The sequence below is a fragment of the Streptomyces sp. NPDC097981 genome (genome assembly GCF_040302565.1).
In the GTDB taxonomy this organism is placed as follows: Bacteria; Actinomycetota; Actinomycetes; order Streptomycetales; family Streptomycetaceae; genus Streptomyces.
Map to the genome: position 1 here is coordinate 1 of NZ_JBEORW010000045.1, position 57671 is coordinate 57671.

Here is a 57671-nt window from a genome sequence, read left to right on the forward strand (position 1 = left end):
GAGTTCTCAAGGAACGGACGCTTCCTTTGTACTCACCCTCTCGGGCTTTCCTCCGGGCTTTCGTTCTTGCGTTTCCGACTCTATCAGAGTCAGTCTCGCTTGCTTTCCAGGTCCTTCGCTTTCGCGTTTTCCCTTTCCGGCGGTGCCGACTCTATCAGAAGTTTTCCACCGGATTTCCCGGCTTCAGATTCCTGAATGAGGAGTCGACTGTGCCCCATCGGAATTCAATTCCTTGGGGGCGAGAAAGATCTTAAACCATCACTGCCGAACTTGTCCAGTTCGAGGCAACCGTTCGAATCTACCTCCCCACCGCGGCTGTGTCAACAGTCGCTGCGGGACGACGAGGAGACTAGCAGCTGAGCGGGGTCGTACGCACATCAGGCCGCGGTGGGCAGCGTGGCCGCCTGGTCGGCGGCCTCCACGTCGCCCACCTCGCCGGCCCGCGAGGCGCGGCCGCCCAGGACGTAGACGTACGCCAGGAACAGGGCCTCGGCGACGACGCCGATCGTGATGCGGGCCCAGGTGGGAAGGCCGGACGGGGTCACGAAGCCCTCGATCAGGCCCGATACGAACAGGACCACCGCCAGTCCGATCGCCATGCCCAGCGCGGCGCGGCCCTGTTCCGCGAGGGCGGCGCGGCGGGTGCGGGGGCCGGGGTCGATGACCGTCCAGCCGAGGCGGAGGCCGGTGCCCGCCGCCACGAAGACCGCGGTCAGTTCGAGCAGCCCGTGCGGCAGGATCAGGCCGAGGAAGACGTCGAGGCGGCCCACGGAGGCCATCAGGCCGATGCCGACGCCGAGGTTGAGCATGTTGAGGAAGAGGATCCAGAGCACCGGAAGGCCCAGGAACGCGCCCAGGACCAGGCAGATCGCGGCGGCCTGGGCGTTGTTCGTCCAGACCTGGGCGGCGAACGAACCCGCCGGGTTGCTGGAGTAGTACGTCTCGTAGCCGCCGCCCGGCTTCGTGAGCGCCTTCAGGTCCTCCGGAGCCGCGATGGCGCCCTGTACCTCCGGGTGGGTGGCTATCCACCAGCCGATGAGGACGCCGACCGCCGTGGAGATCAGCGCCGTCGGTATCCACCAGCGGCGGCTGCGGTAGACGGCGGCCGGGAAACCGGCGGTGAAGAATCGGGCCGCGTCGCGCCAGCCGGCGCGGCGGGTGCCCGTCACGGTGGCGCGGGCGCGGGCGACGAGCTGGGTCAGCCGGCCGGTGAGCATGGGGTCGGGGGTGCTGGACTGGATCAGCGAGAGGTGCGTGGAGGCCCGCTGGTAGAGCGCGACCAGCTCGTCCGCCTCGGCTCCGGTCAGCCTGCGACCGCGGCCGAGGAGCTGTTCCAGGCGGTCCCATTCCGCGCGGTGGGCCGTCACGAAGACGTCGAGATCCATCCGGTTTACCGCTCCCCTGCCCCAGGACCCTGCTTCTACCGTGGTCAGCTTGGCAGACTGGATGACCCAAGGGGCGGGTCCGGTCACGGGAAAGGTGTGCAGGGTGAGCGATCTGGTGACGGGGGACGCAGTCGTCCTGGGGCTGCGGCCGGCGAGGCTGCCGAGCCGGGCGCTGGCGATCTTCCTCGACCTGCTGGTGTACCTCACCGGGTACCTGCTGGTTTCGATCGGGCTGACCCTCGCGACCGCCTCGCTGGATCCGGCCGCGCAGGCCGCGGTGTCGGTGGCGAGCTTCGTGCTGGTACTGGTCGGTGTGCCGATCGCGGTGGAGACGCTGTCCCACGGGCGCTCGCTCGGGAAGCTCGCCTGCGGGCTGCGGGTGGTGCGCGACGACGGCGGGCCGATCCGCTTCCGGCATGCGCTGGTGCGCGGGGCGATGGGCGTCGTGGAGTTGCTGGCGACCTTCGGAGCCGTGGCCTGCATCGCGTCTCTGGTGTCGGCGCGGGGGCGGCGGCTCGGGGATGTGTTCGCGGGCGCGCTGGTCGTCCGGGAGAGGGTGCAGGGGCCTGCGGTGATGCCGGTACCCCCGCCGCCGCCGTGGCTGGCCGGGCGGTTCTCCGGACTGGACCTGTCGGCCGTGCCGGACGGACTGTGGCTGGCGGTACGGCAGTACCTGACGCGGATGAACCAGCTCGACCCGCAGGTGGGCGCCGCGATGGCGGCGCGGCTCGCGGACGATCTGGTGGCGCGTACGGGGGCGCCGGCGCCGATCGGCGTGCCGGCCGCCGCGTTCCTGATGGCGGTGGTGCACGAGCGCCAGGCGCGGGACGCGGCCCGCGCCTTCGGTCCCGGTCCGGGTGTTCCCGTGGTGGGCCCCGTCGCTCTGCATCCCGCGATGCCCGTGCCGCCTGCTGCGCCCGTGACGTCGGTCGGCAGTCCGGCCGTGGGCCCGGGCCCGGCCGAGGCGGCGCCTGTCGTTCCCGCCCCCGAGCCGGTGCGCCGGACCGGTTTCGCCCCGCCGGCCTGATCCTGGCCGGCGGGGCCGGGCACCTGGGTGCCCTCCGGGATCAGACCGACCAGCGCTCGCGCATCGTCGCGATCTCGCCCTTGGCGTTGAGGGTGATCTCGTAGACGTTGCCGTAGCAGCCGAAGGGCTCCTTGATGTTGCGGTGGTCCTGGCTCAGGCAGCCGTCGATGTGCATCGACAGTTCCTCGCGGGTGACCGGCTTGTACTGGCCGGGGCCGGCGCTCAGGGCCAGCTCGGCCTTGATGTCCGTGGGGAGCTTGTAGCCCTTGGGGTCGCCCTCGCCGTGGTAGATCCAGTCGTTGGGCGTGCACTTCGGCTTGGCGTCGAAGGCTTCGACGACGCTGATGTCGCGGTGGAGGCCCACCTCGATCATCTTGACGCCCGCGGGCAGCGTCGGCGGCTTGCCGCAGTCGTTCTCGCCGCCCTGGGCGTCGCCGCCCTTGGCGCCCTTCGAGGGCTTCGCGGCAGCGCTCGGCGCGGCGGAGGCGGGCGCGGAAGCAGCCGCCGAGGGCGCCTTCGACGAGGAGGCCGCGGCCCCGTCCTCCGTCGGGCCGCACGCGGTGAGACCTGCTCCCAGCGCGGCGCAGAGCGCGATGGCGCCCATGACATTCCTGGTTGAGCTCATGTGGAATTTCCCCCGTGTCAATGTTTGTCGTGATCATGATCGATCGACGACGGGTGTTCTACACCAGGAACGGGCGGAAGATCCAATCGGCGAAGAGACCCTTGCAGGAGCGCCACCGCGTCAGTCCTCGAACGTGGAAGGCGGGGTCTCCAGGTGTTCGAGTTCGATGCCCGGCGCCGCGAGGACCACGTCGCCGGCCAGGTGGACCGCGTGGACCTCGCCGGTGTCCAGGGCGGTGACCCGGTACTCGTCCACCACGAGCGGGCCGCTGTCCGTCGCGTGCTCGGATCGCCCCAGCAGGGCCCATGCCTGGTCGACCGTACGGGGGGCCAGCACCGGGTCGGTGAGCGCCACGAGCCGGACCCGGGTGGCGGGGGCGCCGGGGGTCAGGCGCAGCAGGCGGGCCGTCGCGACGAGGAACGCCGGCGAGGTGCCGGTGAAGCCCGCGGCCTGGACGTTGCCCTCCGTGGCCCCGGTGCCGGCGGGGTCGGAACGCACCCAGGTGACACCGTCGATGGCGGCGCCGCGCACCTGCCAGCCGGCGGCGTTCACTTCGAGGCGGATGGGGCGGCCGAGTTCGTCGATCGCCAGGTCGACCGAGCCGCGGTGGTCGCCGTCCGGGCCGGTGCGCTGGGCGACGTAACGCCAGCCGGAGGGGCCGGGCGCGCAGTGGAAGTGCTCCTCGCCGAGGGGGGTGTGGTCGTGCGGGTCGTGGAGCGAGTAGCGGCCGCGGGGCATGGGCGGGGGTCCTTGCTGGCGTACGGGGCGTGCGTATGGGTCGTGCGTACGGGCCAGGCCCCCGGCACGGGTGCCGGGGGCCTGGCTCAGGCTTGCGGATCCGCGGGGATCAAGGGATCAGTAGCGGTAGTGGTCCGGCTTGTACGGGCCCTCGACCTTGACGCCGATGTAGTCGGCCTGCTCCGGACGGAGCGTCGTGAGCTTGACGCCGAGGGCGTCGAGGTGGAGGCGGGCGACCTTCTCGTCGAGGTGCTTGGGCAGCACGTAGACGTCGGTCGGGTACTCCTCCGGCTTGGTGAAGAGCTCGATCTGGGCCAGCGTCTGGTCCGCGAAGGAGTTCGACATCACGAAGGACGGGTGGCCGGTCGCGTTGCCGAGGTTCAGCAGGCGGCCCTCGGACAGGACGATCAGGACCTTGCCGTCGGGGAACTTCCAGGTGTGGACCTGCGGCTTGACCTCGTCCTTGACGATGCCCTCGACCTTGGCCAGGCCGGCCATGTCGATCTCGTTGTCGAAGTGGCCGATGTTGCCCACGATCGCCTGGTGCTTCATCTTGGCCATGTCCGAGGCCATGATGATGTCCTTGTTGCCCGTGGTCGTGATGAAGATGTCGGCCGTCTCGACGACATCGTCCAGGGTGGCGACCTGGTAGCCGTCCATCGCCGCCTGCAGCGCGCAGATCGGGTCGATCTCGGTGACGATGACGCGCGCGCCCTGGCCGCGGAGGGACTCGGCGCAGCCCTTGCCTACGTCGCCGTAGCCGCAGACGACGGCGACCTTGCCGCCGATGAGGACGTCGGTGGCGCGGTTGATGCCGTCGATGAGGGAGTGGCGGCAGCCGTACTTGTTGTCGAACTTCGACTTGGTGACGGCGTCGTTCACGTTGATCGCCGGGAAGAGCAGGTCGCCGGACTGCATCATCTCGTAGAGACGGTGCACGCCGGTGGTGGTCTCCTCGGTGACGCCGCGGATCTCGGACGCGAGCTGCGTCCACTTCTGCGGGGTCTCGCCGAGGGTGCGGTTCAGCAGGGTGAGGATGTGGCCGTACTCCTCGGAGTCCGCGGTGGACGGGTCCGGGGCGGAGCCGGCCTTCTCGAACTCGACGCCCTTGTGGACGAGAAGGGTGGCGTCACCACCGTCGTCGAGGATCATGTTCGGGCCGCCGGTGGGGGTGTTCGGCCAGGTCAGCGCCTGCTCCGTGCACCACCAGTACTCCTCCAGCGTCTCGCCCTTCCAGGCGAAGACGGGGATGCCCTGCGGGTTCTCCGGCGTGCCGTTCGGGCCGACGGCGATGGCGGCGGCCGCGTGGTCCTGGGTGGAGAAGATGTTGCAGGAGGCCCAGCGGACGTCGGCGCCGAGGGCGACCAGCGTCTCGATCAGGACGGCCGTCTGCACGGTCATGTGCAGGGAGCCGGTGATGCGGGCGCCGGCCAGCGGCTGCGTGGCGGCGTACTCCTTGCGGATCGACATCAGACCGGGCATCTCGTGCTCGGCCAGGGTGATCTCCTTGCGGCCGAAAGCGGCAAGGGAAAGGTCGGCGACCTTGAAGTCCATGGGTGCTGCTCCTCCTGGTTCGAGAGGGTGGGTACGGCTGAGCCGCGCATCGTCCGTGGGACGGTGCACCGAGCACTCAGTCCGTCGGGGGCCCTCTCTCCCCTCGGCCGGTCGCGAGGACCGCCCGACCGCCATCAGCAGCGACGCCTGACACTGATGACGAATCTACACCGGTCGGTCGAGCGCGCCCCAGCGGGCCGGGAAGCAAGTCGCCGCGCGAAACGGCGCGAATCCGCGCGAACAGCCGCGCGCACAGGGGCCGTCCGGCGGGCGGCGGTCCCGGAGGCGCTTCGCGGGATCCGGCGGACGGCACCCCTCCGCGTACGGGGCGGGGTGCCGTCCGTACGATCTCCCACCGCACGTACCGCGGTTCGGGAGGGACACGTACATGGAGAGCAGGCCGGGGCGAAGACTCGGGATCTGGGCACTGGCGTTGCTGGTGCTCGGCGGGGTGCTGGCCCTCGGGACGGCGGTGACGACCGCCTTGTTCATCGGGGACGGGTACGCGTCCCGCCACGTCCCGAGCGAGTCGATGGACCCGACGTACCGGCGCGGCGACACCGCCTACTTCAAGCTCGGCGGCGGGGGCGGCATCCGGCGCGGGGACGTCGCCCTGATCTCTGCTCCGGCCTGGGTCCGGGAGGGGGACGTCGTGAAGCGGGTGGTGGCGCTGGGCGGTGACCGGATCTCGTACAAGCCGGGCGACCCCGCGCTGAAGCTCAACGGCGTGCCGCTGGACGAGCCGTACCTGAAGGACCGGTCCACACCGGCGACGGCCGCCTTCGACGTGGCCGTGCCCGAAGGGCGGATGTTCGTGATGGGCGACAACCGCGGCAACTCGTACGACTCGCACCTGCGGCTCTCCGACCACGACGGGACCCTGCCGGTCTCCGCGATACGGGGCAGGGCCGTCGCGGCACCCGTGGGCTTCCTGGCGGCCGGGGCGGCGGGCCTCCTCGGGATCGCCGTGTTCCTCGTCGGCGGCGGGCTGGGCGTCGCGGCCCTCGTGGTGCGCAGGCGGGCGCGGCGGATGCTCATGGCCGGCTGGTAGCACCCGCCGCGCAACGTCCGTACGGACGAGGGCTCCCGCGGTGCGTCCGCGCTGCGGGGGCCCTCATACGGCGTCAGCCCTTCGCGGCCGCTTCCGCGTCGTAGATGTCGGGCTCCAGGTAGATCACGCGGGCGATCGGGACCGCCTCGCGGATCCGGGCCTCCGCTGCGTTGATGGCATTGGCGACCTCGGTCGCCGTGTCCTCGTGCCGGACGGCGATCTTGGCTGCGACCAGGAGTTCCTCGGGGCCGAGGTGGAGGGTGCGCATGTGGATGACGCGGGTGACGACGTCGCCGTCGACGAGCGCGGCCTTGATCTTCTCGACGTCCTCCGCGCCCGCGGCCTCGCCGAGCAGCAGGGACTTGGTCTCGGCGGCCAGCACGACCGCGATGAGGATCAGGAGGGTGCCGATGCAGAGGGTGCCGATGCCGTCCCAGACGCCGTCATGGGTGGCGAGCGCGATGCCGACGCCGCCGAGGGCCAGGACCAGGCCGATGAGTGCGCCGAAGTCCTCCAGCAGGACCACCGGGAGTTCGGGGGCCTTGGCGCGCCTGATGAACTGGGTCCACGACAGGGCGCCGCGGAGCTCGTTCGACTCCTTGATGGCCGTACGGAAGGAGAACCCCTCGGCGATGATCGCGAAGACGAGCACGCCGATCGGCCAGTACCAGTCCTCGATGGGGTGCGGGTGCTGGATCTTCTCGACGCCCTCGTAGATGGCGAACATGCCGCCGACGGTGAAGAGCACGATGGAGACGAGGAAGGCGTAGATGTACCGTTCGCGCCCGTATCCGAAGGGGTGTTGCGGCGTCGCCTCGCGCTGGGCCTTCTTTCCGCCGAGGAGCAGCAGCCCCTGGTTCCCGGAGTCGGCCAGCGAGTGGACGCTTTCCGCGAGCATCGACGACGAGCCGCTGAAGACGAAGGCCACGAACTTGGCTACAGCGATGGCGAGGTTCGCGGCGAGTGCCGCCACGATCGCCCTGGTTCCGCCCGACGCGCTCATGGGTTTCCGGAGTCCCTTCCTTGGTGCGGCGGCCCTGCCCGGGGCGCCGCGCTACGGCCGCACATTGTTGCAGCCGTAGCCGTATCCGTATCCGCGGGCGCTGTGTCAGACGGCGACGGTGGCACGGAAGATCGTGCCGATACCGGACAGTTCGACCGTTTCACCCGCCGGGATGAAGACCGATTCCCCGGGGACCAGGGTCATTTCGCCCGCTTTCGGGCGGCCCGCCGTGCAGAGCAGGATCTGCGGGGCGGCGTCCGGGAGGGCGTGGGGCGCGGCGCCGGGGGCCAGGGCGAAGCGGGAGAGCCGGAATTCGTCGATGGGACTCTCGTAGACCTCCTCGCCGTTGCCCTCGGGCCGCTGCACGGCCGGGTCGCCGGGTTCGAGCCGCACGATCTTCAAGAGCTCGGGCACGTCCACGTGTTTGGGGGTGAGCCCGGCGCGCAGCACGTTGTCGGAGTTGGCCAGCAGTTCCACACCGAGGCCGTCGAGGTAGGCGTGCGGGACTCCGGCGCCGAGGAACATGGCCTCGCCGGGCTGGAGTCGGACGTGGTTGAGGAGCATGGCCGCGATCACCCCCGGGTCGCCCGGGAAGTGGTGGACGAGCGAGGTGTACGGCGCGTACGGGCCTGCGCGGTGCTCGATGGCGGCGCCGGCCTCCGCGACCGTACGGGCCATCTCGGCGCGGTCCGCGGTCAGTACGGCGGTGAGCATCTCGCGCAGGGCCGCTTCCTCCGGGTGGGCCCGGAGCAGATCGACGTACGGCTTGAGGGAGTCCACCCCGAGGCCGTCGAGCAGGTCGGCGGCCTCCAGCGGCGCGCGGAAGCCGCACAGGCCGTCGAAGGGGGTGAGCGCGCAGATCATCTCGGGCTTGTGGTTGGGGTCCTTGTAGTTGCGGTGGGGCGCGTCGATCGGGATCCCGCGGCGCTCCTCCTCGGCGTAACCCGCCTTGGCCTGCTCCAGGTCGGGGTGGACCTGGAGGGAGAGCGGGGCACCGGCCGCGAGGATCTTGAAGAGGAAGGGCAGGTGGGGGCCGAACTTGGCGACGGCGGCAGCGCCGAGCTCGCGCTCGGGGTCGGCGGCGATGACGTCCGCGAGGGTGGTCTCGCCGGCGCCGCGGTCGAGGCGCGACGGGGCGCCGGGGTGCGCGCCCATCCACAGCTCGGCCTGGGGCTCCCCGGTGGGTTCGACACCGAGGAGCCCGGGGATCGCGGTGGTCGATCCCCAGGCGTAGGGGCGGATCGTGTTCGTCAGGCGGTCCATCTTCGTCCGTCTTCCTGGATGAAGGGCCGGCACGGTGGTGTGCTCAGCCGTGTCCCCTGCTCGCCAGCGCCAGGTAGGCGGTGGCGAAGTCCGTGACGGCGAGGAGCTCGGCGAGCTGTTCCAGTTCGCTGCCTTCCTCTGGTTCGAGCTCGCTGATGGCCGTGTCGTGGCTGAGCGCGAGCTCGCGCGCGGCCGGGGCGGCGGTGAGGCCGCCCGTGGGCCGGTCGCGCAGCAGGACGACGCGGGCACGGAGGGCCTGGGTCTCCTCCACGCGGTCACGGAAGAAGTCTTCGGGATCGGCGCCGGCGGCGAAGGAGCCGGCGAGCAGGACCCCGTGGGCGGGCAGCGCCTCGGGGAGGTCGGCGGCCAGTGCGGGGCGGCCCGCGAGTTCGGCGAGGGTGGCGGCGAAGCGGCGGCCGGCCGGGCCTGCGCCGGCGCCCTCGCTCCAGATGAGCGGGAGGGAGTCGGCGAGCTCGGCGGCGAGGGTCTTGGCCGGGTTGGAGTACGTGGCGATGGCCGGTCCGCAGCGCTCGGCAGTGCGGTCGAGCCGGTCGGCGACGCGCTGGAGGGTCTCCGGGGCTGCGGTGATCAGCCCGACCTTGTCGAGGAGCAGGAGCAGCGGGGTCAGCAGGGCCCACAGGGCGCCGGGGCCGGCCGCGGCGGACTCGTCGTACTCCTGGTACGGGGCCTTGGCCATCGGTACGAGGAGCCCGTGGGCGCCGTCGACGGCCTCGCTCAGCGGGGAGCGCTCGGGCGCGACGGCCACGACGGTGCAGCCGCGCCGGTAGGCCTGCTCGGCGAGGACGGCGAGCCCGGGTTCGGTGCCGTCGGTGGTGGCGAGGAGCAGCAGGTCGACGGAGCCGACCCAGCCGGGCAGCGCCCAGCGCAGGGCTCCGGCGGCGTGTGCGACACCGGTGGGGTGCAGGCGGGTGACGGGAGCGGAGGCTCCGGCGAGGGCGCCGAGCAGGTCGGCGACTCCGGTGGCGGCGGTGCCGGCCCCGGCGATGAGGACGGCGCGGGGCCGGCCGTCGGGACGCAGGTCGGCGAGACCCGCCTCGGTCGAGTGCCGGGCTGCGGTGCGGACTCTGGCCCCGGCCTCGGCGGCTCCGCGGAGCAGGCCGCGGCGGTCGGCGCGGGCGAGCTCCTCCGGTGCGTCGAGGAGCGACTCGTCGAGCATTGCGGCCTCCGGCTGGTCGGGAAGGGCGGGCGACTCGGTTGCTCGGGCGCCCGGCGCTGCGACGGGCGCCCTGTGCCTGTGGCCTGGCCGGCCCGGTGGACGGGGCCGGGCCGGTGATCGGGCCGGTGCGGCCGGACCGGGGCCACGGTGGCCTGGGCTCGGGCGGGGCGGCGGCTCAGGCGGGGCGGCGGGCCTCGTCGACGAGGAGGACCGGGATGCCGTCGCGGACCGGGTAGGCGAGGCCGCAGTCCCGGCCGGTGCAGATCAGCTCGGGGGCCGTCTCGTCGGCCGACTTGTCCTCAAGGGGCGAGTGGCAGGCGGGGCAGGCGAGGATCTCCAGAAGGCCGGCTTCGAGCGGCATGGGGCGGTTCCCTTCGAACATGCGGATTGGGCGAGGTCAGCGTACCGCCGGGCCGCACGTCGCGCGGCCCGGCGGTGACACGGCGCTTACGCGCGGACGAGTGCGAGGACCTCGTCGCGGACCTTGGCGAGGGTCGCGGGGTCGCGCGCTTCGACGTTGAGGCGCAGCAGCGGCTCGGTGTTGGAGGCGCGCAGGTTGAACCACCAGTCGGCGGAGCTGGCGGTCAGGCCGTCGAGCTCGTCGAGGGTGATTCCCTCGGCGGAGCCGTACGCGGCCTTGACGGCGGCGAGGCGGTCGGTCTGGTCGGCGACGGTGGAGTTGATCTCGCCGGAGCCCTCGTAGCGGTCGTAGGAGGCGACCAGCTCGGACAGGGGGCCGTCCTGGCCGCCGAGGGCCGCGAGGACGTGGAGCGCGGCGAGCATGCCGGTGTCCGCGTTCCAGAAGTCCTTGAAGTAGTAGTGCGCCGAGTGCTCGCCGCCGAAGATGGCGCCGGACTTGGCCATCTCCTCCTTGATGAAGGAGTGGCCGACGCGGGTGCGGACGGGGGTGCCGCCGTGCTCGCGGACGACCTCCGGGACGGACCAGGAGGTGATCAGGTTGTGGATCACGGTGCCGGTGCCGCCGTTGCGGGCCAGCTCGCGGGCGGCGACCAGGGCGGTGACGGCGGACGGGGAGACGCCCTCGCCGCGCTCGTCGACGACGAAGCAGCGGTCGGCGTCGCCGTCGAAGGCGAGGCCGAGGTCGGCGCCCTCGGCCTTCACGCGGGCCTGGAGGTCGACGATGTTCTTCGGGTCGAGGGGGTTGGCCTCGTGGTTGGGGAAGGTGCCGTCCAGCTCGAAGTACATCGGGACGACGTCGAGGGGCAGGCCCTCGAAGACGGTGGGGACGGTGTGGCCGCCCATGCCGTTGCCCGCGTCCACGACCACCTTCAGCGGGCGTACGGCGCTCACGTCGACGAGGGACTTGAGGTGCGCGGCGTAGCCGGCGAGGGTGTCCTGCTCGGTGACCGTGCCCGGGACGGTGCCGTCCGCGACGGCGGGGGCTCCCTCCTCGGACCACTTCTCGACGAGCTCGCGGATCGTGGAGAGGCCGGTGTCCTGGCCGACGGGGGCGGCGCCGGCCCGGCAGAGCTTGATGCCGTTGTACCGGGCCGGGTTGTGGGAGGCCGTGAACATCGCGCCGGGCAGGTCCAGGATGCCGGAGGCGTAGTACAGCTGGTCGGTGGAGCACAGCCCGATCAGGGTGACGTCCACGCCGCGGGCGGCGGCGCCGCGCGCGAAGGCGCCGGACAGGGCGGGCGAGGAGGGACGCATGTCGTGGCCGACGACGATGGCCGTGGCGCCGGTGACCTCCACGAAAGCAGCACCGAACAGCTCGGCCAGCGACTCGTCCCACTCGTCCGGTACGACACCACGTACGTCGTACGCCTTGACGATGTTCGAAAGATCTGCGGCCACTGCCTGCCCTCCTGAGGTCCTGTGCGGTGGAGCAAACCTACCCTGCACGGAGAGCGACTTTTCAGACCGTGTGTATGTCAGGAGTCGGGCGAACGCAGGACGCGCAGGTGTCCCCTGCGGGTCTCCCCGGTGCTGCTGCCACCGCTGCCCGGACCGGTTCCGCCGGCTTCGGCGGCACGGTCGTGCGGGCGGGCCGCTTCGCGGACGGCGTTCGCCAGGGCTTCGAGGTCGTCGCCGCTCGGGCGGGACGGCGCGGAACCGTCGGTGAGGCGCACGACGTCCCAGCCGCGCGGGGCGGTCAGGCGCTCGGAGTGCTCGGCGCACAGGTCGTAGCAGTGGGGTTCCGCGTAGGTGGCGAGCGGACCGAGAACTGCGGTCGAATCGGCGTAGACGTACGTCAGTGTCGCGACGGCAGGGCGGCCGCACGCGGTGCGCGAACAGCGACGTACAGGGCTCACGACGTTGGACGGTACCGCACTCTTGACCGGGCCGCGACGACTCTCCCGCAGGCCACTCCCCGTGTCGTGCCCCCGGCGGGGCGCGGCGGGTCCGGAAAGACCCGGGTGGGAGGGGCTCTGACGGCTACGCTGCGAGGGTGACGGACAGCCCCCTGCCCCCCATCCCGCCCCGTTCCGCCGAGCCCCCCGCCGAGCCGCGGCCGCGCCGTCGCGACCGGCACGGCCGCGGGATGCGGGGGCCGCTGGCTCCGCCGCAGGTGCCGCTGTCGGCGAGCCGGACGGAGTTGTTCGGGGACCTCGTACGGGATTCGGTCGAGCGGCTGGAGCGGCGCTGGCCGCAGCTCGCGGAGGTGGAGTTCGTGGTCGCGGACGTCCCGGGGCCGCCGGGCGGTCCGGACGCCGGCTGGAACGACGAGGCGGTGCCGCTCGGTGTGCTGTCGGAGCCGGCGGGGCCGGGGATGCCGGCGCGGGTCGTGGTGTTCCGGCGGCCGGTGGAGATCCGTACGAAGAGCCGGGACGAGCGGGCGCTGCTCGTGCACGAGATCGTGGTGGAGCAGGTGGCGGAGCTGCTGGGGCTGTCGCCGGAGACGGTGGACCCCCGGTACGGCCAGGACTGACCGCCGCCGGGGCCGGCGCCCGGGACCGGCTTGCCCGGGACCGGAGCGGTCCCGGGGACCGGAGCGGGGCTACCGGGTCAGGACCGTGAGGTCCTGGGCGGCCTTGGGGACCGAGACCATCGCGTGGTCGTCCGACACCGCCTGGATCGTGAACATCGGGACGCCCTCGTGGGGCAGGGTCAGGGTGCGGGCCGCGAAGACGGGGCCGCCGGAGACGGTCTCGACCGTCAGCGCGTAGGCGCCCTTGGCCCCGGCCGGGGCCAGTGACAGCGTCTGCGTGGTGCCCGCCTTGACCGTGACCTCCTTCGAGGCCGGCTCCCCGGCCTCCGTGCCGGGCGAGGCCGTCACCTTGACCTTCGCGTCGGTGCCGCCCGCCACCGTCAGCGAGAGCACCGTCGCGTTCTCGTCGGCCCGGTTGTCGGCGACCGTGGCCCGCGTCCCGACCGGTGCGGCCGCCGGGACGAAGCCCAGCTCCTGCTTGGCGCCGCTGCCGCGGACCACGCGGACGGCCGCCACCACCGGCACGGCCTTCTTGCCGCTCGCCGGGGTCAGCAGCAGCGAGCCCGCCTCGCCGCGGGTCACGTCCTTGAGGTCGACGCTCGCCGTCATGCCGCTCTTGAGGTGCAGCTGCTCGTTGCCCGCCGGGCTGATCGAGCCGTTCGGCCCGGCCAGCTTGACGGTCAGGTCCGCGTCCTCCTCGCCCGGAGCGAAGGCCACCAGCCGTACGGAGGCCGCGTCCGCCGGGATCCCGGGCAGCACCAGCGAGCCCGCCGGGTCGGCGGAGGCCGGCAGCCAGTCGGCGCCCACCCCCTCCTCGCCGACCTGCACGGAGGCGCCGACCCGGCCCGCCCGGGTCGTCACGTGGGCGGTGACGTCCGCGAGCTGGGCGCCGGGGGCGAGGGAGGCCAGCGAGACGGCCTTGGTGGACTTGGGGTCGATCCGGATGTTCTCTCCGGTGCCGCCCTCGGACTTGACCGCCCCGTCCGGGCCGAACATCTTGATGTCGATCACGGCCGCGGTGTCGTCCGGATTGGTCAGGTGAACGTAGTCCTCGCGCCCCTTGGCCGTGCTCGCGCCGGGGAACCAGAAGTCGGTGCCGGGGGTGGTGCAGCCCACGCCGAGGACGCCGCGCGCCCGGCCGACCGAGACCTTCGTGGTCTGCTGCGCGGTCCAGCCGGGGGCCAGGACCCCGTCGGCGACACCCGTCAGCGCGGGCGCCTCCGCGCCGGAGGCGGTGGCCCCGGCCGGCTTGCCGCGCCCCTTCAGCTCCAGCACCGGCTTGGCCTCCTTGGTCGCGCCGAGGAGCCGGGCCGTGCCCTTGCCCCCGGCGCCGGATCCGCCGGGGGTGAACGCCGTGTACGTGGTCTCCGCGATGTCCGATGAGCTGGGCGCCGGGCACACCAGCGCGGACCGCTCCACCGGCATCCGGGCCGCGGCCGCCGCCTTGGCGTCGGCGGCCGGGGCGGAGGGGGCGGCGAGGTAGCCGACGCCGGTGACGGCCGCCAGGGCCGCGGCCACCGCCGCCAGCGTCAGGGGTGCGCGCTGCTTCACTGCTGGGGGCTCCCGTCCGGACGCGGATCGTGCTGTCCGTAGGTGTCGTACGGCTGCTCGTGGGGCGGGTAGGGGTACGGCGGCTGCTGCGGGTACCCGTGCCCGGCGTCGTAGCCCTGCTGCGGGTACGGGTACTGCTCGTACTCCGGGGACTGCGCGGGCGCCGGCACGTACGGCTGCTGGGGCTGCTGGGGCTGCTGCTCGTACGCGTAGCCCTGGTCGCCGTACGCCGGGTACGCGTAGGCCTCCTCGCCGTACACCGGCTGCGCCGGGATCTCCGCGTACGGATCGGCGACCGCGCCCGAGGGCTCCTCGACGGCAGCCGCGGACTGCGCCTCCGCTCGCAGCCGGCGGGCCCGGCGGCCTTCGCCGGCCTCGCCCGCCGCGGGCCGGTCGGCGGCCTCCGCCTCCTCCTCCGGCAGGTCGTCGTCGAGGCTCGCCCGGCGGCCCGGCAGGGCCATCACGAGCAGCACGAGCGCGAGCAGGCCCTGGGCCCAGTGCCAGGCGGTCCGGGTCAGGGCGTCCTCGTGGACGAGGTCGAGGCGGCCGCCGGCGGCGGGCAGTTCGAAGCCCTGGGCCCAGCCGTCGAGGGTCTTGGGCTTGAGGGGCTTGCCGTCGAGGGTGGCCTGCCAGCCGGGGGCGGTGCTGTCCGCGATGCGCAGCACGCGGCCCGCCTCGCCGGCCGGGATCTTGGTGTGGACCTCGACGGGGCCGGAGGCGACCGGGATGGGGGCCTCGCCCGGCTTGCCGGAGACGATGGCGGCGCGGGCGACCTGGCGGTCCACCCGCCACAGGGCGCTGCCGTCGAGCTGGCTGAGGCGGCTCAGGCCCGGGGTGGTGTCGAGGACCTTGCGCATCTGCTGCGGGGCCCCGTCGCGGACCAGGATGTAGCGGATGGCGAAGCCGCTGAGCTGGTCGCTCTGGTCGGCGCCGGAGCCGGCGACGAGGCTGGAGACCACCTTGTCGAGCCGGGGGCTGCTGCCGGCCGCGGCGGCGACCTCGGCGTCGCCGAGGCGGCCGCCGGAGCCGCGGACCAGGGTGTAGGAGACGGTGGCGGGCGAGGTGCCGCCGAGGACGAGGGTGCGGGCCTGGTCGCGGGTGCCGCTCTCCTCGGCGACGAAGGCGGGGACCTGGACCGGGTCGCGCCGCTCCAGCGGGCCGTCGGCGCCGCTGATCATCCAGCCGGCCGCGCCGAGCAGCGGGCCGGCGGCCGCGGCGAGCGCGATCAGCGCGGCCAGCGGCTGGCGCCAGCCGAAGCTGCTGGCGGCGACCCGCTCCTTGGCGCCCTCGGCGCCGACCGCGGCGGCGGCGAGGAGGGCCAGGCCCTGGACGAGGGTGGCGGGCCCGGCCCAGCCGGTGCGGTTGACGACGACGGCCAGGAGCATCCCGGCGAGGGCGGCGGCCCAGGCGGTGCGGACGGCGAACCGCCGCTCGGCGCGCAGCAGGGCGGCCAGGGCGGCGAGGACGATGCCGACGAGCAGCAGGCCGCCGGCGGTCCGGGGGCCGCCGGGGCTGATGCCGAGCAGGTCCAGGGCGGTGGCCGAGCCGGACCCGAACGGCAGTCCGGCCTCCTGCAGGAGCCGGCCGGGGTGCGTGAGCAGGCTCAGCGACCAGGGGGCGAGCACGAGGAGCGGGACGGCCAGGGTGGCGAGCAGCCGCAGCCCGTACGTCTTCCACTCGGCGCGGCGCAGCACGAGGGCGGCCGTCCCGAGGCCGGCGGCCAGCGGCCACACGACGGGGGTGAATGCGGTGGCCAGCGTCAGGAGCAGGGTGTACGTCCACACCGGGCGCCAGCCGGCCCGCTCGCCCTCGGCCGCGCCGAACCCGAAGGCGGTGACGGCCGAGCGGGCGATGAGCGGGAGCAGGACGGCGAGGACCGCGGTGCCGAGGCGGCCGCCGGCGAGGGCGCCGGTGACGGCGGGCAGGAAGGCGTAGGCGACGGCGGCCCAGGCGCGCAGCAGCCGGGACTCGACGAGCGGCCGGGAGGCGAAGTAGGCCGTGAGCCCGGCGAGCGGGACCGAGCAGACCAGTAGCAGGGTGAGCGCGGCGGCGGTGGAGCCGAACAGCAGGGTGGCGAAGGCGCCGAGGACTGCGAGGTAGGGGGGCGCTCCGGCGGTGGAGCCGGCGGCGACGGGCTGCCAGTCGTCGGTGTAGCTGCGCCAGAGGGCGAGTCCGCTGTCGGGGGCGGGCAGCAGGGCGCCGCCCATCAGGGAGCCGCCGCCGAGGAGGGCGCGGCAGGCGATGACGGAGACGAGCAGGAGGAGGGCGAAGAGGACGGGCGCGGGGTTGCGGGCGATCCGCTTGAGGCGCGCGAACTGTTCGATCTCCAGGTAGTCGGCGTCGTCGCCGCCGGGGCCGGACTCGACGGCTCCGCCGTGGCGGCCGATGGCGGCCGTGTCGGTGTCGCGGTCGCCGCCGAAGTACCCGGCGAGCTGTTCGGCGTTGGCCCGCAGGCTGGCGCCGGGCGGCGGGAAGAGGGGGCGCAGTTCCTTGGCGGGGACGGCCGGGCGGCCCCGTCTGCGACGGGCGCCGAGGATCCGGCCGGGGCGCAGGAGGGTGGCGAGGAGGCCGGTGATCTCGTCGACGGCCTGGCCGGGGGCCTTGCCGACGAGGTAGGCGAGGGTGCGCAGGACGGTGCCGACGAGGATGCGCAGCAGCACGTACGGCAGGGTGCGGCCGGAGCTGTTGACGAGCACCGTGTAGACGGCGCCGGCCTTGTCCACGCGGTGCGGGCTGGCGCTGGTGCGTCCGGCGCAGTCGACGGTGCGGCGCTCGCGGGCGGAGGCCTCGGCGTGGCGCATGACGGCGTCGGGGGCGACGAGGACGGTGTGGCCGGCGCTCTGGGCGCGCCAGCAGAAGTCGACGTCGTCGCGCATGAGGGGCAGGCGGCGGTCGAAGCCGCCGAGGGCGTCGTACACGTCGCGGCGTACGAGCATGCCGGCGGTGGATACGGAGAGGACGGGGCGGATCTGGTCGTGCTGGCCCTGGTCCTGTTCGCGGCGGTCGAGGCCGGTCCAGCGGCGGCCGCTGCGGGCGATGGTGACGCCGGCTTCGAGGAGCTGCTTCTTGTCGTACCAGCCGCGCAGCTTGGGGCCGATGACGGCGGCGTCGGGGTTCTCCTCGGCGACGCGCAGCAGTTCGGTGAGGGCGTCGGGCTCGGGGGCGCAGTCGTCGTGGAGCAGCCAGAGCCACTGGACGGGTTCGCCGTGGGGGAGGTCGGGGAGGTCGTAGGCGTCGTCGCGCCAGGTGCGGCTGACGGGGTCCCAGCCGCTGGGGCGCTTGAGGTACGGGAGGTCCTCGGGGCTCAGGGTGCCGGCGTTGCGGACGGCTTCGTCGACGGCGGCGCCGAAACCGGTGCGGCGGGCGAGGTGGAGGACGCGGTCGTCGCCGAGGGCCTCGCCGAGCAGGCGCGCGGATTCGTCGGCGCTTCCGGTGTCGGCGGCGACATGGCTCTGGGCGGGGCGTTCCTGGCCGAGCAGGCCGGCGAGCGTCTTGGGCAGCCAGCGGGCGCCGTCGTGGGCGACGAGGACCGCGGTGACGACGTGCCGGGGGAACTCGGGTGTGGCGGCAGCCTGGTAGGAGGCCGTCGACTGGCTGTGCAGGGACATCGCTCTACTGGCCCTCCGGCCTGGGGGTCCCCCCTGACGCGGTCCGTGTGGGGGCACCTCCCAGCGGTAGCTGGGGGAGTGGGTCCGGGGTGGTGTGCTCCCGGAGGCTGCTGGACAGCGCCCCACACTAACGGCTGGAAACACAGCGGTCCGCCTCCTGCGGGGAAGGTGCAGGAGGCGGACCGTTTGCTCTGCTCATTGCTTTGTTCTGCGTACTGCTCTGCGCACTGCTGCGTGCGCTGTTCCGTGTGCTGCGGGTCGTGCCGTGCGGTCTGCCGTGGGCGCCGGGTCGGGGGCGCTCCGGCTGTTTCAGACGGCGGCCTTTTTCAGCCGTCGGCGTTCGCGCTCGGACAGGCCGCCCCAGATGCCGAACCGCTCGTCGTTGGCGAGTGCGTATTCGAGGCATTCGGAGCGGACTTCGCAGGCGAGGCAGACCTTCTTGGCCTCGCGGGTGGAGCCGCCCTTCTCGGGAAAGAAGGACTCGGGGTCGGTCTGGGCGCACAGAGCGCGCTCCTGCCATCCGAGCTCTTCGTCCGCCTCCTCGACCAGCAGTTCCTGAAACAGCTCGGTCATGTGCGCCCCTCGCTCTGTCTGTGCGTCCCCGTGTTGTTGCCGTCACTGATCGCTACGTAACGACACGAGTGAAATTACAAGTGGGGGGCTCCAGCGCAGTCAAGCCGAGATCTGCTATTGGGCCCCTTATTCACTCTGCGGAACCAAGCGTATGCAGAAAGTGTTCATATCGCCAAAAATCGTGACACATGCAACCGGCGCCCCACTGTGCCCGTGTTCACCCGCAATCGACGTGTCCCCCGGGGGTGCGGTTGCGATCAAGCCAAAGAAGCGGCGCAGATCACATTCCGGTCACGAGATGGCGCGTCGGGTTTGGAAGGGGTCACGGCGTGATGTGGAGCGCCATCTCCCCTGCACCGGATTGCACAAACCTTTCTCCCGGCACAGCAACCGGATCAGATGAAACTTTCGCGACAAACGAGGCATTGAGTTGACAGTCCGGCCTCCGACCCGGTCTCCTTGTCCCCATGTCAGTGACCTCGGCCTCCACCCGGACCCCCATTCGTGGGTTCCTGAGTGCTGCCCAGGTTCGCTGTTGCTGTTGCAGCTGTTGATGCCTTCGGAGCCTCGGCTCCCCTGAGCTCCGGCCACCCCCACAGCGACCGCCAGCACGACTGACATCCGTCGAGGACTCCCCCACGATGAACAGCACCCCCCTCACCGGCGAGAGCGACCTCCAGATCGCCGGCGACATCCTCTCCGTCCAGCACCTGCTCCAGCCCGCCCGCGAACACCCGGCCACCGTCGCCGAGTTCGTCGGCCTCGCCCGCTCCATCGCCGCGAACCGCGCCGAGTGGGAGCACCTGGTCGAGTACGACGCCACCACCCGCTGGTACCACCGGCTGCGCACCGGCCCCGGCTACGAGGTCTGGCTGCTCAGCTGGGTCCCCGGCCAGGGCAGCGGCCGGCACGATCACGGCGCCTCCTCCGGCGTCCTGACCGTCCTCGACGGCGAGCTCACCGAGCACGGCCCGCGCGGACCGCTCACCCTCGGCGCCGGCTCCCAGCGCGTCTTCGCCCCCGGCTACACCCACGAGGTCGTCAACGACACCCTCGACGGAGCGGTCAGCCTGCACGTGTACTTCCCGGGCCTGACCGAGATGCCGATGCACAACTGCTCCCCGGCACGCCCCGAGGCCCTCTCGGTCTGACCGGCCCGCGCGCCTGACACACTGCCGTGCATGCGCATTGTTGTTCTGGCCGGCGGCATCGGCGGCGCCCGTTTCCTCCGCGGACTCAAGTCGGCGGTTCCCGACGCGGACATCACGGTCATCGGCAACACCGGTGACGACATTCACCTGTTCGGGCTGAAGGTGTGCCCCGATCTGGACACGGTGATGTACACCCTCGGCGGTGGCATCAACGAGGACCAGGGCTGGGGCCGCACCGACGAGTCCTTCACCGTCAAGGAGGAGCTCGCGGCGTACGGGGTCGGCCCCTCCTGGTTCGGCCTCGGCGACCGGGACTTCGCCACCCACATCGTCCGTACGCAGATGCTCGGCGCGGGCTACCCGCTGAGCGCCGTCACCGAGGCGCTCTGCGACCGCTGGCAGCCCGGGGTCCGGCTGCTGCCCATGTCCGACGACCGCGTCGAGACCCACGTCGCCGTCACCGACGCCGACACCGGTGAACGCCGGGTCATCCACTTCCAGGAGTACTGGGTCCGGCTGCGCGCCGCGCTCGACGCCGAGGCCGTCGTACCCGTCGGCGCCGAGCAGGCCAAGCCCGCGCCCGGCGTGCTGGAGGCCATCGCGGCCGCCGACCTGATCCTCTTCCCGCCGTCCAACCCGGTCGTCTCCGTCGGCACCATCCTCGCCGTGCCCGGCATCCGCGAGGCCGTCGCCGCCGCCGGGGCGCCCGTCGTCGGCCTCTCCCCCATCGTCGGGGGCGCGCCCGTGCGCGGGATGGCCGACAAGGTGCTGGCCGCCGTCGGCGTCGATTCCACGGCCGCGGCCGTCGCCCGGCACTACGGCAGCGAACTCCTCGACGGCTGGCTCGTCGACACCGCCGACGCCGACGCGGTCGCCGAGGTCGAGGCCGCCGGGATCGCCTGCCGCGCGGTGCCGCTGATGATGACCGACCTGGCCGCCACCGCCGAAATGGCCCGCGCCGCGCTGGCCCTGGCGGAGGCCTCCCGGTGAGCGTCCCCTCGTACGAGGTGCGTGCCCTCGCCGGGATCCCGGAGGTCCGCCCCGGCGACGACCTCGCACGGCTCATCGCGGACACCGGGCCCGGGCTGCGGGACGGGGACGTCCTGCTGGTCACCTCGAAGATCGTCTCCAAGGCGGAGGGCCGGATCGTCCGCGCCGATTCCCGCGAGGACGCCATCGACGCGGAGACCGTACGGGTCGTCGCGCGCCGCGGCCCGCTGCGGATCGTCGAGAACCGGCAGGGGCTGGTCATGGCGGCGGCCGGCGTCGACGCCTCGAACACCGAGCCGGGGACGGTGCTGCTGCTGCCCGAGGACCCCGACGCGTCGGCCGCCGCGATCCGCGCCGGCCTGCGCGAGCTGCTGTCCGTCGACGTCGGCGTCCTCGTGACCGACACCTTCGGGCGGCCGTGGCGCTCCGGACTCACGGACGTGGCGATCGGCTCCGCCGGGGTGCGGGTCCTGGACGACCTGCGCGGCGGCACGGACGCACACGGCAATCCGCTGAGCGCGACGATAGTGGCGACGGCGGACGAGCTGGCCGCGGCCGGAGACCTGGTCAAGGGCAAGGCGGCCGGGCTGCCGGTGGCGGTCGTACGCGGGCTCGGGCACGTGCTCGGCGAGGGTTCCTCCGCAGCCGACCTGGTGCGCCCGCCGGCCGACGACATGTTCCGGCTGGGCACCTCGGAGGCGGTGCGGGAAGCCGTGACGCAGCGCCGTACCGTACGGGCCTTCACCGCGGAGCCGGTGGACCCGGGTGCCGTCCGCCGTGCGGTGGCCGCGGCGGTGACGGCGCCGGCGCCGCACCACACCACGCCGTGGCGGTTCGTCCTGCTGGAGTCCGAGCCGGCCCGGCGGGAGCTGCTGGACGCGATGCGGGACGCCTGGGTCGAGGACCTGCGGCGGGACGGCAAGTCGGAGGAGTCCATCGCCAGGCGGATCCGGCGCGGGAACGTACTGCGCCAGGCCCCGTACCTGGTGGTGCCGTGCATGGTGACGGACGGCGCGCACGACTACGGGCACGCCCGGCGCGATGCGGCGGAGCGGGAGATGTTCGTGGTCGCGATGGGCGCGGGCGTGCAGAACTTCCTGGTCGCGCTGGCCGGGGAGCGGCTGGGCTCCGCGTGGGTGTCCTCGACGATGTTCTGCCGGGACGTGGTGCGCAAGGTCCTCGGGCTGCCGCAGGACTGGGACCCGATGGGGGCGGTGGCCGTGGGCCACGCCGCGGCGGCTCCGGCGGAGCGGCCCGCCCGGTCGGCGGAGGCGTTCATCGAGGTCCGCTAGTCGGCGGTCAGAGCCTGCCGATGTCCGTCTTGCGCATCTTCGGGGCGCGGCGGGGCGGCGCGTGGCCCGCGAGGAGGACGAGGCGGGCCGCGCGGTGGCGCTGGCCCGCGTACGGCGCCAGCAGCTCCAGCATCTCGGCGTCGTCGGCGTCCCGGTTCCCGGCGAGGGCGTAGCCGATGATGCCGGGCAGGTGCAGGTCGCCGGTGGTGACGGCGTCGGCGGCGCCGTTGCTGCGCTGGAGGGTCTCGGCGGAGGTCCAGGGGCCGATGCCGGGTACGGCCTCCAGCCGGGCGGTGGCCTGCGGGAGCTCCATGGCGGAGGCCTCCTCCAGGCGGTTCGCCACCCGGGCGCACCGGACGATCGCGGCGGAGCGCTTGGCGTCGACCCCGGCCTTGTGCCAGTCCCAGGACGGGATCAGCGCCCAGGTCCGGGCGTCGGGCATCACGTACAGGCCCGGCGGGCCGTCCGCCGGACCGGGTGCGGGGTCCCCGTACCGGCAGACCAGGCGCCGCCAGGCGCGGTACGCCTCGTCGGTGGTGACCTTCTGCTCCAGGACGGTCGGGATCAGGGACTCCAGGACCAGTCCGGTACGGGTGAGGCGGAGCCCGGGGCGGCGGCGGTGGCTGGCGTGCAGGAGGCGGTGGCGGGGGACGAAGGCGGCGGGGTCGTCCTCGGCGCCGAGGAGGGCCGGGAGGCCGTCGAGCAGCCACTCGGCGCCGGGACCCCAGGCTTCGGCGTACGCGGTCCCGGTGCTCCGGCGGAGGGACACGCGGAGGGTGGCGGGCCCCTGGGGGGTCCGGCTGGTCTTCCAGACGGAGCCGTCGGGGGTGGTGCGGAAGGTGGGGTCGCCGGGCCCCCGCCGCAGCGGCCCGAGCGTCAGCCCGAGATCCACGCCTTGGCCGGAAGCCCACTCCCGGGCCCGGGCGCCGGCCGCGGGGCCGGCGGGGCCGGCCGGCGGGTGGACTCCGGCCGGCTGCGGTGGGGTGCCTGCGGGCACGGTGGTGCGGCCGCCGCGGACGGCGGTGCGGGTGAGGGGGTCGAAGCGGCCGGCCATGCCATTGAGCGTAGCCCTGCGGGGCTTGTCCCCTACCCGCCCTTCCCCCTCCCCCGGCGACCGCTGGGAAGTACCCCCACCCGAGCTCCGCCCGGGACCCCCGCACCGGTGCGGCGCCGCTTTCGGGGGCCTGCCCCCGGACCCCCGCGGCAGAAGGGGCTGCGGGCTGCCGGGGCTACGGGCGGCCCTGGAGCTTGGCCGAGGACACCCGCGTCGGCGGGAGCTGGTCGTACAGCAGCTTGCCCGGGCATTCCGTCGCGAAGCCGTCCCGGTGGCCCGAGATCACGTTCATCTTCACGCTCGTTCCCTTCGCGAACAGGTTGCCGCCGCCCGACTGCAGGGTGGCCTTCGCCCGCGGGTCCCTGTCGAACAGCCCCAGCTTCCACGCCGTGACCTCGGCCACCGCCTTGACCGCGGCCGCCGGCGGGGCGGTCGTCGTGAACGTGCCGATCACCGCGATGCCCATGCTGTCCGTGTTGAACCCCATGGTGTGTGCGCCGAGCACCGCCTTGGCGACTCCGCCCGCCCGGCCCTCGTACACCGTCCCGCACTTGTCGACGGCGAAGTTGTAGCCGATGTCGCGCCAGCCGCTGCTGACCACGTGGTAGCGGTACAGGCTGCGCAGCACCGCCGGGGCGTCCTTGCAGGCGTAGTTGTTGCCGGAGGCGGTGTGGTGGACGAAGGCCGCCTTGACCGTGCTCGTGTAGACGAAGCCCGGCTCGCGCAGGGACTCGTCGGCGCCCCAGCCCAGCCGCGTGACGATCCGCGGCCGGGGGCCGATGTACGGGCGGGCCGCCGCGCTGAGGGTGCCGTCGCTGGCGAGGACCGCGTCGGCGGTGGAGTCGGCCTTGTTGAGGGCGGTGATCTCCTTCGCGCCGAGCGCGGCCAGCGGCACGTTCACGGAGGAGGACTCCGCCGTCTCCATGGTCATGCCCGGCAGGGCCCCCAGGTCGCCCTTGTCGTCGCCCTCGGGCTCGTCGGCCCGGCCGGAGCCGCCGGACGCGCCGTTCTTGGCGTCGACCACCGTCACCGGGTCAGGCGCACCCGGGGCGACGAGTTCGACCCGCAGACCCGACGGGAGCCGGGTCGCCGCGCGGGCGCCCGGGGCTCCGGGTTCCGCCTGCACCCGGACTTCGATGCCGTCGGAGTCGCCGACCCACAGCGGGGCGGTGCTGCCGCGGACCCGGCCGGAGCCTCTTTCCGTGGTGCCGAGGTCGGGGGCGTGTTCGCTGTTGTGGGTCTCGACGTCCTGCCAGTCGGACCAGGACGCGGTCCGCACCGAGCGGGTGCGGACCTGGACCCGGCCGGACAGCCGGGTGCTCGCGTCGTCCCAGACGACGCCGACCAGCGAGAACCTCTCGACCTCGCGCGGCGGCAGGCCCCGGGTCTCGGGCAGCCGCGGCGAGGCGCTCATGCCGGGGGGGCCGGGGGACCGGGCGGCCGCGGGTCCCAGGGGGGCGAGCGGCAATGACTGGGTGGACCCGGCGGGGGCTACGGGGACGGCCGCGCCCACGGGAGGAGCGGCCAGGGCCGGGGTGGAGAGCGCGAGCGGCAGGGCCAGTGCGGCAGCCGTCGCGACACCGATCGAGGAAGCAAGGAATCCGCGCATGAAATCGATGCTGGGCACACTCACCACGAAGCGCCATCGGAGAACTGACGGCCCGTCCGATCCGGGCGGCGCGTCCCTCGCCCATACGGCCGAGCCGATGCCCGCCGTACGGGCGAGGGCCCCGCGTAGGCTGGGCCGGGTGAATGCCACTGACCGCACCCCTGCCGACCTGCTGCGATCCGCGCTCGCCGCCGATCCGGGCCGCCCCCTCGTCACCTTCTACGACGACGCCACGGGCGAGCGCGTCGAATTGTCCGTCGCCACCTTCGCCAATTGGGTGGCCAAGACCGCCAATCTGCTCCAGGGCGATCTGGGAGCGGAGCCCGGCGACCGGCTCGCGCTGCTGCTCCCCGCGCACTGGCAGAGCGCCGTGTGGCTGCTCGCCTGCGACTCGGTCGGGGTCGTGGCCTCGGTGGGCGGGCACCCGGGCGATGCCGATCTCGTCGTCAGCGGGCCGGATTCGCTGGAGCGGGCCCTGGAGTGCGACGGGGAGCGCGTGGCCCTCGCCCTGCGGCCGCTGGGCGGACGGTTCCCGCAGCCGCCGGCCGGGTTCGCGGACTACGCGGTCGAGGTGCCGGGACAGGGCGACCGGTTCGCCCCCTTCGTCCCGGTGGAAGCCGGGGGTCCCGCGCTGATCGTCGGCGGCGAGGAGTTCTCGCACGCGGGGCTCGTCGCACGCGCCCGCGAGGACGCGGCGAAGCTCGGCCTCGGCGAGGGGTCGCGGGTGCTGACCGGGCTGGGATACGACACGTGGGAGGGGCTGTCCGCCGGGCTGTACGCCGCACTGGCCGCGGGCGCCTCCGTGGTGCTCTGCCGGAACCTGGACCGGCTGTCGCCGGACGCCCTGGCGCAGCGGTCCGAGAGCGAGCGCGTCACCCACACCGCGACGTAGGGGCGGGCTCACGCCGTCACCCACTCTGCTCAACCGCACGGTCAGGCGATTTGTCACCCACATGGGTCTAGACAAGGCCCTGCCCCCGGGCCGCACCGACGGGCCCGGGGCACGATCGGCAGAGGCCGTGCTCCCACCGTGCGGCCCGCATGTGTCACCGACGCAGCGCTGCTGCGGTGAGGGGACGAACGCGAGTGAGGGACAGCGCAGGCATACCGGGCGGCACCGAAGCGGCCGGAGGCTCCTCGAAGCCCCCGCGCAGCCGCCGGCGCCGCCTGCTGCGCTGGATCGGCCTCGGGCTGGTCCTGCTGGTACTGGCCGGGGCCGTCACCGGCTGGTGGCTCTACCGCAAGCTCGACGGGAACATCACCGAGGACACCTCCGCGGAGGCGGAGCTGGAGCGCTACGAGCGGGAGCGCCCCACGCAGTCCGCGGCCGGTTCGCAGAACATCCTGCTGATCGGCTCGGATTCGCGCTCCGGCAAGGAGAACGCCCGGTACGGGCAGGACCGGGGCACCGAGCGCTCGGACACGGCGATCCTGCTGCACCTGCCCGCGGACCGCGGGAGCGCGACCGCGGTCTCGATACCCCGGGATCTGATGGCGCGGATACCGGCCTGCCTGACGGCGGACGGGAGCCGGACCACCGAGCGGCTCGCGCAGTTCAACTGGGCGTTCCAGTGGGGCGGGGCCGCCTGCACGATCCGTACGGTGGAGAAGCTCACCGGAATCCGGATCGACCACCACATGGTGGTGGATTTCGGCGGGTTCAAGAGGATGGTCGACGCGATCGGCGGGGTGGAGATCTGCCTCAAGCAGCCCGTGAACGACCCCGAGGCGAAGCTGAAGCTGCCGGCCGGCCGGCAGACCCTGCGGGGCGAGCAGGCCCTGGGCTTCGTCCGCGCCCGCTACAGCCTGGGCGGTGGCAGCGACACCGAACGGATGGAGCGCCAGCAGCAGTTCCTCGGCTCGCTGGTCAAGAAGGTGCAGAGCGACGGGGTACTGCTGAACCCGGGCCGGCTGTACCCGCTGCTGGACGCGGCGACCTCCTCGGTGACGACGGACCCGGGGCTGGCCTCGCTGCGCGATCTGTACGAACTGGTCCGGGGCATCCGGGACATACCGACCGAACAGGTCAAGTTCCTGACCGTGCCCCGCCGCCCGTACACGGCCGACCCGAACCGGGACGAGCTGGTGCAGCCGGACGCGACCCGGCTGTTCGAGCAGCTGCGGGCGGACAGGCCGCTGACCGTGACACCGCCGACGGCCGAAACCGGACGGGTCCCGCAGACCGGCCGCGCCGCCGCCTCCGCGGCCCCGCAGGGAACCGGCTCCGCCCCGGCCCCCGTCCCCACCTTCACGGGCACCACGGCAGGCACGGCCGATTGCCGGTAAAGCAATCCCAAAAGGCGGTGCCCTAACCGAAGGGGTTGGGGGGTTTGACCCGTTATAAGGGGAGTGGAATTTGTCACCACGATGGTTTGCAGTTGACCCGTGCGGATAGGGTGAGCGATCCGGTGCCCCGGCCAGCAAAGAGGCCGTGCACCAGCAGCCGGATCGTTGACCGGGCGTCTTGGGGGAGGCGCGTCGCGAGGCACCGACGGAGGATTCGAGCAACCGTGGATGCGCAAAGCCGTGGGCGGGCAGACGAGATCGACCCCGCAGACCAGTGGGTACTCAATCCCCGCACAGGCAACTACGAGCTGCGACTGGACCGCTCCGCTGCGCAGCGGCAGCCTTCCGTCGCCGCCCCCCGCAGAAAGCCCTCGGCCCGCTCCGGGGCGGCGTCGGCAACCCCCAAGGCCCCGCCCACCTCGGTCCCCGCGCCGCGCCGCGGCGAAGGCCCGCCCGGACGGCGCGGCGGACGTCCGCGCAAGGGCGGCGGAGGCGGCGGCCGGCGCAAGAAGATCCTGGTCATCACCGGAGGCACCCTCGCCTTCCTGCTGGTCGGCGGTTCGCTGGCCGCGTACCTCTACTACGACCACCTGAACGGCAACCTCAAGGTCACCGACGTCGGCGACGCGGGCACGGGCGGTTTCAAGAAGGACCAGCCCATCAACATCCTGGTCATCGGCACCGACAAGCGCAGCGGCGCGGGCAACGAGGGCTACGGGGACGCGGAGAGCGTCGGCCACGCCGACACCACGATCCTCTTCCACGTCTCCAAGGACCGCAGCAATGCGACCGCGCTGTCCATCCCGCGCGACCTGATCACGAACATCCCGGCCTGCCCGACGAAGCAGCCCGACGGTTCGACGAAGACCATCCCCGGCCAGAAGGGGACGCGGTTCAACGTCAGCCTCGGCCAGGAGGGCCGCGACCCGGGCTGCACGATGCGCACGGTCAAGGAGATCACCGGGGTCACGGTCGACCACTTCATGATGGTCGACTTCAACGCGGTGAAGGTCCTGAGCACGGCGGTCGGCGGGGTCCCCGTCTGCTTGGCGAAGTCCGTCGACGACAAGGACTCCCAGCTGAAGCTGGACGCAGGCGAGCACCGGCTGCAGGGCGAGCAGGCCCTGGCCTTCGTACGGACCCGGCACGCCTTCGGCAACGAGAGCGACCTCGACCGGATCAAGACCCAGCAGCAGTTCCTGGGTTCGATGATGCGCGAGATGAAGTCGAAGGAGACGCTGACCAGTCCGAAGAAGTTCTTCTCCCTCGCGGAGGCGGCCACCAAGTCGCTGAACGTGGACTCGGGCATAGGATCCATCAACAAACTCACCAATCTTGCGGGTGAGTTGAAGGACATGGATCTGAAGAACATCACCTTCACCACGCTCCCGGTGCTCGACAACCCGAACGAGCCCGTGGGCAAGAAGGCAACGGTCGTCATCAATCAGGGCGTGGCCGATCCGCTGCTGAAGATGATCCAGGCCGACGTCTCGCTGACGGAGGTCGAGAAGAAGGAGCAGGCCTCGAAGGACGCGGCCGACGCGGAGGCGAAGAGCAAGGCGGACGCCCTGCTCCAGGGCAACCGCGCGCCCGCCGGGGACGTACGGGTGGACCTCTACAACGGCGGCGGCCCCCCGGGGGCGGCCTCCACCACCCTGACGTGGCTGCAGAACAGCAAGGGTGTGAACAAGGCCAGCAACCACGGCAACGCACCCGCCAAGGTCGGCACGACCCAGCTGGAGTACGCGCCGAACCAGGCCGACGAGGCCCGGGCGCTGGCCGACATGATGGGGCTGCCGGCCACGGCACTGAAGATGGGCTCGGCGGACGCCGCGGCCAAGACCCCGATGAAGCTGACGCTCGGCGCCGACTTCAAGGGGGCGGGGGTCTCGCTGACGGCGCCGCAGAAGGCGCCGGAGGACATTCAGCGGGTCGAGGCCGACAAGGCGATCTGCGCCAAGTAGGCCGTCAGGGCAAGCAGACAAGGGCAGCAGGCGGGGCAGAGCCGGCCGCCGACCGGGCACCGGCCGGCGGCCGGCCCGTGCCGTGCCGGTACGGCCGGCACACCACGACACGAAGTGATCTTGAGGGGGACGTGTGACGCACAGCAGCGTGCGAGGGGAGGGGGCGCCCGCCCAGCCCGGCGGTGACATATCCGGCGGCGGATCCGGCGCGTCCGGCGCGGTCCCTCCACCACGGAGCGGGTCCGGAACCGGCTCGGGCACCGGCCCCGGCGGCGGCCCGGCCCGGCGGGGCCGGCGGCGGGTGCTGCGCTGGGTCTCCTCCGTACTGTCGTTCCTCATACTGGCGACGGCGGCGGGCGGCTACCTCTACTACCGCCACCTCAACGGCAGCATCAAGACGGACGTGCTGAACCTCGGCGAGAACAAACTGGGCGGCTCCAAGCCCAACGCCTTCGGCCAGACCCCGCTGAACATCCTCCTCATCGGCTCCGACGCCCGTGACGACGCGGCCAACCAGGCGCTCGGCGGGGCCAGGGACACCTTCGACGGCCCACCCCTCGCGGACGTGCAGATGCTGCTGCACCTGTCGGCGGACCGCAGCAACATGTCGGTCGTGTCGATGCCGCGCGACACGATGCTGATGATGCCGAAGTGCACCGAGCCGGGCGGCAAGGTCCACCAGGCCAGCAAGGGCCTCGTGCAGACCAACGAGTCCCTCAGCCGGGGCGGGCCGGGCTGCACGGTCGCCGCCTGGCAGGAGCTCACTCACATCCCGATCGACCACTTCATGATGATCGACTTCAAGGGCGTGGTGACGATGGCGGACGCCATCGGAGGCGTCCCGGTCTGCGTCCAGCAGAACGTGGAGTCGCGCACCAAGGACGGCAAGGGCTCCGGCCTGAAGCTGCCCAAGGGCGAGAACGTCATCCAGGGCGAGCAGGCCCTGCAGTGGCTGCGCACCCGCTACGGCTTCGAGGACGGCACCGACCTCGGCCGCACCCACGCCCAGCACATGTACATGAACTCGATGGCCCGCGAGTTCCGCAAGAACGCCAAGCTCAGCAACCCGGTGAAGCTCAACAGCCTGGCGCAGGCGGCCATCAAGGCCATGGTCGTGGACCCCGGGCTGAACAAGATCGACAAGCTGTACGACCTCAGCATGGAGCTCAAGAAGGTCCCCACCGGGCGGATCACGATGACCACCATGCCGTGGGTGTACAGCACCCGCGAGGAGGGCCGGGTCGAGCCCAAGCCGGGCGAGGCCGAGGACGTGTTCCGGATGGTCCGCGAGGACATCGCGCTCGACGGCAAGGGGTCGGGCAACCCGGCCGCCACCCCCTCGGCGCCGGCCGCCTCCGGCTCCCCCGCGGCCCCGTCCCAGCCCGCCGCCGACCCGGCCGCGCCCCCGGCGAAGATCCAGATCTCGGTGCGCAACGCCACCGGCGGCAAGGACGGAGCCCAGGCCCGGGTCAAGGGCCGGGCCGACGAGGTCGTCGCCGTCCTGGCCGGCAAGGGCTTCACCAAGGCCGTCGCCAACACGCAGACCGCGGGCGAGGACACCACCGTGGTCCGCTTCTCCAGCCCGGACCAGGCGGGCGACGCGATGGCCGTGGCCACCGCGCTCGGCCTGCCGGCGAATGCGGTGCAGAAGACCGACGACGTCACCGGGATCGTCCTGTTCGTCGGCAAGGACTGGCGGACCGGCAACGCGCCGACCCCGCCGCCGCCGGCCCCGACCAAGGCCCCGGACTCGGCCCGCCCGCTCAACGGCGACGACGACAAGGAGTGCATGGCGATCCAGCCGGGCTTCACCTGGTAGCAGCCGCACGCGAAGGGGCCCGGTGGTGCTGTCGGCCGACAGCGCCACCGGGCCCCTTCGCGTGCGGGCGTCCTGCTCAGACCTCGCCGGCAAGGTCGCGGCGCACCGCCGGGCGGCGGCTCGCGATGACCTTGTCCGCGAGCGAGCGCGGGCTGGTCAGGAAGCCGAAGCCCCAGGACATGTGCATCGTGGCGATGGCCACCGGGATCTGCGCCCGCGCCTTGAGGGAGAGCCCCTTGCCGGCCGGGATCGAGCCCAGGGTGATGCCCGCGAGGTAGCCGGCCGGGACCGCGAAGGCCCACGGGGTGACGGCCGCCCCGGCCACCACGGCGGCCGCGATCGTGCAGACGGCGGTCGGCGGGGCCAGGTAGCGCATGTTGATCGAGCCCGCGTGGTACCGGGCCACCACGTGCCGCCAGCGGCCGTAGTCCTTGTACTGCTTGGCCAGCGCCCGCACGGAGGGCCGCGGGCGGTACTGGACCTTGAGCTCCGGCGAGAACCAGATCAGCCCGCCGGCCTCGCGGATGCGGAAGTTCAGCTCCCAGTCCTGGGCGCGGATGAACTCCTCGTTGTAGCCGCCCGCCCGGTCCAGCGCCTCGCGGCGGAACACGCCGAGGTAGACGGTGTCGGCCGGACCGGCGTCGCCGCCCGTGTGGAAGGCCGCGTTGCCGACGCCGAGCCTCGAGGTCATCGCCGCGGCGACGGCCTCCTCCCAGGCGTTCTCGCCCTCGGCGTGCATGATGCCGCCGACGTTCTGCGCACCGGTCTCCTCCAGGAGGCGGACCGCGGTGGCGATGTAGTTCGGCGAGAGCATCCCGTGGCCGTCGACGCGTACCACGATCGGGTGACGCGAGGCCTTGATCGCGGCGTTGAGGGCGGCCGGGGTGCGGCCGGAGGGGTTCGGAACGGTGACGACGCGGGGGTCCTCGCGTACGAGCTCGGCGGCGATCTCGTCGGTGCGGTCCTTGGACGGCCCCAGCGCGATCACCACCTCCATCTCACCGGCGTACTCCTGTCCGAGGATGTGGCGGACGGAGTCACGCAGATGGCGCTCCTCGTTGAGCACCGGCATGATCACCGAGACTGCGGGCTGCTGGGCGGGCATGTGGTCCTTCACGGTCGGGTATCGGTGTCACGTTACCGCGTACGGGGGAAACGGGTGCGCGCCGCCTGATCGGTAGGGACAGAGGCTGATCGTATGGGCCTACTGTTCCGACGATCTGCCCGATGTGTCTGGTCCGTCCCTGTCGGCCCCTGCTGCCCCCGCGGAGGTGTCCCCCGTGCCCCAGCCACACCGCACCACCCGACCCGCCCGGCCCCCGCAGCCGCAGCGCGCGCCGCGGGGCGGTGCTGCGGCCAGGCACCGGGGAGACCGGCCCCGGTGGGGGGTACGGCTGGCGGCCGGGCTGGCGGTGGCGGTGCTGGGCTCCGGCGCGATCGGGCACGCGGTGATGACCGGCCTGGACACCGGGATCGAGCGGGTGGACCCCTTCAAGGACATGAAGAACCGGCCGCAGGCCGGGCACGGCCTGAACTTCCTGCTGGTCGGCACCGACGGCCGGGACAAGATCACCGCACAGGACAAGCGCGAGTACCGCCTCGGCGGCGCCCCCTGCCGCTGCACCGACACCGTGATGCTGGTCCACCTCTCCGCCGACCGGGAGCGGGCCAGCGTGGTCAGCCTGCCCCGCGACAGCTACGCCGAGCTGCCCGCGCACCGGGACGAGTCCAGCGGGAAACAGCACGGGCCGCACCCCGTCAAACTGAACGCGGCGTACGCGGAGGGCGGGCCGCAGCTGACCGTGCGGACCGTCGAGAACATGACCCGGGTGAAGATCGACCACTACCTGGAGGTCGACTTCAGCAGCTTCATGAAGACCGTCGACGCGATGGGCGGCGTGGAGATCTGCACCGCCAAGGCCCTGCACGACCAGAACACCGGCCTGAACCTGGTGCCCGGCACCCACCGGCTGAGCGGCGGACAGGCCCTGCAGTACGTGCGCGCCCGCCACGTGGACGGCGCCGCCGACCTCGGCCGGATGCAGCGCCAGCAGCGGTTCGTCGCAGCCCTGATCAAGCAGGCGACCGGCGGCGGGGTGCTGCTGAACCCGGTGAAGTTCAAGGAGGTCAGCTCCACGCTGCTGGGCTCGGTCCGGGCCGACCGGGGCTTCGGATCGGAGCAGATGCTGGCCCTGGGCCAGGCCCTGCGCGATTTCACCCCGTCGTCGTCGGAGTTCGCCTCGGTCCCGGTCGGGAACCCCTCGTTCCCCGTCAAGGGCATCGGCTCGACGGTGAAGTGGGACAAGCCGAAGGCCGCCCAGCTCTTCGACGCGCTGCGCCAGGACCGGCCGCTGGCCCCCGCCGCGCCGGGCCGGCCGGGGAGCCGGCCGCAACAGCCGGCGGCACTGCCGGTGGACGTGCCGCCGCAGCGGATCCGGGTGCGGGTGGAGAACGGGACCCGGATCGACGGGCTGGGAGGGCGTGTGGACACCGCGCTGCGCGCCACCGGCTTCGACACCACCCGGGCCCCGACCACCGGCGCGAGCCGCGACGTCAAGCGCACGGTGGTCGCGTACGACCCGCGCTGGGACCGCTCGGCCCGTACGGTGTCGACCGCACTGCCCGGCAGCGAGCTGCGGGCCGTGGCGGGCCAGGGCCGGACGGTCCTGGTGATCGCCGGCACGGACTACCGGAAGGTGGTGCCGGTCCGGCCCGAGGACCCCTCCGCGGGCGGGTCCGGCGTGGTCACGGGCGACCAGGTGGTCTGCGGCGGATAGCGCCGGGCTCAGTCGTCGTCGAAGCCCTGGGCCGCCCGCTCCTCGCGCAACGCCATGATCGCGCGGCGCCGGGCCAGCCGGTGCGTGCGGCGGATCTGGGCCTCCTGGTTGCGGCGCCGGTCCTGGTCGGTCTCGGGGAGCACCGGCGGGACCGTGCGGGGCTTGCCCTCGGCGTCCACGGCGGTGAAGACGAGGTAGGCGCTGCCGACCTGGGTGGCGGGGGTCGACTCGTTCCACCGCTCGGCCAGGACCCGTACGCCGATCTCCATGGAGGAGCGGCCGGTCCAGTTGCACTGCGCCTTCACGTGGACCAGGTCGCCCACGCGGACCGGGGCGAGGAAAGCCATCTCGTCCATGGAAGCGGTGACCGCGGGGCCGCCCGAGTGGCGCCCGGCGACGGCGCCGGCCGCGTCGTCCACCAGTTTCATGATCACGCCGCCGTGCACCGTGCCGAGGAGGTTGGTGTCGTTGGCCGTCATGATGTGGCTGAGGGTGGTCCGCGAGGCCGAGACCGGCTTGCCCCGCAGGTCGTCGGCCGTCACGCCCGGTATCTGTGTCATACCGCCACCTTAGGGGGTGCCGGGCGGCCCGGGCCCGGCCATGATCCGCCGGCCACCCCCCAAAGCCGACGCGGAGGCATCAGGTGTGCAACAGCACCGGAACGAAGCTCCGCCCGGGCTGTCGGGCACGCTGTCCGGCCAGGCATCCTAGGCGGCATGAGTGAGTGGCCCGAGGGGCGCAACGACAGCGGCGACGACCGGTACGGACGCGGCAGCGCACAGGCGCAGCCGGAAGCTGCCCGGCGGATGCCGCACGTCCAGCGCCAGCAGCGGCCGGTGCCGCAGCAGCAACCGCAGCGACCGGCGCAGCCGCCGGCCCGGCCCGGGCAGCCGCCCGCGTACGGGGTACCGCCGCAGCAGGCCCCGGACCACGACACGTACGGCGGATACGACAGCGGCTACAACACCGGCCAGGTCTACGGGCGCCCGCAGAGCAGCCCGGCCGGTCCCGGCGGCCCGGCCGGTCCGGGGGGTCCCGGGGGGCCCGGCGGGCCGGGGGAGCCGCCGTCGGCGCGGCCGGGCCGCCCGGCCGGACCGGCCCCGGACTGGCGCAAGCGGATCAAGATCGGCTCCATCGTGCTGGTCACGGCGCTGCTCGCGACCACCATCGGCACCTACTTCTGGGCCGACTCCAAGGTGCGCCGCGAGGTCGACCTCGCCAAGGTCATCGAGCGCCCGAAGGAAGGCGACTGCACGACGTACCTGATCGTGGGCTCCGACAGCCGCGAGGGCCTGTCCGACGAGGACAAGAAGAAGCTCCACACGGGCTCGGCCGAGGGCAAGCGCACCGACTCGATGATGATCCTGGCGGCCTGCTCCAGCGGCAACACGATGGTCTCGCTGCCGCGCGACTCGGACGTGGAGATCCCGTCCTTCGTCGGCTCGGAGTCCGGGAAGAAGTACCCCGGCGCGGGCAAGCACACCAAGCTGAACGCGGCGTACGCGGACGACGGCCCCGAGCTGCTGGTGCGCACCGTGGAGTACAACACGGGCCTGCGGATCGACCACTACGCGGAGATCGGCTTCGCGGGCTTCGCGAACATCGTCGACGCGCTCGGCGGCGTCGAGATGAACATCGAGAAGGGCTTCAAGGACGAGAAGTCGGGCGCCGACTTCAAGGCCGGCGAGCAGACCCTCAACGGCAGCCAGGCGCTGGCCTTCGTCCGGACCCGGTACGCGTTCGCCGAGTCGGATCTGGCGCGTACGAAGAACCAGCAGAAGTTCCTGGCGACGCTGGCCAACCAGGCGGCCACGCCGGGCACGGTCCTCAACCCGTTCAAGCTGTACCCGGTGCTGGGCGCGGGCCTGGACACGCTGATCGTGGACAAGGACATGTCCCTGTGGGACATGGCGGACATGTTCTTCGCGATGAAGGGCATCAGCGGCGGCGAGGGCGTGTCGATGAACATGCCGATCGCGGGCGAGCGCGGCGGCAACCTGCTCTGGGACAAGCCGAAGGTGCAGCAGCTCGTCAAGCAGATCCAGAACGACGAGAAGGTCACCGTCGCCGGCAACCGGTGACGCGGGCCGGAGAGCGGGAATGCCGCCGGCCTCGTGGCCGGCGGCATCGTCGTGTGCGGTGTCAGCGGTCGGAGGAGAAGCGGACCGCGGCGGAGGGCAGCTCGGCCCCGCACCACACCCGTGCGCCCGCGCGCAGTTCGTTGTCCGGGCCGACGACGGCTCCGTCGCCGAGGACCGCGCCGTCCAGTACGGTGCGCGTGCCCACGGAGGCGCCTACGCCGATCAGGCTGGCGCGGACCTGGGTGTCCGGGCCGATGACCGCCCCGTCGAGCACGATGGAACCCTCGACGACCGCGCCCGCCCCGACACGCGCTCCGGCGCCCACGACGGTGCCTCCGCACAGCTTGGCCCCGGCGGCCACCTCGGCGCCCGGGAGCACCAGGGACTCGCCGCGCGGGCCCGGCACGGCCGGTGAGGACACGACTCCGCGGACGAGGTCGGCGGAGGCCTGGACGAAGGACTCGGGCTTGCCGAGGTCCAGCCAGTACGTGTTCTCGGTGACGCCGTGGAGCCTGGCCCCGGACGCGAGCAGGCCGGGGAAGGTCTCGCGTTCGACGGAGACGGGGCGTCCGGCCGGGATGGAGTCGATCACGCTGCGGCGGAAGACGTAGCAGCCGGCGTTGATCTGGTCGGTGATGATCTCCTCGGGGGTCTGCGGCTTCTCGGTGAAGGCCAGCACCCGCCCCTCGGAGTCGGTGGGGACCAGGCCGAAGGCGCGCGGGTCCTCGACCTGCACCAGGTGCAGGGAGACGTCGGCGGCGGCCGCCTTGTGGGCGTCGACGAGCCCGGCGATGTCCAGGCCCGTGAGGATGTCGCCGTTGAAGACGAGGACGGAGGAGTCCGGTCCGCCGGTCAGCCGCTGCGCGGCGTTGCGGATGGCTCCGCCGGTGCCGAGCGGCTCGTCCTCGACGACGTACTCCAGGGAGACACCGAAGGCGGAGCCGTCGCCGAAGTACGGCTCGAAGACCTCGGCGAGATAGCAGGTGGCCATCACGATGTGCGTGACACCGGCGGCAGCGGCCCTGGCTATCTGGTGGGCGAGGAACGGGACACCGGCCGCGCGCACCATGGGCTTGGGGGTGTTGACCGTGACGGGGCGCAGACGCGTCCCCTGCCCCCCGACCAGCAGGATGGCTTCCAAATTTCCCTCTCCCCACCCGGTTCGGGCTACGAAGGTCCCAAGTTAGCCCATCCGGGGGGCTGCGCAGGCCGGAGGCGGCCGAACAGTGCTGTCGCCTCCGGCTTGCGGGGGCCGCTACGGCAGGTTGCGCGCCATGACGATGCGCTGGACCTGGTTCGTGCCTTCGTAGATCTGCGTGATCTTCGCGTCGCGCATCATGCGCTCGACCGGGTAGTCACGGGTGTAGCCGTAGCCGCCGAGCAGCTGGACGGCGTCCGTGGTGACCTCCATGGCCACGTCGGAGGCGAAGCACTTGGCCGCGGCGCCGAAGAAGGTCAGGTCGCCGTCGAGGCGCTCCGACTTGGCGGCGGCCGCGTAGGTCAGCTGACGGGCGGCCTCGATCTTCATGGCCATGTCCGCGAGCATGAACTGCACGCCCTGGAAGTCGGCGATCGGCTTGCCGAACTGCTTGCGCTCCTGGACGTAGCCCTTGGCGTAGTCCAGGGCGCCCTGGGCGATCCCGAGCGCCTGGGCGGCGATGGTGATGCGGGTGTGGTCGAGGGTCTTCATCGCGGTGGCGAAGCCGGTGCCCTCGGCGCCGATCATGCGGTCGGCGGGGATCCGCACGTTGTCGAGGTAGACCTCGCGGGTCGGGGAGCCCTTGATGCCGAGCTTCTTCTCGGGGGCGCCGAAGGAGACGCCCTCGTCGCCCTTCTCGACGACGAACGCCGAGATGCCCTTGGAACGCTTCTCCGGGTCGGTGACGGCCATGACCGTGTAGTACTCGGAGACGCCCGCGTTGGTGATCCAGCGCTTGACGCCGTTGAGGACCCAGAAGTCCCCGTCGCGCACGGCGCGGGTCTTCATGCCGGCGGCGTCCGAGCCCGCGTCGGGCTCGGAGAGGCAGTACGAGAACATGCCGTCGCCCTTGGCCAGCGGGCCGAGGTACTTCTTCTTGAGGTCCTCGGAGCCGGAGAGGATCACGGGGAGCGAGCCGAGCTTGTTCACGGCCGGGATCAGGGAGGAGGAGGCGCAGACGCGGGCCACCTCCTCGATCACGATCACGGTGGCGAGGGCGTCGGCGCCGGCGCCGCCGTAGGTCTCGGGGACGTGGACGGCGTGCAGGTCGTTGGCGACGAGCGCGTCGTGGGCTTCCTGCGGGAAGCGGGCCTCTTCGTCGACCACGGCCGCGAACGGCAGGATCTTCGCCTCGGCGAGCGAGCGGACGGACTCGCGGAGCATGTCGTGCTCCTCGGCCGGGCGGTACAGGTCGAAGTCGGCAGAACCCGCCAAGACTCTCACTCCCCAAGTGTGATGCTAACTACCGTTAAGTAACCCAAATCTTAGTGCTCGGCCTCCCGGCAGCGATATGTACGGAGTACGTGAGCTGCGTGACAGCCGGGTCTCCTGGGGAACGTCCCCCCGGACCGGCCCGACTATGCTCAGTGGCCGCAAACGGCCCCGCACCTCTGGAGCACCCATGGCCCCCCTCAGGATCACTGTGATCGGCACCGGCTACCTCGGCGCCACCCACGCCGCGGCGATGGCGGAGCTGGGCTTCGAGGTGCTCGGGCTGGACGTGGTGCCGGAGAAGATCGAGATGCTGTCCGCGGGCCGGGTGCCGATGTACGAACCCGGACTTGAGGAGCTCCTCGCCGCGCACGTCGCGGGCCTGCCGGGCTCCACCGGGCGGCTGCGCTTCACCCGGTCCTGGGAGGAGGTCGGCGCCTTCGGCGACGTCCACTTCGTCTGCGTCAACACCCCGCAGAAGCACGGCGAGTACGCGTGCGACATGAGTTACGTCGACTCCGCGATGGAATCGCTGGCCCCGCACCTGACGCGGCCGGTGCTGGTCGTCGGCAAGTCCACCGTGCCGGTCGGCTCGGCGGAGCGGCTCGCCGCGAAGCTGGCCGAGCTGGCCCCGGCCGGCTCCGACGTGGAGCTGGCGTGGAACCCGGAGTTCCTGCGGGAGGGCTTCGCCGTGCAGGACACCCTGCACCCCGACCGGATCGTGATCGGCGTCCGGGGCGACCGCGGCGAGAAGGTGCTGCGCGAGGTGTACGAGACGCCGATGGCGGAGGGCACCCCGCTGGTGGTGACCGACTTCCCGACGGCCGAGCTCGTCAAGACCGCCGCCAACTCCTTCCTCGCCACGAAGATCTCCTTCATCAACGCGATGGCGGAGGTCTGCGAGGCGGCCGGCGGCGACGTGGTCAAGCTGGCCGAGGCCATCGGCCACGACGAGCGGATCGGCGCGAAGTTCCTGCGCGCCGGGATCGGCTTCGGCGGCGGCTGCCTGCCGAAGGACATCCGTGCGTTCATGGCGCGCGCCGGCGAGCTGGGCGCCGACCAGGCGCTGACCTTCCTGCGCGAGGTCGACTCCATCAACATGCGCCGGCGCGGTCACATGGTCGAGCTGGCGCGCGAGGCCGTGGGCGGGTCCTTCCTCGGCAAGCGGGTCGCCGTGCTCGGCGCCACCTTCAAGCCCGACTCCGACGACGTACGCGACTCCCCCGCACTGAACGTGGCCGGGCAGATCCACCTCCAGGGCGGCCAGGTCACCGTCTACGACCCGAAGGGCATGGACAACGCCCGCCGCGTCTTCCCGACCCTCGGGTACGCGGACTCCGCTCTGGAAGCGGCCCGCGGCGCGGAGGTCGTCCTGCACCTCACCGAATGGCGCGAGTTCCGCGACCTCGACCCGGTGGAGCTGGGTTCGGTCGTCACCGACCGCCTCATCCTCGACGGCCGCAACGCGCTCGACACCGAGCGCTGGCGCGCGGCCGGCTGGACGTACCGCGCGATGGGCCGCCCCCGCGCCTGAGCGGGTGGGGCCCAGGGCCAAGATCGCGGCCTACGCCGGCCTGCGGTGCTGGGCGGCGCGCGCCGTGAACTCCGCGTCGCGCAGCACCCGCTGGGCGTTTTCCCAGGTCAGCAGAGCCAGGTCGGTCTCCGTCCAGCCCCGGTCCAGCAGTTCCGCGACCAGCAGCGGATAGCCCGAGGGATCGGTCAGGCCCGTCGGCCGGGGGACGCCCGGCTCGGTGCCGAAGGCGGCGCCGAGGCCGACGCAGTGCGGGCCCGCGACCGCCCGTACGTGTTCCACGTGGTCGGCCACCGCGTGCAGGGAGTCCCCGGTCTGCGCGGGGTCGAAGGTGACCATCGCCAGACCGTTCGCCGCCCGCAGCGCCAGCAGCACCTCGTCGCTCACGTTCCCCGGATGCGGGTTCAGCGCCGCCGCCGCGGTGTGCGAGACGATCACCGGGGCCTTCGAGGCGCCCGTGAGCTGGCAGGCCACCTCCGGCACACAGCCGGTCAGGTCCACCAGCATCGCCAGCCGGTTCATCTCCTTGACCACCTCGTGGCCGAAGGGCGTCAGCTCCTGGCGGGCCCAGGGCGCTCCCGCAGGCGCGAGGATCCGTACGCCCAGCGCGTGGAACGCGCGCAGCGCGCCCAGCGAATCCGTCAGCGTACGGCCGGGTACGGGGCCCAGGAACGAGGCGATCCGGCCCCGGTTGCGGGCATCGGCCATGGCGTCCGCGGTCAGCGCGAGGCACAGGCTCTCGGGATATCGGCGCATCAGGGACAGCGCCACGTCGATCTGTTCCAGGGTGTCGGACACCACCTGGTCGGCGGCCTCGGCCTCGCGCGGCACCAGCAGCGACCAGAACTGTGCACCGACCCCGCCGGCGCGCAGCCGCGGGATGTCGGTGTCGACACCGGTGTCCGAGGTGTCGATGTCGTGGTACGGACTCTGGCGCAGGGTCCAGACAAGGGTGTTGTGCCCGTCCGCCACGGGATGCACGGACAGCAGTGCGACGGCCCGTTCCAGGGCACTGCCCACCACCGCGGCGGGCAGGTCCTCGGCTCCGGCGGAGCCGGGGTCCACGGGGACCGTGTCGGTGGTGTACGCCGTGTGCGCGGCCGGCGCGCTGTGCGCCGTGTGCGCCGGGAAAACGGCGTTCGGTTCATCCTGCAGGTCGGCCATGGCGTTCGGCTCCGGTCTCGGCGGCAGCAGGGAGAGATGCTGCCACCGTGACACGAGGCACGGCCGGATCGCCCGGCGGATGTGGCGTTCGGGTGTAACCCGCGGGTCTCATCGCCTCGCCGCATCCGCCGGGAAGAGCCCTCGGCGGCTACAGCACCGCGTTGGAGGGGCCGCGGGACGCCGAGAGCTCGCGCGCCACCGCTTCCGCGTCGCGCAGCGCCCGTACCGCGTTGGACCAGGTCAGCTTGGCCAGGTCGGCGCGCGACCAGCCGCGGGTGAGCAGCTCCGCGATCAGGTTCGGGTAGCCCGCCACGTCGTCCAGCCCGGACGGGGTGAAGGCCGTGCCGTCGTAGTCCCCGCCGATGCCGATGTGGTCGACGCCGGCCACCTCCCGCATGTGGTCCAGGTGGTCGGCGACGGTGGCGGCCGTGGCCACCGGGCGCGGGCGCTCCGCCTCGAAGGCCCGGTGCAGGGCCATCGCCTGGGGCGTGGTGTCGAGGTGGTGGAAGCCGTGCGCCCGCAGGTTCTCGTCCGCGGCCAGGGTCCACTCGACCGCCGCCGGGAGGATGAACTTCGGTACGAACGTGGCCATCGCCACGCCGCCGTTGCCCGGCAGCTGCGCCAGCACGTCGTCCGGGACGTTGCGCGGGTGGTCGCAGACCGCCAGCGAGGACGAGTGCGAGAAGATCACCGGCGCGGCCGAGACGGCGAGCGCGTCCCGCATCGTCGTCGCGGCGACGTGCGAGAGGTCGACGAGCATGCCGATGCGGTTCATCTCGCGGACGACCTCACGGCCGAAGTCGCTCAGACCGCCGTGGCGCGGCTCGTCCGTCGCCGAGTCCGCCCAGTCGATCGTGTCGTTGTGCGTGAGCGTCATGTACCGCACGCCCAGCCGGTGCAGGGCGCGCAGCGTGGCGAGCGAGTTGTTGATGGAGTGGCCGCCCTCGGCGCCCATCAGCGAGGCGATCCGGCCGTCGGCGCGGGCCGCCTCCATGTCGTCCGCCGTCAGTGCCCGCACCAGGTCCGCGGGATAACGGTCGATCAGCTGGGCGACGGCGTCGATCTGCTCCAGGGTGGCGCTGACCGCTTCGTCCCCGGCGAAGTCGGAGCGGACGTACACCGACCAGAATTGTGCGCCGACGCCTCCGGCGCGCAGCCGGGGGATGTCGGTGTGCAGGCGGCCGGTCTGGTCCCCTGCGATGTCGCGCTGTGCCAGGTCGTAGCGGACCTGCTGGCGCAGCGCCCAGGGCAGGTCGTTGTGCCCGTCGACCACCGGATGCTCGGCGAGCAGCTCGCGCGCCTCGCCCAGGCGCTGCGCGGCGCTCACTTGCCGAACCCGAAGGACTCCGCGCCGGCGACCTTCGTCCGCAGCCGCTTGCCCTTCTCGGTGGCCTGGTCGTTCAGCTCCTGCTGGAAGTCCTTCATGCGGCCGAGCAGCTCCGTGTCGTGGGCGGCCAGCATCCGTACGGCCAGCAGCCCGGCGTTGCGCGCCCCGGCAACGGAGACGGTGGCGACGGGAACCCCCGCGGGCATCTGGACGATCGACAGCAGCGAGTCCATGCCGTCGAGGTACTTCAGCGGCACCGGGACCCCGATGACCGGCAGCGGGGTCACCGAGGCGAGCATGCCGGGCAGGTGGGCGGCGCCGCCGGCCCCGGCGATGATCGCCTTGAGGCCGCGCTCGGCGGCCTGCTCCCCGTACGCGACCATCTCGCGCGGCATCCGGTGCGCGGAGACCACGTCGACCTCGTAGGGGATCTCGAACTCGTCCAGGGCCTGGGCGGCGGCCTCCATCACGGGCCAGTCGGAGTCCGAGCCCATGACGATGCCGATGACGGGACCTGCGGTGGAGGTGCTCATTCGGTGATGGTTCCTCTGAGGTAGCCGGCTGCATGACGTGCGCGTTCCAGCACATCGTCCAGGTCGTCGCCGTAGGTGTTGACGTGGCCGACCTTGCGGCCGTGTTTCACGTCCTTGCCGTACATGTGGATCTTGAGCTGCGGGTCGTGGGCCATGCAGTGCAGGTACGCCGCGTACATGTCGGGGTAGTCCCCGCCGAGCACGTTCGCCATGACGGTCCAGCGGGCCCGGGGGCGCGGGTCGCCCAGGGGGAGGTCCAGGACCGCGCGGACGTGGTTGGCGAACTGGGAGGTGACGGCGCCGTCCTGGGTCCAGTGGCCGCTGTTGTGCGGGCGCATCGCCAGTTCGTTGACGAGGATGCGGCCGTCGGTGGTCTCGAACAGCTCCACGGCCAGGTGGCCGGTCACGCCGAGCTCCTTGGCGATGCGCAGGGCGAGGGCCTGGGCCTCGCCCGCCAGCTCCTCGGAGAGGTTCGGGGCGGGGGCGATCACCGTGTCGCACACCCCGTCGACCTGCACGGACTCCACGACGGGGTAGGCCACGGCCTGGCCGTGCGGGGAGCGGACGATGTTGGCCGCGAGCTCGCGGACGTAGTCGACCTTCTCCTCTGCCAGGACGGGGACGCCGGCCTTGAACGGGGCCTCCGCGTCCTCGGTGGTCCGGACGAACCACACGCCCTTGCCGTCATAGCCGCCGCGCACGGTCTTGAGGATGACCGGGAAGCCGCCCACCTCGTCCGCGAAGACGGCCACGTCCGCCGGGTCGCTCACGATCCGGTGGCGGGGACTCGGGGCACCGATTTCGTCGAGCTTGGCACGCATCACCCCCTTGTCGGCGGCGTGCATCAACGCATCGGGCCCCGGGCGGACGGGGATGCCGTCCGCTTCCAGGGCCCGCAGGTGCTCGATGGGCACGTGCTCGTGGTCGAAAGTGATCACATCGCAGCCGCGCGCGAAGGCGCGCAACGTCTCCAGATCGCGATAGTCGCCGATGACGACATCGCTCACGACCTGGGCCGCCGAGTCCTGTGGGGTGTCACTGAGGAGCTTGAATCTGATGCCGAGGGGGATACCCGCCTCGTGGGTCATGCGGGCGAGCTGTCCGCCGCCGACCATGCCGACTACCGGGAACGTCACCCCTCCAGAGTATCCGCCGGTATTCCGCCATCCGGACGTGACCCTGGCACGTTCTGATCGAAACGGCTCGTCACCGCCTCCCCGTGTGCCGTGCGTCGCACGGTGCACGAAGGCACAGACGGGCCCCTGGGGCGACACTTAGCATGGGCGGGTTGACCGAGGCGGCAGACGTCTCCCGGACGCCCCCGCGCGGGGCGGCGAAGGACAGGACTGATCCATCACATGAGCACGCCGCAGCAGGGATCCGCGCTCGATCGCGTACGCGGCCTCGCCCGTGAGGTCGCGAAGTTCGGGGCCGTCGGCGGCGTGGGTGTGCTCGTCAACCTGGGTGTCTTCAACCTGATCCGCCACACGACGGACCTCCAGGTCGTCCGGGCCGGCGTCATAGCCACCGTCGTGGCCATCATCACCAACTACATCGGCTTCCGGTACTTCACCTACCGGGAGCGCGCCCGCTCCGGCAGCTCCCGCGAACTGCCGCTGTTCGTGGCCTTCAGCGTGATCGGCCTGGTGATCGAGAACGGCGTGCTGTACACCGCCACGTACGGGTTCGGCTGGGACGGCCCCCTCGCCAGCAACGTGTTCAAGTTCATCGGCATCGGCACGGCCACCGTGTTCCGCTTCTGGTCGTACCGCACCTGGGTCTTCAAGGCCCTGCCGGAGCCCGGCGGGGCCCCGGCTCCGGCCTCGGCGGCCGCTCCGCCGCGCGGCGGAGCCGGGAGCGGGCCGAGCGCCGCGCGCGCCCCCGAGCCAGCCGGCAAGTAGCCGGACCGCCCGACCGCGTCCCGGCGGCGGCCCGGCCGGTTCAGCGGACCGTGTGCTCCGGCTCCGGCCGCTCCGGCGCCGTCCGGCTCAGGAACAGCGCGAACACCGGCGGCTGCGTCTGGAGCAGCTCCAGGCGGCCCCCGTCGGCCTCCGCGAGGTCCCGGGCCACCGCCAGGCCGATCCCGGTGGAGTTGCGGCCGCTGATGGCCCGCTCGAAGATCCGGTTGCCGAGGTCGGGCGGGACCCCCGGCCCCTCGTCCGTGACCTCCAGCACCGCCTGGTTCCCGATCACCCGGGTACGCAGCGCGACCGTGCCGCCACCGTGCATCAGCGCGTTCTCCACGAGGGTCGCCAGCACCTGCGAGACCGCGCCCGGGGTACCGACGGCCCGTATGCCCGTCTTGCCGGAGCGCACGATGGCCCGGCCCGCACTGCGGTAAGCCGGCCGCCACTCCTCCACCTGCTGTTTGACGACCTCGTCCAGGTCGAAGGGGACCGCCGAGCCGGTCCGCGGGTCCCGCGAGTTCGTCAGGAGCCGCTCGACCACGTCCGTGAGCCGCTCCACCTGGGTCAGGGCGATGCTCGCCTCCTCCCGTACGGTCTCCAGGTCCTCGGTGACCGTGATCTCCTCCAGCCGCATCGACAGGGCCGTGAGGGGGGTGCGCAGCTGGTGCGAGGCGTCCGCGGCCAGGCGCCGCTCGGCGGTGAGCATCCGGCCGATCCGTTCCGCGCTGGAGTCCAGCACGTCCGCGACCCGGTCCAGCTCGGGAACCCCGTACCGCTTGTGCCGGGGCCGGGGGTCGCCGGAGCCCAGCCGCTCGGCCGTCTCGGCCAGGTCGGTGAGCGGGGACGCCAGCCGGTTGGCCTGCCGTACGGCGAGCAGGACGGCCGCCACCACGGCGAGCAGCGCCACGGCGCCGACCACGGCCAGGGTCCGCCCGACCTCCCGGGTCACCGTGGAGCGCGACTCCTCGACGACCACGGTCTCGCCCTGCTCACCCTTGGCGGTGCCGCGGATGACGCTGTCGGGGATCCGGTCGCCGACGTCCACGGGCGGCTGCCCGGGGACCGTGATCCGGGCGTACCCGCCCTCGTCCAGCTGCTCGGCGAGGGCCTGGGCGTCGATGGGCTTGTGCTCCAGGACGCTCGCCTCGACGATGCCCACCAGGCGCAGCGCCTCGGACTCGATGCGGTCCTGGGCGCTGCTGGTGATCGTCCGAGTCTCCACGATCACCAGGGAGACCCCGAAGACGGCGATGACGACGAGCACCACGGCGAGCGTGGAGTTGATCAGGCGGCGGCGCATGGTTCCGGGAGGCCGCTCAGCTCTTCTCGAAGCGGAAGCCGACCCCGCGGACGGTGGCGATGTAGCGCGGGTTCGCGGCGTCGTCGCCCAGCTTCTTGCGCAGCCAGGAGATGTGCATGTCGAGGGTCTTGGTGGAGGACCACCAGGTGGTGTCCCACACCTCGCGCATCAGCTGGTCGCGGGTGACGACCCGGCCGGCGTCGCGGACCAGGACCCGCAGCAGGTCGAACTCCTTGGCCGTGAGCTGGAGCTCCTCCTCCCCCATCCAGGCGCGGTGCGACTCGACGTCGATCCGCACGCCGTGGGTGGCGGGCGCCTGGGTGGCGTCGTTGGCGCCGCGCCGCAGCAGGGCCCGGACCCGGGCCAGCAGCTCGGCCAGGCGGAAGGGCTTGGTCACGTAGTCGTCGGCGCCGGCGTCCAGGCCGACGACCGTGTCGACCTCGTCCGCACGGGCGGTGAGCACCAGGATCGGGAAGCCGTGGCCCTCGGCGCGCAGCCGGCGGGCGACCTCCAGGCCGTCCATGCCCGGCAGGCCCAGATCGAGGACGACGAGATCGACGCCGCCCTGAAGTCCCGCGTCCAGGGCGGTGGGGCCGTCCTCCCGGACCTCGACCTCGTACCCCTCCCGGCGCAGGGCGCGGGCCAGGGGCTCCGAGATGGATGCGTCGTCCTCGGCGAGCAGTACACGCGTCATGTGGGTGATGGTAGTCCGCGGCGGCGATGTGCAGGGGCGTGCCCGCACACCCCTGCCGATCTGGTCTTATGTCCAGGGGGGCCCTTCGATTGTGGCCAAACGGTTCCCTGATGGCCTGTGATCCATGTCTCAAGTCCATTCATATGCCGCCGTGTCGTGTCGTATGGTGGCGAGACGCCTGATGCACTACCTCTGAGACCTTTGTGCCGAAAAGCGAGCCAAGGGTCTCTATTTCTGTCCTGACCGATTCGGGCAGTCCCGATGGACTGGCCTGTTCGGACTTGATGACAGTGAATGACCTGTGGGCCGGGCCCCGAGCGCGAAGCTGCGCGACGGGGCGTGGATCCCGGTTGCGGACATCCCCTGCCCCCCTCCTCCACGGACGGGGGCAGACCCCTGGGCGTGGGGTGGGACACCCGTCGCCGGTGCCGGCCACCCCCCACCGGGCGCTGTTCCGCTCACGAAGCGAGGCGTCCCGATCAAGCAAGGATCGACCATGGCTTCCAGCCTGACGAAGGACGCGGCGGCTCCGTCCGCCGAAAAGACCTTCTTCGGCCACCCCCGTGGCCTGGCCACTCTCTTCATGACGGAGATGTGGGAGCGCTTCAGCTTCTACGGCATGAAGGCCCTCCTCCTCGTCTACCTGCTCTCCGGCGGCCCGGATGCCAAGAAGGGCAGCCTGGGCGGCGGCATCGGGATGGACGAGGGCACGGCGATCACCGTGTTCTCCATCTACGTCTCCATGGTCTACCTCCTCGCCCTCCCGGGCGGGTGGCTGGGCGACCGTGTCTGGGGCCCCCGCAAGACCGTGACGATCGCGGCCGTGACGATCATGTCCGGCCACATCATCCTCGCCCTCCCGGGCGGCGGGACCTTCTTCGCCGGTCTGGCCCTGGTGGCGATCGGCTCGGGTCTGCTGAAGGCCAACATCTCCACGATGGTCGGCCAGCTGTACAAGGATGCGAACGACCCTCGCCGTGACGGCGGCTTCACGATCTTCTACATGGGCATCAACGCCGGCGCCTTCTTCGCGCCGCTGATCATCGGCACCGTGGGCCAGGAGGTCAACTGGCACCTCGGCTTCGCGATGGCCGCGGTCGGCATGGGCATCGGTCTGGCCGCCTTCCTGCTGGGCACCAAGAACCTGAACCCGATCAGCTCCGCCGTTCCGAAGCCCCTGTCGGCCGAGGAGCGCACCTCCTGGATCCGCAAGATCGTCATCGTGGTCGCGATCGTGGCCGTGTTCTACACCGCCGTGGGCATGGCCGGCATGTTCACCAAGGCCTGGGCGACCATCCCGCTGACCCTGATCGGCCTGATCATCCCGACCGGCGTGCTCGTCCGCATCAAGCGGGACAAGGAACTCAACACGTCCGAGCAGTCGAAGATGACCGGCTACATCTGGTTCTTCGTCGCCGCCGCGGTCTTCTGGATGATCTACGACCAGGGCGCCTCGACCGTCCAGTCCTTCGGTGAGACCAAGGCCGCGGGCTCCCTGCTCGGCTTCGAGTTCCCCTCGTCCTGGTACCAGTCGCTGAACCCGGTCTTCATCATGGCGCTGGCCCCGGTCTTCGCCTGGTTCTGGGTGTGGCTGAACCGCAAGGGCAAGGAGCCGTCGACGGTCGGCAAGTTCGCCGCGGGCCTGTTCTTCATCGGCGTCTCGTTCTTCTTCTTCCTGGCCCCGATCGCCCTGGCGGCGAACGGCCAGACGGTGAGCCCGATGTGGCTCGTCGGGATCTACCTGATCCAGACGGTCGGCGAGCTGTGCATCTCCCCGGTCGGCCTCTCGGTCACCACGAAGATGGCACCGGCCAAGTACGCCTCGCAGATGATGGGCGTGTGGTTCCTGGCGGTCACCGCCGGTGACTCCGTCACCAGCCTCCTGTCCGACCCGGCCGTGTTCGGCATCGACCTGAACGGCACGGGCGCCGTCGCCATCGAGGCGACCCTCGCCTGCCTGGCGGCCCTGGCGGTCTTCATGTACCGCAAGAACGTCAAGGAGCAGATGGGCGACGTGCACTGACGCACGCGTCACGGAAGCCGCGGACGGCCCGGCACACCTCCTGGTGTGCCGGGCCGTTCCGTTGTGCGGGCTTCCGCTCCGGCGGCCGGAGCTGTCCGGCGCAGCGCCGCCACGCCCGCGAAGCCGTGCGCGCCCCACCCGTACGGGGGACGCCCACGGCTTCGGTCGCTCTTGCCCGTGCGGTTACCGCGTGCCGCGCAGGCGGCGCCACGGGGTGAACGTGAAGACCGCGCCGCCGAGCAGGATCACCGTGCCCGCGACCAGGGCCAGGGCCTTGATCCCGCCCTCGTCCCCGGCTCCCGTCTCGGCGAGGCCGCCCGAGGCGCTGGTGGAGCCGGTCGTGGCCGGGGAGCCGGAACCGCCCTCCTGGGCGGTGGTGTCGAGCTCCAGGGAGACGCCGCTGCTGGCCGCCTTGCAGGGCACGTTGATCGGCGTGGACCCCGGGGCCATCGTGACGTCGATCGTCAGCTGGTCCGGGCTCAGCGTGACCTTGCCGGTCTTGCCGGGCTTGTAGGTGCCGGTCATGTCGCTCAGGCTGACCGGGGCCTTGTCCGGGATGGGCTCCGCGTTGGCCGGGCCGGAGACCTTGACCGTGCCGCTGTCGGCGCCGCCGAGCTTGACGTTCATCGAGGGCTTGAGGGCGCCCGCCGGCAGGGCCATCGGGCTGGCCATCGCGCCCTTCGCGGTCTTGACGGTCAGGTCGTAACTGCCGCCGTTCTTCCTGGCGTTGATCGTGACCGGGGTCTTGATGCCCCCGGGGACGACCGGTCCGCAGTCGAAGGCGACCTCGACGGGCTTGCCCGGGAAGTCGGTCTGGCCGCCGCTGCCGCCGGTGGTGGAACCCCCGCCGGAGGACCCGCCGCTCGTGGAGCCGCCGGTGGTGGACCCGCCGCTCGTCGCGCCGCCGCTCGTGCTCCCGCCGGTCGTCGAGCCACCGCCGGTGGACCCGCCACCGTCGGTGACCTTGATGGTGGCGCCGACGCCGACCGTCTCCTTCGGCGAGCAGTGCGTGACGAACCCGCTGAAGTCCACGTCGTACTTGCCGGGCGTGATCGTGACGTCCCCGGCCTTGGTCAGCTTGACCTTGCCCTTCATGTCGGACATGACCATGGGGGCCTTCTTGGGGATGGGCGGGTTCTTGCGTTCGCCCTCCAGCTTCACCTCCGCGCCGAGCGCGCCGCCGAGCTTCACGTAGCCGGTGGGCTTGACGGTGTCCTTGCCCAGGTCCATGAGGTCGGTGTTGTTCGAGGCCGGCTTGACGGTCTTCCAGACCACCTCGACCTCGTCGCCGACCTTGGCGGTGGCGGGCGCGGTGATCGAAACGGTGTTCGTGCCCTGGACCGGCCCGCCGCCGCCCGCAGGCGGGATGCACTCCACCTTGTACGAGACGTCGGCCGCCTGGGCGGGGCTCGCCGCCAGCAGGATGCCCGCGCCGCCGAACAGCAGCGCGACCGCGGCCGCACTCACCCTCCGTTGGGTCTTCACGAATGTCCCTTCGTCGTCGGACTGCTCTCAGACGGTGCGGACGCCTGTGGTGCGTGTGGTGCATGTGGTGCTCTCGGTCCCGGCGCGCTGTCCGGGGTGAACCACGGCAGGACCGCCGCGGTGGTCTGGGGGGACGCCGCCGCGGCGGCCTGCGCGGCGGGCTCCGGGGCCTTCGCGCCCCGGTGGCGGCCGCCGGCCGGCGCCGGCGGCGGCCGGACCCTGTCGACCACGGCCATGCCGATCCGGAAGACCGCGGCCGGGATCACCAGCAGGAGCAGGCCCCAGAACAGCAGCACCCCGTACGGGCGGTCCACGCCCCAGGGCTGGGTGGCCACGACCGTGTCGCCGTACTTGAGGGAGACGGTGTAGTCCCCGTGGGCCCCCGCCGACAGGCTGACGTCCAGCCGGATCTCCGCCTTGCCGCCCGGCGGGATCGCGCCCTTCCACCGGACCTCGTCCCACAGCGGCGCGAACACCCCGTGGGCGGTGCCGAGCTGGAAGACGGGGTCCTTGACGGGGGCCGAGCCGAGGTTGCCGACGGTGACCGTGAGCTTCCGGCCGGGCGGGGCGCCGAACCAGGTCAGCAGGCCGTCCCCGCCTTCGAGCCGGGCCCCGGTGAGCATGGCCAGGCGCGCCGTGCCGGACTCGGCCGGCAGCTCGGCCACCGGGTGGTCGGTGATCTTCAGAGGGGCGGCGACGGTGGACTGGTCCCCGTTGACGGAGGTGACGTTGACGACGCAGGGGCAGGGCTTGGGGGGTGCCGCCACGGCCAGCCGGGCGGTGAAGTGCCCGTCGTCGCCGACCGAGACGGCGGCCCCGTCGGCGTTGGCGCAGCTGTTGGTGCCGCCGATCATGTTCTGCCCGCAGACCAGCAGCATGACGAGGGTCTTGGCGCGCCAGCCGGTGCCGGTGACGGTGATCTCGGTACCCTTCGCGGCCTCCTGGAGCGAGAGTGCCACCGCCGGCTTGCCCTCGGCCGCCGGGGCCGCGGGCGCGGCGGCCGCAGTCTCGGCCGGGAACAGGGCCACGGCGCACACCGCCAGCCCTGCCGCGACGAGGGCCCCGATCTTTCCCCGCAGCTTGCCGCGGACCGTTCCGCCGGCCTTGGCACTCACCTGGATGCTCCCGTCAGCTCGTGTTCCGGGGCCCGGTCGCCCGCGGCTGCGGGCTCCTCCTCCGCGGGCGCCCCGCCGCGGCCGCGCCGGCTGCGTACGAGGAGCAGCGCGGCCAGGGTGACCCCGCCGAGGCCGAGCAGCCCGGCGCCGGTCCGGGCCGCGGTCCCGCCGGGCACGCACCACGCCGAGGCGGTGGCGGTCGCCGGGACCGCGCCGGGGGCGGTGACCGTGAGGGTGAGGGAGACCTCGTCGAGGACCGGGGCTCCGGGCCACGGCTCGGTCAGCGACACCCGCTGCCCGGGCAGCAGTTCGACGGGCAGGGTGCGGGCGGTGCGGCCCGGGACCTCGCCGAAGAGGCCCTCGGCGCGGATGTCCAGCTCGGGGGCGAGGGCCACGTTGCCCCGGTTGACCAAGGTGTACGCGACCACGGCGCGGGCGCCCGTGCCGCGTACGGAGACGTCCTCGACGGTGAGGGCGGCCAGGGTGGGGCCGCCGACGCGCAGGTGGACCCGTACGCCCACCTCGCGGCCGTCCGCGGCGGCGACCACGGCGGCCGGGTGGTCACCGGGGAAGGAGGCGGGCGGCACGGTGACGGTGAAGGGCACCACCGCGCGGGTGCGCGGCGGGATCTTCACGGTGCCGGCGGCCCCGAAGCTGATCCAGGAGCCGGCGCCGGTCACCGGGTCACCGCCCTGGCGGCCGACGGCCGCGGGAGCGGCTTCCGCGGGGCGCACGGCGAAGGCCCCGTCGGCCGTGTTGTAGGCGTCGGCCCCGCGCAGGGTGACGGTGCGCTCCCGGTCGGAGGTGTTGGACAGCGCGAGCCGGTCCTCCAGGACGGTGCCGGCAGGGCCCGCGAGGTAGAAGTACGGGCGGGCGGCCGCGGCGCCGCCGGCGGCGGGCTCGGCGGTCCAGCCGGGCTCGTCCGCGGCCGCGCCGCCCGGGGCGGCGGAGAGCAGGGCCGCGGCGAGCAGCGGGAGGCACAGGCGTGTGAGGGCGGTGGGGGGTGTGCGCGGGGCGGGGGTGTGGAGCACGGGCATGGCCGGGGGTGCTCCGTTTCAGGACCGGGCCCGCCGGCCGCGCCGGGTCAGCCAGAGGACGCCGACGGCGCCGGTGAGCAGCACGGTGCCCCCGAGGGTGCCGAGGGCGAGGGCGGAGTCGGCGGGTCCGGTCTGCGGGAGGGTGTCTTCCCCGGCGCCCCCGGGCTGCGCGGGCGCGGCGGCGGCCGTCACCTCCAGCTCCAGGGACGGCTTGGGGCTGTTGCCGGGGGTGCAGGTGGTGGTGGTCCCCAGCGCCTTGATGGTGAGCACGCCCGCGGTGAAGGTGACCTTGCCGGTCTTCTTGGGGGTGTAGGTGCCCGAGAGGTCGGTGATCTTGATGGGGGTGTTGGCGGGCACGGCCTCGGGGTTGGGCGCTCCCGAGACGGGCACGGACGCCTTCTCCGCGCCGTCGACGAGGATGACGGCGCCGGGGCTCATCGCACCCTTGCCGAGTTCGACGGGGCTGGACGAGACGCCCTTCTGGAAGGTCATCGTCAGCTTGTAGCCGTCGCCCTCTTTGACGGCCTTGATGTCGATGGGCGAGACCGCCGACTTGTCGCCGATGGGGGTCTTGCAGTCGTAGGCGACGTCGACGACGTCGGCGCGGGCCGCGGGGGCGGCCAGCAGGACCGCCGCTGCGGCCACCGCGGAAGCCAGCGCAAGCGCTGTGGAGCGTTTCCGGTCGGACACCTTCGTCTTCCCCTCGGGCCACAAGTTACTGACGACACATCAGATTGGTGGCTCAAGGTACGCCCGGGACCGTGAGGAGGGAAGACACGGGACAGGCCTGGATCCACGGCCTGTCGGCCGCCTGGATTCAGGCCATGTCCGTGCGGAACGGGGATGGTTCAGGCGGTGCGGACACCCCGCTGCCAGACCGCGGAGACGAGCGGGACACCGGGGCGGTAGGCCAGGTGGACATGGCTCGGGGCGTCCAGGAGGGCCAGGTCGGCGCGGGCCCCCGGGGTCACGACGCCCACGTCGCCGCGGCGCAGGGCCCGGGCCCCGCCGGCGGTGGCGGACCAGAGCGCCTCGTCCGGGGTCATCCGCATGTCCCGGACGGCGAGCGCGATGCAGAAGGGCATGGAACTCGTGTACGAGGAGCCCGGGTTGCAGTCGGTGGACAGCGCGACGGTGGCGCCCGCGTCGATGAGGCGGCGGGCGTCGGGCCACTGGGCGCGGGTGGAGAACTCGGCACCGGGCAGCAGCGTGGCGACGGTGGTGTCCGCGGCCTGCGCCAGGGCGTCGACGTCGGCGTCGGTGAGGTGGGTGCAGTGGTCGGCGGAGGCGGCCCCGAGCTCCACGGCGAGCTGTACGCCGGGGCCGTGGGAGAGCTGGTTGGCGTGGACGCGCGGGATCAGCCCGGCAGCCGCGCCGGCGGTGAGGATCGCGCGGGCCTGGTCGCCGTCGAAGGCGCCCTTCTCGCAGAACACGTCCACCCAGCGGGCGTACGGGGCGCAGGCGGCCAGCATCTCGCCGGTGACGAGGTCGACGTAGCCGGCCGGGTCCTCGGCGTAGTCGGGGGAGACGATGTGCGCGCCGAGGTAGGTGACCTCCTCGGTGTGCGCGGCGGCGATGCGCAGGGCGCGGGCCTCGTCCTCGACCGTGAGGCCGTAGCCGGACTTGGTCTCGAAGGTGGTGGTGCCCTGGCGGCGGGCCTCTTCGAGGTGGCGCAGCAGGTTGGCTTCGAGCTCGGCGTCGGTGGCGGCGCGGGTGGCTGCGACGGTGGTGCGGATGCCTCCGGCGGAGTAGCTGCGGCCGGACATCCGGGCGTTGAACTCGGCGGTGCGGTCGCCCGCGAAGACCAGGTGCGAGTGCGAGTCGACGAAGCCGGGGATCACAGCGCGGCCCTCGGCGTCGAACACGGCGTCGGCGGCCGGGGCCTTGGCGGCGGGGCCGACCCAGGCGATCTTGTGGTCCTCGATGACGACGGCCGCGTCCTCGATCAGGCCGAGAGGGCCTTCGCCGAGGGCGGGGTCGTTGGTGACGAGGCTGCCGATGTTGGTGATGGCGGTGGTGGTCACGGGGTTCCTCTCGGAGGTTTCCTCCCCCACCCCGCCCCTTCCCGGAACTGGGGCTCCGCCCCGGACCGGGTCCGGGCAGAGCCCGGTTTCGGGAAGGGGCGGGGTGGGGGGAAAGAACTGCGTCAGCCGCGGACGGCCGCGATCGATTCGGCCAGGGCCGACGGGACGTCGGGGACGAGGGTGTGGGCGCCGTCGCGGACGATGTGGCGGCCGCCCACCACCGTGTGGCGGACGTCCGCCGACGTCGCGGCGAAGACGGCCGTCTCGGCTCCGAGCCGGGGCAGCGGCCCCGCCGTCCGGACGGAGTCGAGGGCGATCGTGGTGAAGTCCGCGAGGGCTCCAGGCTCCAGGCGTCCCGCGTCGGGCCGGCCCAGGGCCGCGTGGCCGTCCGCGGTGGCCGCGGCCAGCAGGGCGTTCGCCGTCCAGTGGCCCCGGGTACGGCTGCGCAGGCGCTCGTTGAGCTCCATCGCGCGGGCCTCCTCAAGCAGGTCGATCACGGCGTGGCTGTCGCTGCCGAGGGAGAGAGGGCTGCCCGCGCGCTGGAGCCGGCCGGCCGGGCCGATCCCGTCGGCGAGGTCGCGCTCGGTGGTGGGGCACATGCACGTACCGGTGGAGGTGCCGCCGAGGAGCGCGATGTCCACATCGGTGAGGTGCGTGTTGTGGACGCCGGTGGTGCGCGGGCCGAGCACCCCGTGATCGGCCAGGAGCTGCGTCGGGGTGCGGCCGTGGGCGGCCTGGCAGGCCTCGTTCTCGGCGGTCTGCTCGGAGAGGTGGACGTGCAGGGGGGCCTGCCGCTCCTCGGCCCAGCGGGCGACGGTGGCCAGCTGATCGGCCGGTACGGCGCGCACGGAGTGGACCGCCGCACCGATCAGGGCGTGCTCGCCGGGCTTGAGGGCGCTGACGCGCTCGGCCCAGGCGTCGGCCGTGCCGTCGGAGAAGCGCAGCTGGTGGGAGCTCGGGGCCTCACCGAAACCCGACGAGAGGTACGCCGTGTCGAGGAGGGTGATGCGGATCCCCGCCGCGGCGGCCGCCTCGATCAGGGCCTCGCCCATGGCGTTCGGATCGGCGTACGGGGTGCCGCCGGGGGCGTGGTGGACGTAGTGGAACTCGCCGACGTCGGTGATGCCGGCCAGCGCCATCTCCGCGTACACCGCGCGGGCGAGTGCGAAGTACGAGTCGGGGGTGAGGTTCTGGGCGACCTGGTACATGAACTCGCGCCAGGTCCAGAAGGTCCCCGAACCCACCTGCACCAGGGAGCGCAGGGCCCGGTGGAAGGCGTGGCTGTGGGCGTTGGCCAGACCGGGGAGGGTCAGGCCGCGCAGGACCTCGGCGCCGGGGGGCGGGGTCTCGACCCCGGTGCGAAGGGCGGCGATCCGCCCTTCGGAGCCCTCCGCGGCGGAGCCGCCACCGGACACGGTCAGGGCCACGCCCGGCTCGACATGGGTGCCGAGCCAGGCGTGCTCCAGCCAGTACGTCTTCAACGGCACGCCAGTCCTTCCAGTACGTCGGCGAGGGCGAGGACGCCGGCCACGCAGTCGTCCTCGGGGGCGAACTCCCGCGGGGAGTGGGAGACGCCGGTCGGGTTCCGTACGAACAGCATCGCGGTCGGGACGGCGGCGGAGAGGATTCCCGCGTCGTGTCCCGCACCGGTGCCGAGGACGGGGACGGCCCCGCCCAGGATCCGGTTCATCTCGTCGCGCAGGGCGTGCTCGAACTCGACGACCGGGGTGAAGGACTCCCGGACGACGGCCAGGTCGATGCCGTCCTGGTCCGCGCGCTCGCGGGCGGCCTTCTCGATCGCGGTGACCACCGCGTCCAGGGTGGCCTGGTCGGCGGCGCGGGAGTCGAGCCAGCCGCGCACCAGCGACGGGATGGCGTTGACCCCGTTCGGCTCGACCGAGATCTTCCCGAACGTGGCGACGGCGCCGGCGAGGGCGGCCTCGGTACGGGCGGCCAGCACGGTCGCCGCGTACGTGAGCATCGGGTCGCGCCGGTCCACGAGACGGGTGGTGCCCGCGTGGTTGGCCTCGCCGTGGAAGTCGAACCGCCAGCGGCCGTGCGGCCAGATCGCGGACGCGATGCCGACGGCGTCGCCGGACAGGTCCAGGGCCCGGCCCTGCTCGACGTGGAGCTCGACGAAGGCGCCGATGCGGGCGAGCCGCTCGGGGTCCGCGCCGATCGCGTCGGGGTCGTACCCGGCGGCCTCCATGGCCCGGGGCAGGCTGATCCCGTCGCCGTCGCGGAGCTCGTACGCCTTCTCCTTGGTCAGCTGCCCGGCGGCGAGCCGGGAGCCGACGCAGGCGAGGCCGAAGCGGGCCCCTTCCTCGTCGCCGAAGTTGGTGATGGCCAGCGGCCTGGTGAACTCCGCGCCCCTCCTGCGGAGTTCGTCCAGGGCCGCGAAGGAGGACACCACGCCGAGGGGGCCGTCGAAGGCTCCGCCGTCGGGCACGGAGTCCAGGTGGGAGCCGGTGACGACGGCGTCACCGGCGAGGGGGTCGCCGAGCCAGGCCCACTGGTTGCCGTTGCGGTCGGTCTCGTAGGCGAGGCCGCGGGCCTGCGCCTGTGCCTGGAACCAGGTCCGGCAGTCGGCATCGGCGCCGGTCCACGCGTAGCGGCGGTAGCCGCCGCTGTCGGCGTGCCGGCCGATGGGGGCGAGCTCGTTCCACATGGTGTGGAACGAGGCCGCCCCTGCGGGGTTGTCGCTCACGCGTCGTCGCCCTCGCGCATGGGGACGCGGACGCCGCGCTCGTCCGCGACGGACTCGGCGATGTCGTAGCCGGCGTCGACGTGGCGGATGACACCCATGCCCGGGTCGTTGGTGAGGACGCGGCGGATCTTCTCGCCCGCGAGCTTGGTGCCGTCGGCGACAGTGACCTGGCCCGCGTGGATCGAGCGGCCCATACCGACGCCGCCGCCGTGGTGGATCGAGACCCAGGAGGCGCCGGAGGCGACGTTGACCATGGCGTTCAGCAGCGGCCAGTCGGCGATCGCGTCGGAGCCGTCGAGCATGGCCTCGGTCTCGCGGTACGGGGAGGCCACCGAACCGCAGTCGAGGTGGTCGCGGCCGATGGCCAGCGGAGCGGCGAGGGTGCCGTCGGCCACCATCTCGTTGAAGCGCTCGCCCGCCTTGTCGCGCTCGCCGTAGCCGAGCCAGCAGATGCGCGCCGGCAGGCCCTGGAAGTGGACCCGCTCGCCGGCCATCTTGATCCAGCGGTGCAGCGACTCGTTCTCCGGGAAGAGCTCCAGCATCGCCTTGTCGGTCTTCGCGATGTCCGAGGCCTCGCCGGACAGGGCCGCCCAGCGGAAGGGGCCCTTGCCCTCGCAGAACAGCGGGCGGATGTACGCCGGGACGAAGCCGGGGAAGGCGAACGCGCGGTCGTAGCCGGCCAGCTGGGCCTCGCCGCGGATGGAGTTGCCGTAGTCGAAGACCTCGGAGCCCGCGTCCATGAAGCCGACCATGGCCTCGACGTGCTTCGCCATGGACTCGCGGGCCCGCGTGGTGAAGCCGGCCGGGTCCTTGGCCGCGTACGCCGCCATGTCGTCGAAGTCGACGCCCACCGGCAGGTACGACAGCGGGTCGTGCGCCGACGTCTGGTCGGTGACGATGTCGATCGGGGCGCCTTCCGCGAGCATCTGCGGGAGGAGCTCGG

At 72.6% G+C, this 57671-nt stretch carries 48 protein-coding genes (1 of these 48 running past the window's edge); 15 read left to right on the forward strand and 33 right to left on the reverse strand.

Annotation, left to right across the window (positions count from 1 at the left end):
- Positions 1-377: 377 nt before the first annotated feature.
- On the reverse strand, positions 378-1385 hold the full coding sequence (locus tag ABTY04_RS32345) for a stage II sporulation protein M (RefSeq protein ID WP_352217002.1): 1008 nt from the start codon (positions 1383-1385) through the stop codon (positions 378-380).
- Between the two features lie 103 nt (positions 1386-1488).
- Here ABTY04_RS32345 and ABTY04_RS32350 point away from each other — a divergent pair, with 103 nt between their 5' ends.
- Positions 1489-2412 (forward strand): RDD family protein, encoded by a 924-nt coding sequence (locus ABTY04_RS32350; RefSeq protein ID WP_352217003.1) that lies wholly within the window; start codon positions 1489-1491, stop codon positions 2410-2412.
- 40 nt (positions 2413-2452) lie between these two features.
- Here ABTY04_RS32350 and ABTY04_RS32355 read toward each other — a convergent pair whose 3' ends face one another.
- The 3 genes from ABTY04_RS32355 to ahcY form a co-directional block, all read right to left on the reverse strand.
- Positions 2453-3037 (reverse strand): hypothetical protein, encoded by a 585-nt coding sequence (locus ABTY04_RS32355; protein ID WP_352217004.1) that lies wholly within the window; start codon positions 3035-3037, stop codon positions 2453-2455.
- Between the two features lie 120 nt (positions 3038-3157).
- On the reverse strand, positions 3158-3775 hold the full coding sequence (locus tag ABTY04_RS32360) for a hypothetical protein (protein WP_352217005.1): 618 nt from the start codon (positions 3773-3775) through the stop codon (positions 3158-3160).
- Between the two features lie 117 nt (positions 3776-3892).
- Positions 3893-5329, reverse strand: coding sequence for an adenosylhomocysteinase (gene ahcY, locus ABTY04_RS32365; protein ID WP_352217006.1), 1437 nt, complete (start codon positions 5327-5329; stop codon positions 3893-3895).
- A gap of 388 nt (positions 5330-5717) precedes the next feature.
- Between ahcY and lepB the strand changes: the two genes are divergently transcribed.
- Positions 5718-6380: a signal peptidase I gene (gene lepB / locus ABTY04_RS32370; protein ID WP_352217007.1), complete on the forward strand. Its 663-nt coding sequence runs from the start codon at positions 5718-5720 to the stop codon at positions 6378-6380.
- Between the two features lie 73 nt (positions 6381-6453).
- On the opposite strand, the gene ABTY04_RS32375 is transcribed toward lepB, so the two are convergent.
- The 6 genes from ABTY04_RS32375 to ABTY04_RS32400 form a co-directional block, all read right to left on the reverse strand.
- Entirely contained in the window at positions 6454-7383 is a 930-nt protein-coding gene (locus tag ABTY04_RS32375; protein WP_352217008.1) for a cation diffusion facilitator family transporter, read from the reverse strand.
- A 105-nt stretch (positions 7384-7488) separates the two neighbouring features.
- Positions 7489-8646, reverse strand: coding sequence for a mannose-6-phosphate isomerase, class I (gene manA / locus ABTY04_RS32380; RefSeq protein ID WP_352217009.1), 1158 nt, complete (start codon positions 8644-8646; stop codon positions 7489-7491).
- Positions 8647-8689: 43 nt separating this feature from the next.
- Positions 8690-9823, reverse strand: coding sequence for an SIS domain-containing protein (locus ABTY04_RS32385; protein WP_352217010.1), 1134 nt, complete (start codon positions 9821-9823; stop codon positions 8690-8692).
- A 175-nt stretch (positions 9824-9998) separates the two neighbouring features.
- Positions 9999-10184 carry a Trm112 family protein gene (locus tag ABTY04_RS32390; protein WP_054222355.1) on the reverse strand — a complete coding sequence of 62 codons (186 nt, stop codon included), beginning with the start codon at positions 10182-10184 and terminating at the stop codon, positions 9999-10001.
- A gap of 86 nt (positions 10185-10270) precedes the next feature.
- A complete protein-coding gene (locus ABTY04_RS32395; protein ID WP_352217011.1) occupies positions 10271-11641 on the reverse strand; it encodes a phosphomannomutase/phosphoglucomutase in 1371 nt (456 codons plus the stop codon).
- A gap of 77 nt (positions 11642-11718) precedes the next feature.
- Positions 11719-12150: a DUF3499 domain-containing protein gene (locus tag ABTY04_RS32400; protein ID WP_352217052.1), complete on the reverse strand. Its 432-nt coding sequence runs from the start codon at positions 12148-12150 to the stop codon at positions 11719-11721.
- Positions 12151-12236: 86 nt separating this feature from the next.
- Here ABTY04_RS32400 and ABTY04_RS32405 point away from each other — a divergent pair, with 86 nt between their 5' ends.
- Positions 12237-12716 carry a metallopeptidase family protein gene (locus ABTY04_RS32405; RefSeq protein ID WP_352217012.1) on the forward strand — a complete coding sequence of 160 codons (480 nt, stop codon included), beginning with the start codon at positions 12237-12239 and terminating at the stop codon, positions 12714-12716.
- A gap of 69 nt (positions 12717-12785) precedes the next feature.
- Here ABTY04_RS32405 and ABTY04_RS32410 read toward each other — a convergent pair whose 3' ends face one another.
- From ABTY04_RS32410 to ABTY04_RS32420, 3 genes are all read right to left on the reverse strand, one after another.
- Entirely contained in the window at positions 12786-14267 is a 1482-nt protein-coding gene (locus ABTY04_RS32410) for a DUF5719 family protein (protein WP_352217013.1), read from the reverse strand.
- Positions 14264-17875, reverse strand: a complete 3612-nt coding sequence (locus ABTY04_RS32415) for a glycosyltransferase family 2 protein (RefSeq protein ID WP_352217014.1) — start codon at positions 17873-17875, stop codon at positions 14264-14266. The genes ABTY04_RS32410 and ABTY04_RS32415 overlap by 4 nt, the downstream gene beginning before the upstream one ends.
- A gap of 309 nt (positions 17876-18184) precedes the next feature.
- Positions 18185-18448, reverse strand: a complete 264-nt coding sequence (locus tag ABTY04_RS32420) for a WhiB family transcriptional regulator (protein ID WP_003983763.1) — start codon at positions 18446-18448, stop codon at positions 18185-18187.
- 641 nt (positions 18449-19089) lie between these two features.
- Between ABTY04_RS32420 and ABTY04_RS32425 the strand changes: the two genes are divergently transcribed.
- From ABTY04_RS32425 to ABTY04_RS32435, 3 genes are read left to right on the forward strand one after another with little or no spacing between them, the layout of a single operon-like run.
- Positions 19090-19599, forward strand: a complete 510-nt coding sequence (locus ABTY04_RS32425; RefSeq protein ID WP_352217015.1) for a cysteine dioxygenase — start codon at positions 19090-19092, stop codon at positions 19597-19599.
- A gap of 30 nt (positions 19600-19629) precedes the next feature.
- Positions 19630-20589: a 2-phospho-L-lactate transferase gene (gene cofD, locus ABTY04_RS32430; protein ID WP_352217016.1), complete on the forward strand. Its 960-nt coding sequence runs from the start codon at positions 19630-19632 to the stop codon at positions 20587-20589.
- Complete coding sequence (locus ABTY04_RS32435) at positions 20586-21881, forward strand: coenzyme F420-0:L-glutamate ligase (protein ID WP_352217017.1); 1296 nt, start codon at positions 20586-20588, stop codon at positions 21879-21881. The genes cofD and ABTY04_RS32435 overlap by 4 nt, the downstream gene beginning before the upstream one ends.
- Positions 21882-21888: 7 nt before the next feature.
- On the opposite strand, the gene ABTY04_RS32440 is transcribed toward ABTY04_RS32435, so the two are convergent.
- Together ABTY04_RS32440 and ABTY04_RS32445 are read right to left on the reverse strand one after the other, a co-directional pair.
- Positions 21889-22935 (reverse strand): DNA-3-methyladenine glycosylase family protein, encoded by a 1047-nt coding sequence (locus ABTY04_RS32440; RefSeq protein ID WP_352217018.1) that lies wholly within the window; start codon positions 22933-22935, stop codon positions 21889-21891.
- A 175-nt stretch (positions 22936-23110) separates the two neighbouring features.
- Positions 23111-24544 (reverse strand): peptidoglycan recognition protein family protein, encoded by a 1434-nt coding sequence (locus tag ABTY04_RS32445; protein ID WP_352217019.1) that lies wholly within the window; start codon positions 24542-24544, stop codon positions 23111-23113.
- Between the two features lie 139 nt (positions 24545-24683).
- On the opposite strand from ABTY04_RS32445, the gene ABTY04_RS32450 reads away from it, so the two are divergent.
- The 4 genes from ABTY04_RS32450 to ABTY04_RS32465 all read left to right on the forward strand — a co-directional run bounded on the left by ABTY04_RS32450 (position 24684) and on the right by ABTY04_RS32465 (position 30613).
- Positions 24684-25436 (forward strand): TIGR03089 family protein, encoded by a 753-nt coding sequence (locus ABTY04_RS32450; RefSeq protein ID WP_352217020.1) that lies wholly within the window; start codon positions 24684-24686, stop codon positions 25434-25436.
- A 194-nt stretch (positions 25437-25630) separates the two neighbouring features.
- Positions 25631-26830, forward strand: coding sequence for an LCP family protein (locus tag ABTY04_RS32455; protein WP_352217021.1), 1200 nt, complete (start codon positions 25631-25633; stop codon positions 26828-26830).
- A gap of 224 nt (positions 26831-27054) precedes the next feature.
- Complete coding sequence (locus ABTY04_RS32460) at positions 27055-28794, forward strand: LCP family protein (RefSeq protein ID WP_352217022.1); 1740 nt, start codon at positions 27055-27057, stop codon at positions 28792-28794.
- Between the two features lie 133 nt (positions 28795-28927).
- On the forward strand, positions 28928-30613 hold the full coding sequence (locus ABTY04_RS32465) for an LCP family protein (RefSeq protein WP_352217023.1): 1686 nt from the start codon (positions 28928-28930) through the stop codon (positions 30611-30613).
- Between the two features lie 76 nt (positions 30614-30689).
- Here the strand turns inward: ABTY04_RS32465 and ABTY04_RS32470 are convergent, their stop codons facing one another.
- On the reverse strand, positions 30690-31718 hold the full coding sequence (locus tag ABTY04_RS32470; RefSeq protein WP_352217024.1) for a glycosyltransferase family 2 protein: 1029 nt from the start codon (positions 31716-31718) through the stop codon (positions 30690-30692).
- Between the two features lie 166 nt (positions 31719-31884).
- Here ABTY04_RS32470 and ABTY04_RS32475 point away from each other — a divergent pair, with 166 nt between their 5' ends.
- A complete protein-coding gene (locus tag ABTY04_RS32475) occupies positions 31885-33390 on the forward strand; it encodes an LCP family protein (protein ID WP_502996761.1) in 1506 nt (501 codons plus the stop codon).
- An 8-nt stretch (positions 33391-33398) separates the two neighbouring features.
- On the opposite strand, the gene ABTY04_RS32480 is transcribed toward ABTY04_RS32475, so the two are convergent.
- On the reverse strand, positions 33399-33950 hold the full coding sequence (locus ABTY04_RS32480; RefSeq protein ID WP_352217025.1) for an acyl-CoA thioesterase: 552 nt from the start codon (positions 33948-33950) through the stop codon (positions 33399-33401).
- Positions 33951-34106: 156 nt separating this feature from the next.
- Between ABTY04_RS32480 and ABTY04_RS32485 the strand changes: the two genes are divergently transcribed.
- Positions 34107-35471 (forward strand): LCP family protein, encoded by a 1365-nt coding sequence (locus ABTY04_RS32485; RefSeq protein WP_352217026.1) that lies wholly within the window; start codon positions 34107-34109, stop codon positions 35469-35471.
- A 61-nt stretch (positions 35472-35532) separates the two neighbouring features.
- Here ABTY04_RS32485 and manB read toward each other — a convergent pair whose 3' ends face one another.
- Both manB and ABTY04_RS32495 read right to left on the reverse strand, forming a co-directional pair.
- Positions 35533-36612 carry a mannose-1-phosphate guanylyltransferase gene (gene manB, locus ABTY04_RS32490; RefSeq protein ID WP_352217027.1) on the reverse strand — a complete coding sequence of 360 codons (1080 nt, stop codon included), beginning with the start codon at positions 36610-36612 and terminating at the stop codon, positions 35533-35535.
- Between the two features lie 114 nt (positions 36613-36726).
- On the reverse strand, positions 36727-37884 hold the full coding sequence (locus ABTY04_RS32495) for an acyl-CoA dehydrogenase family protein (protein WP_352217028.1): 1158 nt from the start codon (positions 37882-37884) through the stop codon (positions 36727-36729).
- Positions 37885-38071: 187 nt separating this feature from the next.
- Between ABTY04_RS32495 and ABTY04_RS32500 the strand changes: the two genes are divergently transcribed.
- Positions 38072-39415: a UDP-glucose dehydrogenase family protein gene (locus ABTY04_RS32500; protein ID WP_352217029.1), complete on the forward strand. Its 1344-nt coding sequence runs from the start codon at positions 38072-38074 to the stop codon at positions 39413-39415.
- A gap of 30 nt (positions 39416-39445) precedes the next feature.
- Here the strand turns inward: ABTY04_RS32500 and ABTY04_RS32505 are convergent, their stop codons facing one another.
- The 4 genes from ABTY04_RS32505 to ABTY04_RS32520 form a co-directional block, all read right to left on the reverse strand.
- Positions 39446-40576: a membrane dipeptidase gene (locus ABTY04_RS32505; RefSeq protein WP_352217030.1), complete on the reverse strand. Its 1131-nt coding sequence runs from the start codon at positions 40574-40576 to the stop codon at positions 39446-39448.
- 148 nt (positions 40577-40724) lie between these two features.
- Positions 40725-41903, reverse strand: coding sequence for a dipeptidase (locus ABTY04_RS32510; RefSeq protein WP_352217031.1), 1179 nt, complete (start codon positions 41901-41903; stop codon positions 40725-40727).
- The gene (purE, locus tag ABTY04_RS32515; RefSeq protein ID WP_352217032.1) at positions 41900-42436 is read right to left on the reverse strand and encodes a 5-(carboxyamino)imidazole ribonucleotide mutase; all 537 of its coding nucleotides are present in this window, start codon (positions 42434-42436) and stop codon (positions 41900-41902) included. Before purE ends, ABTY04_RS32510 begins: the two co-directional genes overlap by 4 nt.
- Positions 42433-43680, reverse strand: coding sequence for a 5-(carboxyamino)imidazole ribonucleotide synthase (locus ABTY04_RS32520; protein ID WP_502996762.1), 1248 nt, complete (start codon positions 43678-43680; stop codon positions 42433-42435). Before ABTY04_RS32520 ends, purE begins: the two co-directional genes overlap by 4 nt.
- A 114-nt stretch (positions 43681-43794) precedes the next feature.
- On the opposite strand from ABTY04_RS32520, the gene ABTY04_RS32525 reads away from it, so the two are divergent.
- Positions 43795-44337, forward strand: coding sequence for a GtrA family protein (locus ABTY04_RS32525; protein ID WP_352217033.1), 543 nt, complete (start codon positions 43795-43797; stop codon positions 44335-44337).
- 40 nt (positions 44338-44377) lie between these two features.
- On the opposite strand, the gene ABTY04_RS32530 is transcribed toward ABTY04_RS32525, so the two are convergent.
- Positions 44378-45643 carry a sensor histidine kinase gene (locus tag ABTY04_RS32530; RefSeq protein WP_352217034.1) on the reverse strand — a complete coding sequence of 422 codons (1266 nt, stop codon included), beginning with the start codon at positions 45641-45643 and terminating at the stop codon, positions 44378-44380.
- A 16-nt stretch (positions 45644-45659) separates the two neighbouring features.
- Positions 45660-46337 (reverse strand): response regulator transcription factor, encoded by a 678-nt coding sequence (locus ABTY04_RS32535; protein WP_030865957.1) that lies wholly within the window; start codon positions 46335-46337, stop codon positions 45660-45662.
- Positions 46338-46833: 496 nt separating this feature from the next.
- On the opposite strand from ABTY04_RS32535, the gene ABTY04_RS32540 reads away from it, so the two are divergent.
- Positions 46834-48360, forward strand: a complete 1527-nt coding sequence (locus ABTY04_RS32540; RefSeq protein ID WP_352217035.1) for a peptide MFS transporter — start codon at positions 46834-46836, stop codon at positions 48358-48360.
- Between the two features lie 183 nt (positions 48361-48543).
- Here the strand turns inward: ABTY04_RS32540 and ABTY04_RS32545 are convergent, their stop codons facing one another.
- From ABTY04_RS32545 to hutU, 8 genes are all read right to left on the reverse strand, one after another.
- A complete protein-coding gene (locus ABTY04_RS32545) occupies positions 48544-49845 on the reverse strand; it encodes a hypothetical protein (protein WP_352217036.1) in 1302 nt (433 codons plus the stop codon).
- Entirely contained in the window at positions 49842-50888 is a 1047-nt protein-coding gene (locus ABTY04_RS32550) for a neocarzinostatin apoprotein domain-containing protein (RefSeq protein ID WP_352217055.1), read from the reverse strand. Before ABTY04_RS32550 ends, ABTY04_RS32545 begins: the two co-directional genes overlap by 4 nt.
- Before the next feature lie 68 nt (positions 50889-50956).
- A complete protein-coding gene (locus tag ABTY04_RS32555; protein ID WP_352217037.1) occupies positions 50957-51997 on the reverse strand; it encodes a hypothetical protein in 1041 nt (346 codons plus the stop codon).
- Between the two features lie 18 nt (positions 51998-52015).
- A complete protein-coding gene (locus ABTY04_RS32560; RefSeq protein ID WP_352217038.1) occupies positions 52016-52687 on the reverse strand; it encodes an LPXTG cell wall anchor domain-containing protein in 672 nt (223 codons plus the stop codon).
- A 158-nt stretch (positions 52688-52845) separates the two neighbouring features.
- Positions 52846-54021 (reverse strand): imidazolonepropionase, encoded by a 1176-nt coding sequence (hutI, locus tag ABTY04_RS32565; protein ID WP_352217039.1) that lies wholly within the window; start codon positions 54019-54021, stop codon positions 52846-52848.
- A gap of 122 nt (positions 54022-54143) precedes the next feature.
- Positions 54144-55508 carry a formimidoylglutamate deiminase gene (locus ABTY04_RS32570; protein ID WP_352217040.1) on the reverse strand — a complete coding sequence of 455 codons (1365 nt, stop codon included), beginning with the start codon at positions 55506-55508 and terminating at the stop codon, positions 54144-54146.
- Entirely contained in the window at positions 55499-56689 is a 1191-nt protein-coding gene (locus ABTY04_RS32575) for an allantoate amidohydrolase (protein ID WP_352217056.1), read from the reverse strand. Before ABTY04_RS32575 ends, ABTY04_RS32570 begins: the two co-directional genes overlap by 10 nt.
- A gap of 35 nt (positions 56690-56724) precedes the next feature.
- On the reverse strand, positions 56725-57671 hold the 3' portion of the coding sequence (hutU, locus tag ABTY04_RS32580; RefSeq protein WP_352217041.1) for a urocanate hydratase. 718 nt of this gene lie beyond the right edge of the window; 947 of the gene's 1665 nt are visible here — the last part of the coding sequence; its start codon lies beyond the right edge, outside the window; its stop codon occupies positions 56725-56727.

Coding starts and splice junctions, on each gene's coding strand:
- ABTY04_RS32385 (WP_352217010.1), bottom strand. CDS start 9,823: ATGCTCGACGAGTCGCTCCTCGACGCACCGGAGGAGCTCGCCCGCGCC.
- ABTY04_RS32525 (WP_352217033.1), top strand. CDS start 43,795: ATGAGCACGCCGCAGCAGGGATCCGCGCTCGATCGCGTACGCGGCCTC.
- purE (WP_352217032.1), bottom strand. CDS start 42,436: ATGAGCACCTCCACCGCAGGTCCCGTCATCGGCATCGTCATGGGCTCG.
- ABTY04_RS32425 (WP_352217015.1), top strand. CDS start 19,090: ATGAACAGCACCCCCCTCACCGGCGAGAGCGACCTCCAGATCGCCGGC.
- ABTY04_RS32500 (WP_352217029.1), top strand. CDS start 38,072: ATGGCCCCCCTCAGGATCACTGTGATCGGCACCGGCTACCTCGGCGCC.
- ABTY04_RS32420 (WP_003983763.1), bottom strand. CDS start 18,448: ATGACCGAGCTGTTTCAGGAACTGCTGGTCGAGGAGGCGGACGAAGAG.
- ABTY04_RS32355 (WP_352217004.1), bottom strand. CDS start 3,037: ATGAGCTCAACCAGGAATGTCATGGGCGCCATCGCGCTCTGCGCCGCG.
- ABTY04_RS32415 (WP_352217014.1), bottom strand. CDS start 17,875: ATGTCCCTGCACAGCCAGTCGACGGCCTCCTACCAGGCTGCCGCCACA.
- ABTY04_RS32470 (WP_352217024.1), bottom strand. CDS start 31,718: ATGCCCGCCCAGCAGCCCGCAGTCTCGGTGATCATGCCGGTGCTCAAC.
- ABTY04_RS32390 (WP_054222355.1), bottom strand. CDS start 10,184: ATGCCGCTCGAAGCCGGCCTTCTGGAGATCCTCGCCTGCCCCGCCTGC.
- ABTY04_RS32445 (WP_352217019.1), bottom strand. CDS start 24,544: ATGCGCGGATTCCTTGCTTCCTCGATCGGTGTCGCGACGGCTGCCGCA.
- ABTY04_RS32375 (WP_352217008.1), bottom strand. CDS start 7,383: ATGAGCGCGTCGGGCGGAACCAGGGCGATCGTGGCGGCACTCGCCGCG.
- ABTY04_RS32440 (WP_352217018.1), bottom strand. CDS start 22,935: ATGGCCGGCCGCTTCGACCCCCTCACCCGCACCGCCGTCCGCGGCGGC.
- cofD (WP_352217016.1), top strand. CDS start 19,630: ATGCGCATTGTTGTTCTGGCCGGCGGCATCGGCGGCGCCCGTTTCCTC.
- ABTY04_RS32530 (WP_352217034.1), bottom strand. CDS start 45,643: ATGCGCCGCCGCCTGATCAACTCCACGCTCGCCGTGGTGCTCGTCGTC.
- ABTY04_RS32575 (WP_352217056.1), bottom strand. CDS start 56,689: ATGTGGAACGAGCTCGCCCCCATCGGCCGGCACGCCGACAGCGGCGGC.
- ahcY (WP_352217006.1), bottom strand. CDS start 5,329: ATGGACTTCAAGGTCGCCGACCTTTCCCTTGCCGCTTTCGGCCGCAAG.
- ABTY04_RS32540 (WP_352217035.1), top strand. CDS start 46,834: ATGGCTTCCAGCCTGACGAAGGACGCGGCGGCTCCGTCCGCCGAAAAG.
- ABTY04_RS32505 (WP_352217030.1), bottom strand. CDS start 40,576: ATGGCCGACCTGCAGGATGAACCGAACGCCGTTTTCCCGGCGCACACG.
- ABTY04_RS32345 (WP_352217002.1), bottom strand. CDS start 1,385: ATGGATCTCGACGTCTTCGTGACGGCCCACCGCGCGGAATGGGACCGC.
- ABTY04_RS32485 (WP_352217026.1), top strand. CDS start 34,107: ATGAGTGAGTGGCCCGAGGGGCGCAACGACAGCGGCGACGACCGGTAC.
- manA (WP_352217009.1), bottom strand. CDS start 8,646: ATGGACCGCCTGACGAACACGATCCGCCCCTACGCCTGGGGATCGACC.
- ABTY04_RS32555 (WP_352217037.1), bottom strand. CDS start 51,997: ATGCCCGTGCTCCACACCCCCGCCCCGCGCACACCCCCCACCGCCCTC.
- lepB (WP_352217007.1), top strand. CDS start 5,718: ATGGAGAGCAGGCCGGGGCGAAGACTCGGGATCTGGGCACTGGCGTTG.
- ABTY04_RS32480 (WP_352217025.1), bottom strand. CDS start 33,950: ATGACACAGATACCGGGCGTGACGGCCGACGACCTGCGGGGCAAGCCG.
- ABTY04_RS32535 (WP_030865957.1), bottom strand. CDS start 46,337: ATGACGCGTGTACTGCTCGCCGAGGACGACGCATCCATCTCGGAGCCC.
- ABTY04_RS32360 (WP_352217005.1), bottom strand. CDS start 3,775: ATGCCCCGCGGCCGCTACTCGCTCCACGACCCGCACGACCACACCCCC.